This window comes from Streptomyces sp. NPDC030143, from assembly GCF_055573695.1.
On sequence record NZ_JBVIAY010000012.1, the window covers coordinates 145,378 to 201,433 of the forward strand.

General features: G+C 72.7%; 49 protein-coding genes and 1 pseudogene (2 of these 50 running past the window's edge). 21 read left to right on the top strand and 29 right to left on the bottom strand.

What is annotated here, in order from left to right; translation table 11 throughout:
* The 10 genes from ACZ4YY_RS21700 to ACZ4YY_RS21745 form a co-directional block, all read right to left on the bottom strand.
* Positions 1–474: the 5' portion of a response regulator gene (locus ACZ4YY_RS21700; RefSeq protein ID WP_468292476.1), read on the bottom strand. It extends 285 nt beyond the left edge of the window; only the first 474 of its 759 coding nucleotides appear in the window; the start codon lies at positions 472–474; its stop codon lies off the left edge, out of view.
* Positions 458–1,804, bottom strand: coding sequence for a sensor histidine kinase (locus ACZ4YY_RS21705; RefSeq protein WP_468292479.1), 1,347 nt, complete (start codon positions 1,802–1,804; stop codon positions 458–460). Before ACZ4YY_RS21705 ends, ACZ4YY_RS21700 begins: the two co-directional genes overlap by 17 nt.
* Positions 1,805–1,815: 11 nt before the next feature.
* Positions 1,816–2,703, bottom strand: coding sequence for a DUF5936 domain-containing protein (locus ACZ4YY_RS21710; RefSeq protein WP_468292481.1), 888 nt, complete (start codon positions 2,701–2,703; stop codon positions 1,816–1,818).
* A 21-nt stretch (positions 2,704–2,724) separates the two neighbouring features.
* The gene (locus ACZ4YY_RS21715) at positions 2,725–3,669 is read right to left on the bottom strand and encodes a type II secretion system F family protein (protein ID WP_468292483.1); all 945 of its coding nucleotides are present in this window, start codon (positions 3,667–3,669) and stop codon (positions 2,725–2,727) included.
* A 69-nt stretch (positions 3,670–3,738) separates the two neighbouring features.
* Positions 3,739–5,076 carry a CpaF family protein gene (locus ACZ4YY_RS21720; protein ID WP_468292486.1) on the bottom strand — a complete coding sequence of 446 codons (1,338 nt, stop codon included), beginning with the start codon at positions 5,074–5,076 and terminating at the stop codon, positions 3,739–3,741.
* A 16-nt stretch (positions 5,077–5,092) separates the two neighbouring features.
* Positions 5,093–5,449 (bottom strand): TadE/TadG family type IV pilus assembly protein, encoded by a 357-nt coding sequence (locus tag ACZ4YY_RS21725; RefSeq protein ID WP_468292488.1) that lies wholly within the window; start codon positions 5,447–5,449, stop codon positions 5,093–5,095.
* Between the two features lies 1 nt (position 5,450).
* Positions 5,451–5,840, bottom strand: a complete 390-nt coding sequence (locus ACZ4YY_RS21730; RefSeq protein ID WP_468292491.1) for a pilus assembly protein — start codon at positions 5,838–5,840, stop codon at positions 5,451–5,453.
* A gap of 5 nt (positions 5,841–5,845) precedes the next feature.
* On the bottom strand, positions 5,846–7,102 hold the full coding sequence (locus ACZ4YY_RS21735; protein WP_468292493.1) for an AAA family ATPase: 1,257 nt from the start codon (positions 7,100–7,102) through the stop codon (positions 5,846–5,848).
* Between the two features lie 12 nt (positions 7,103–7,114).
* On the bottom strand, positions 7,115–7,822 hold the full coding sequence (gene cpaB, locus ACZ4YY_RS21740) for a Flp pilus assembly protein CpaB (protein WP_468292495.1): 708 nt from the start codon (positions 7,820–7,822) through the stop codon (positions 7,115–7,117).
* A gap of 63 nt (positions 7,823–7,885) precedes the next feature.
* Positions 7,886–8,752 carry a hypothetical protein gene (locus ACZ4YY_RS21745; protein WP_468292498.1) on the bottom strand — a complete coding sequence of 289 codons (867 nt, stop codon included), beginning with the start codon at positions 8,750–8,752 and terminating at the stop codon, positions 7,886–7,888.
* A gap of 249 nt (positions 8,753–9,001) precedes the next feature.
* On the opposite strand from ACZ4YY_RS21745, the gene ACZ4YY_RS21750 reads away from it, so the two are divergent.
* Complete coding sequence (locus ACZ4YY_RS21750; RefSeq protein WP_468292501.1) at positions 9,002–10,702, top strand: chitinase; 1,701 nt, start codon at positions 9,002–9,004, stop codon at positions 10,700–10,702.
* Positions 10,703–10,797: 95 nt separating this feature from the next.
* On the opposite strand, the gene ACZ4YY_RS21755 is transcribed toward ACZ4YY_RS21750, so the two are convergent.
* Positions 10,798–11,412, bottom strand: a complete 615-nt coding sequence (locus tag ACZ4YY_RS21755; RefSeq protein ID WP_468292504.1) for a hypothetical protein — start codon at positions 11,410–11,412, stop codon at positions 10,798–10,800.
* A 35-nt stretch (positions 11,413–11,447) separates the two neighbouring features.
* On the bottom strand, positions 11,448–11,780 hold the full coding sequence (locus ACZ4YY_RS21760; protein ID WP_468292506.1) for a hypothetical protein: 333 nt from the start codon (positions 11,778–11,780) through the stop codon (positions 11,448–11,450).
* Positions 11,781–12,014: 234 nt separating this feature from the next.
* On the opposite strand from ACZ4YY_RS21760, the gene ACZ4YY_RS21765 reads away from it, so the two are divergent.
* On the top strand, positions 12,015–12,524 hold the full coding sequence (locus tag ACZ4YY_RS21765) for a SigE family RNA polymerase sigma factor (protein ID WP_468292509.1): 510 nt from the start codon (positions 12,015–12,017) through the stop codon (positions 12,522–12,524).
* A gap of 81 nt (positions 12,525–12,605) precedes the next feature.
* On the top strand, positions 12,606–13,880 hold the full coding sequence (locus tag ACZ4YY_RS21770; protein ID WP_468292512.1) for a hypothetical protein: 1,275 nt from the start codon (positions 12,606–12,608) through the stop codon (positions 13,878–13,880).
* 167 nt (positions 13,881–14,047) lie between these two features.
* On the opposite strand, the gene ACZ4YY_RS21775 is transcribed toward ACZ4YY_RS21770, so the two are convergent.
* The 4 genes from ACZ4YY_RS21775 to ACZ4YY_RS21790 form a co-directional block, all read right to left on the bottom strand.
* The gene (locus tag ACZ4YY_RS21775; RefSeq protein WP_468292515.1) at positions 14,048–15,370 is read right to left on the bottom strand and encodes an Nramp family divalent metal transporter; all 1,323 of its coding nucleotides are present in this window, start codon (positions 15,368–15,370) and stop codon (positions 14,048–14,050) included.
* Between the two features lie 130 nt (positions 15,371–15,500).
* Positions 15,501–16,046, bottom strand: coding sequence for an ATP-binding protein (locus tag ACZ4YY_RS21780; RefSeq protein ID WP_468292518.1), 546 nt, complete (start codon positions 16,044–16,046; stop codon positions 15,501–15,503).
* Between the two features lie 132 nt (positions 16,047–16,178).
* Complete coding sequence (locus ACZ4YY_RS21785; protein WP_468292521.1) at positions 16,179–17,084, bottom strand: anti-sigma factor RsbA family regulatory protein; 906 nt, start codon at positions 17,082–17,084, stop codon at positions 16,179–16,181.
* 56 nt (positions 17,085–17,140) lie between these two features.
* On the bottom strand, positions 17,141–20,440 hold the full coding sequence (locus tag ACZ4YY_RS21790) for a LuxR C-terminal-related transcriptional regulator (RefSeq protein WP_468292524.1): 3,300 nt from the start codon (positions 20,438–20,440) through the stop codon (positions 17,141–17,143).
* 386 nt (positions 20,441–20,826) lie between these two features.
* Between ACZ4YY_RS21790 and ACZ4YY_RS21795 the strand changes: the two genes are divergently transcribed.
* Positions 20,827–22,236 carry a M14 family metallopeptidase gene (locus ACZ4YY_RS21795; protein WP_468292526.1) on the top strand — a complete coding sequence of 470 codons (1,410 nt, stop codon included), beginning with the start codon at positions 20,827–20,829 and terminating at the stop codon, positions 22,234–22,236.
* A 193-nt stretch (positions 22,237–22,429) separates the two neighbouring features.
* Here the strand turns inward: ACZ4YY_RS21795 and ACZ4YY_RS21800 are convergent, their stop codons facing one another.
* Entirely contained in the window at positions 22,430–23,959 is a 1,530-nt protein-coding gene (locus ACZ4YY_RS21800; RefSeq protein ID WP_468292529.1) for an MFS transporter, read from the bottom strand.
* A 163-nt stretch (positions 23,960–24,122) separates the two neighbouring features.
* Between ACZ4YY_RS21800 and ACZ4YY_RS21805 the strand changes: the two genes are divergently transcribed.
* Positions 24,123–24,875 (top strand): TetR/AcrR family transcriptional regulator, encoded by a 753-nt coding sequence (locus tag ACZ4YY_RS21805; RefSeq protein ID WP_468292531.1) that lies wholly within the window; start codon positions 24,123–24,125, stop codon positions 24,873–24,875.
* A gap of 259 nt (positions 24,876–25,134) precedes the next feature.
* Here ACZ4YY_RS21805 and ACZ4YY_RS21810 read toward each other — a convergent pair whose 3' ends face one another.
* The gene (locus ACZ4YY_RS21810) at positions 25,135–25,716 is read right to left on the bottom strand and encodes a hypothetical protein (protein ID WP_468292534.1); all 582 of its coding nucleotides are present in this window, start codon (positions 25,714–25,716) and stop codon (positions 25,135–25,137) included.
* Positions 25,717–25,883: 167 nt separating this feature from the next.
* Here ACZ4YY_RS21810 and ACZ4YY_RS21815 point away from each other — a divergent pair, with 167 nt between their 5' ends.
* The 3 genes from ACZ4YY_RS21815 to ACZ4YY_RS21825 are packed head-to-tail and all read left to right on the top strand — an operon-like array spanning position 25,884 to position 29,001.
* Entirely contained in the window at positions 25,884–26,054 is a 171-nt protein-coding gene (locus ACZ4YY_RS21815; protein WP_468292536.1) for a hypothetical protein, read from the top strand.
* 40 nt (positions 26,055–26,094) lie between these two features.
* Positions 26,095–27,384, top strand: coding sequence for an amino acid deaminase (locus ACZ4YY_RS21820; RefSeq protein ID WP_468292538.1), 1,290 nt, complete (start codon positions 26,095–26,097; stop codon positions 27,382–27,384).
* 9 nt (positions 27,385–27,393) lie between these two features.
* Positions 27,394–29,001 carry an N-acyl-D-amino-acid deacylase family protein gene (locus ACZ4YY_RS21825; protein WP_468292541.1) on the top strand — a complete coding sequence of 536 codons (1,608 nt, stop codon included), beginning with the start codon at positions 27,394–27,396 and terminating at the stop codon, positions 28,999–29,001.
* Between the two features lie 3 nt (positions 29,002–29,004).
* On the opposite strand, the gene ACZ4YY_RS21830 is transcribed toward ACZ4YY_RS21825, so the two are convergent.
* Both ACZ4YY_RS21830 and ACZ4YY_RS21835 read right to left on the bottom strand, forming a co-directional pair.
* Entirely contained in the window at positions 29,005–29,865 is an 861-nt protein-coding gene (locus tag ACZ4YY_RS21830; RefSeq protein ID WP_468292543.1) for a S1 family peptidase, read from the bottom strand.
* 242 nt (positions 29,866–30,107) lie between these two features.
* The gene (locus ACZ4YY_RS21835) at positions 30,108–30,722 is read right to left on the bottom strand and encodes a hypothetical protein (RefSeq protein WP_468292546.1); all 615 of its coding nucleotides are present in this window, start codon (positions 30,720–30,722) and stop codon (positions 30,108–30,110) included.
* Between the two features lie 125 nt (positions 30,723–30,847).
* Here ACZ4YY_RS21835 and ACZ4YY_RS21840 point away from each other — a divergent pair, with 125 nt between their 5' ends.
* Positions 30,848–32,059 (top strand): pyridoxal phosphate-dependent aminotransferase, encoded by a 1,212-nt coding sequence (locus tag ACZ4YY_RS21840; protein WP_468292549.1) that lies wholly within the window; start codon positions 30,848–30,850, stop codon positions 32,057–32,059.
* Positions 32,060–32,134: 75 nt separating this feature from the next.
* A complete protein-coding gene (locus ACZ4YY_RS21845; RefSeq protein ID WP_468292551.1) occupies positions 32,135–32,569 on the top strand; it encodes an SCO4983 family protein in 435 nt (144 codons plus the stop codon).
* Positions 32,570–33,167: 598 nt separating this feature from the next.
* On the opposite strand, the gene ACZ4YY_RS21850 is transcribed toward ACZ4YY_RS21845, so the two are convergent.
* Entirely contained in the window at positions 33,168–34,988 is a 1,821-nt protein-coding gene (locus ACZ4YY_RS21850) for a phosphoenolpyruvate carboxykinase (GTP) (RefSeq protein WP_468292554.1), read from the bottom strand.
* A 293-nt stretch (positions 34,989–35,281) separates the two neighbouring features.
* On the opposite strand from ACZ4YY_RS21850, the gene trhA reads away from it, so the two are divergent.
* The 3 genes from trhA (at position 35,282) to ACZ4YY_RS21865 (ending at position 37,820) form a co-directional block, all read left to right on the top strand.
* A complete protein-coding gene (gene trhA, locus ACZ4YY_RS21855) occupies positions 35,282–35,995 on the top strand; it encodes a PAQR family membrane homeostasis protein TrhA (RefSeq protein ID WP_468292556.1) in 714 nt (237 codons plus the stop codon).
* 263 nt (positions 35,996–36,258) lie between these two features.
* Positions 36,259–36,888, top strand: a complete 630-nt coding sequence (locus ACZ4YY_RS21860; protein ID WP_468292559.1) for a TetR/AcrR family transcriptional regulator — start codon at positions 36,259–36,261, stop codon at positions 36,886–36,888.
* A 200-nt stretch (positions 36,889–37,088) separates the two neighbouring features.
* The gene (locus ACZ4YY_RS21865) at positions 37,089–37,820 is read left to right on the top strand and encodes a Mut7-C RNAse domain-containing protein (protein ID WP_468292561.1); all 732 of its coding nucleotides are present in this window, start codon (positions 37,089–37,091) and stop codon (positions 37,818–37,820) included.
* Positions 37,821–37,981: 161 nt separating this feature from the next.
* Here the strand turns inward: ACZ4YY_RS21865 and ACZ4YY_RS21870 are convergent, their stop codons facing one another.
* Complete coding sequence (locus ACZ4YY_RS21870; RefSeq protein ID WP_468292563.1) at positions 37,982–40,474, bottom strand: galactose oxidase-like domain-containing protein; 2,493 nt, start codon at positions 40,472–40,474, stop codon at positions 37,982–37,984.
* A gap of 47 nt (positions 40,475–40,521) precedes the next feature.
* Positions 40,522–41,949, bottom strand: coding sequence for an ArnT family glycosyltransferase (locus ACZ4YY_RS21875; protein ID WP_468292566.1), 1,428 nt, complete (start codon positions 41,947–41,949; stop codon positions 40,522–40,524).
* Between the two features lie 644 nt (positions 41,950–42,593).
* On the opposite strand from ACZ4YY_RS21875, the gene ACZ4YY_RS21880 reads away from it, so the two are divergent.
* Both ACZ4YY_RS21880 and ACZ4YY_RS21885 read left to right on the top strand, forming a co-directional pair.
* Positions 42,594–43,820: a glycosyltransferase family 2 protein gene (locus tag ACZ4YY_RS21880; protein WP_468292696.1), complete on the top strand. Its 1,227-nt coding sequence runs from the start codon at positions 42,594–42,596 to the stop codon at positions 43,818–43,820.
* On the top strand, positions 43,817–45,010 hold the full coding sequence (locus ACZ4YY_RS21885; protein ID WP_468292569.1) for a glycosyltransferase: 1,194 nt from the start codon (positions 43,817–43,819) through the stop codon (positions 45,008–45,010). Before ACZ4YY_RS21880 ends, ACZ4YY_RS21885 begins: the two co-directional genes overlap by 4 nt.
* Before the next feature lie 70 nt (positions 45,011–45,080).
* Here the strand turns inward: ACZ4YY_RS21885 and ACZ4YY_RS21890 are convergent, their stop codons facing one another.
* The 3 genes from ACZ4YY_RS21890 to mca all read right to left on the bottom strand — a co-directional run bounded on the left by ACZ4YY_RS21890 (position 45,081) and on the right by mca (position 49,150).
* Positions 45,081–47,114 (bottom strand): thioredoxin domain-containing protein, encoded by a 2,034-nt coding sequence (locus tag ACZ4YY_RS21890; RefSeq protein ID WP_468292572.1) that lies wholly within the window; start codon positions 47,112–47,114, stop codon positions 45,081–45,083.
* Between the two features lie 934 nt (positions 47,115–48,048).
* Positions 48,049–48,297 carry a hypothetical protein gene (locus ACZ4YY_RS21895; RefSeq protein WP_468292575.1) on the bottom strand — a complete coding sequence of 83 codons (249 nt, stop codon included), beginning with the start codon at positions 48,295–48,297 and terminating at the stop codon, positions 48,049–48,051.
* On the bottom strand, positions 48,290–49,150 hold the full coding sequence (gene mca / locus ACZ4YY_RS21900) for a mycothiol conjugate amidase Mca (RefSeq protein ID WP_468292699.1): 861 nt from the start codon (positions 49,148–49,150) through the stop codon (positions 48,290–48,292). Before mca ends, ACZ4YY_RS21895 begins: the two co-directional genes overlap by 8 nt.
* 183 nt (positions 49,151–49,333) lie before the next feature.
* Here mca and ACZ4YY_RS21905 point away from each other — a divergent pair, with 183 nt between their 5' ends.
* A complete protein-coding gene (locus ACZ4YY_RS21905) occupies positions 49,334–49,732 on the top strand; it encodes a DUF4307 domain-containing protein (RefSeq protein ID WP_468292578.1) in 399 nt (132 codons plus the stop codon).
* 175 nt (positions 49,733–49,907) lie between these two features.
* Positions 49,908–50,408, top strand: a complete 501-nt coding sequence (greA, locus tag ACZ4YY_RS21910; protein ID WP_356941301.1) for a transcription elongation factor GreA — start codon at positions 49,908–49,910, stop codon at positions 50,406–50,408.
* 283 nt (positions 50,409–50,691) lie between these two features.
* Here the strand turns inward: greA and ACZ4YY_RS21915 are convergent.
* Together ACZ4YY_RS21915 and ilvA are read right to left on the bottom strand one after the other, a co-directional pair.
* Positions 50,692–50,808, bottom strand: a pseudogene (locus ACZ4YY_RS21915) (ABC transporter permease); the annotation flags it as partial.
* Positions 50,809–50,847: 39 nt separating this feature from the next.
* On the bottom strand, positions 50,848–52,077 hold the full coding sequence (gene ilvA / locus ACZ4YY_RS21920) for a threonine ammonia-lyase (protein WP_468292580.1): 1,230 nt from the start codon (positions 52,075–52,077) through the stop codon (positions 50,848–50,850).
* Between the two features lie 163 nt (positions 52,078–52,240).
* Here ilvA and ACZ4YY_RS21925 point away from each other — a divergent pair, with 163 nt between their 5' ends.
* The 3 genes from ACZ4YY_RS21925 (at position 52,241) to ACZ4YY_RS21935 (ending at position 53,686) form a co-directional block, all read left to right on the top strand.
* The gene (locus tag ACZ4YY_RS21925) at positions 52,241–52,747 is read left to right on the top strand and encodes a MarR family winged helix-turn-helix transcriptional regulator (RefSeq protein WP_468292701.1); all 507 of its coding nucleotides are present in this window, start codon (positions 52,241–52,243) and stop codon (positions 52,745–52,747) included.
* Positions 52,748–52,881: 134 nt separating this feature from the next.
* Complete coding sequence (locus ACZ4YY_RS21930) at positions 52,882–53,379, top strand: sigma factor-like helix-turn-helix DNA-binding protein (RefSeq protein WP_468292583.1); 498 nt, start codon at positions 52,882–52,884, stop codon at positions 53,377–53,379.
* A 58-nt stretch (positions 53,380–53,437) separates the two neighbouring features.
* On the top strand, positions 53,438–53,686 hold the full coding sequence (locus ACZ4YY_RS21935; protein ID WP_468292586.1) for a hypothetical protein: 249 nt from the start codon (positions 53,438–53,440) through the stop codon (positions 53,684–53,686).
* Positions 53,687–53,702: 16 nt separating this feature from the next.
* Here the strand turns inward: ACZ4YY_RS21935 and ACZ4YY_RS21940 are convergent, their stop codons facing one another.
* On the bottom strand, positions 53,703–54,857 hold the full coding sequence (locus ACZ4YY_RS21940; protein WP_468292589.1) for a cystathionine gamma-synthase: 1,155 nt from the start codon (positions 54,855–54,857) through the stop codon (positions 53,703–53,705).
* Between the two features lie 220 nt (positions 54,858–55,077).
* Here ACZ4YY_RS21940 and ACZ4YY_RS21945 point away from each other — a divergent pair, with 220 nt between their 5' ends.
* Positions 55,078–56,056, top strand: partial view of a hypothetical protein gene (locus ACZ4YY_RS21945; protein WP_468292591.1) — the 5' portion only. 140 nt of this gene lie beyond the right edge of the window; 979 of the gene's 1,119 nt are visible here — the first part of the coding sequence; it begins with the start codon at positions 55,078–55,080; the stop codon falls past the right edge of the window.

Genomic DNA, 56,056 nt, shown 5'->3' on the forward strand with positions numbered 1-56,056 from the left:
GTGTGCGATCGCACTCGACGCCCGTAGGTGCGCGAGCACCGCCGTTGCCGCCGTCGGGGTGAGGTGCGCCCGGCCTGCGCCGATGTCGCGTACCGCCGCCGCCAGTTGGTCCACGGTGAATTCCCCGTGGACCAGATAGCCTCCCGCCCCCCGCCGCAGGGCCTCCTGGACCGTCTCCGGCTCGTCGCTGTAGGTCAGCATCAGCACGGGGGCGAGGCCGGTCAGGTGGGGCAGGGCGGCGAGGCCGTCCACTCCGGGCATGCGGACGTCCAGCAGGACCACGTCGGGGCGGTGGCGCGCTGCCGCCTCGCAGGCCTCGCGGCCGTCGGCCGCCTCCGCGACGACCGTGATGTCGTCGCGGCCCGACAACAGGGCCGTCAGGCCCGCCCTGACCACGGGGTTGTCGTCGGCGACGAGCACGCGTAAGGGTGCGCGGCGCGCGGGCGCCGGGATCGGTTCACGGGGCTCCGGCATCCGGCGGCCTCCTTCGCTGATGGTCCGGTCCGAGCGGGAGGTGCAGCAGTACTTCCGTGCCGCGGGTGTGCAGCCCTCGGCCGACGTGCAGGCGCGCGCCCATGGAGGCCGCGCGTTCCGCCATGCCGACGAGCCCGAAGTGGCCCGTGCTGCGCAGCTGTTCGAGAGTGGTGCCGGGCGGGAGGCCGCTGCCGTCGTCCAGGACGCTCACGCCGAGGACGTCGTCGCGGACGCCCGCCCGCACCTCGACACGGGTGGCGTCCGCGTGGCGGTGGGCGTTCTCCAGGGCCTCCGAGACGATCGTGAGGAGGTGCCGGGCCGCGGCCGGCGGCAGAGGGAGCGTCATGCGCTCGCCCGTCGGGCGGTAGGTGGCCGGCATGCCGGTCCGGGCGGCGAAGTCCCGGGTGCGCGACTTCAGTTCACCCAGGACGTCGACGGTTCGGCCCGGGTCCGGGCCCGTCTCCCGGCGCAGGTCGGTCAGGAGTTCGCGGGACTCGGCGGCGGCGCGGCGCGCGGCGCGGGCGACCAGTTCGGCCTGCTGTCGCACCAGGGCCGGGTCCATGCGGGCCGACCCCGCCGAGCGGGCCAGGCCGTCGGCGGCGAGGGCGATGCCGTGCAGGGTCTTGGCGACCGAGTCGTGCATCTCCCGGGCCATCCGGGCGCGTTCGGCGGCGACCGCCTCGGTGGCGGCGAGACGGGCCTTGACGCCGGCCAGGGCCTGGGTGGCCGCGCCGAAGCGGAGCATGAGGCCGCGCAGGGTCGAGCCCGCGGCGCCCGTGATGACGCAGAAGCCGGGCAGCAGCAGCCGCTCGGCGACCCCCGCGCCCGACTCGCGCTCCAGGGTCGTGTGGACCAGCAGCAGGATCAGCGACTGGAGGGAGGCGAAGCAGGCGCCGCCCCGCCAGCCGTAGACGATGCCGGCGACCAGCGGGGTGCAGACGCTGACGTACGCCAGCGTGGTGTCCGGGCCCGCCGAGATCAGCAGCAGGGTGCCGAGCAGGGTGTCGACGGCCAGCAGGGTGGGGTGGCGCAGGAGGAGGGGGCCGAAGCGTTCCCAGTCGCGGAAGAGGACGTACGAGCCCATGAAGGTGACGACGACGGCCGCGCCCACCAGCCGGGCACCCAGGCCCGGTGAGGCGTTGAGGAGGGCCGCGGGGGCCGCCAGGGCGATCATGGCGAGGCGGAAGCCGAACACCTGACGGCACATCGCCTGGAGGGCGTTGACCTGGAGGGGGATGGAGGCGGGCTCCTCCGGTGCCTCGTCACGGGCGTCGGCGCGGGCCCGTCCCGCCGCGCCGCCCCACCCGCGCGTCATCGCCGTCAGCGCCATCGCCCTGCCCCTCACTCACCCGTGATCGAGCTGAAGTCCGTGCCGGAGCCGAGCAGCATGCCCGCGCCGAGGAGCAGCATGGTGGCCGGGACCATGAACGTGGTGATCATCAGCGTGGCCTTGGGGACCGCGCGGGCCGCCTTGCGGCGGGCGTTCTGGGCGTCCGTACGGCGCATGTCCTTGGCGATGGAGACCAGGGTGTCCACGATCGGCGCCCCCAGTTCCTCGCCCTGCTGGAGGGCCGTGACGAACATGGCGACCTGCTCGGAGTCGTTGCGCCGGCGCAGTTCCCCGAAGGCCTCGCGGCGGCTCATGCCGAGGTCCATCTGACGCAGGGTGATGCGGATCTCGTCCGCCCAGGGGCCCTCGTACCGGGACGCCACCCGGTCCAGGGCCTGGCGGAAACCGAGGCCGGCGCTGACCACGACGGCCAGCACGTCGAGGAAGTCCGGCAGGGTCCGTTCGATGGCGTCCTTGCGCACCCGGATCGCGGCCCAGATGCCGACCTCGGACCACAGCGCGCCGAAGGCGACCATGAGCAGGGCCGCGAAGTAGCTGCCCTGGAGCAGCGCCACCAGGCCGCCGAGGGCGCCGATCGCACCGTAGACGGCGCGGCGGGCCGCGTAGCGGTCGAGGGTGAGGCCGCCGGGGTTGCCCGCGAGGTCGATCCTGCGGCGGTAGCGGGCCACCTGCCGCGGGCCCATCAGCCGCAGGACGGCGGGGGCGTACCGCATGCCGAGCCGGTCGACGAGGGAGCCGACGGCGCCGGTGCGGGTGGCGCCGACCTCCAGGGCGAGGGCGAGGTCCGCGGGGAGCTTCGCCTCCGCCCGGTACATGCGCAGTCCGGTGAAGACGCCCCAGACGGCGAGGCCCATGAGCAGGGCGAGCAGCAGTTCCATGGCGGGTGCCTCCTTCCTGCGTCAGACGTCGATCCGGGACATGCGGCGGATGAGGAGGAAGCCGACCGCGTACAGCGCGAACGCGATGATCACGGCGGCCTGGCCGACCGGGGAGGCGGTCATCCGGTCCAGCGCGCCGTCCTTGACGCTGTCCATCAGGAACAGCGCCCCGACGCCGAGCACCGGCACCGCGTACGACGTCATGCTCACCTGCGACAGCTGGGTGCGCACCTCGCGCCGGGTCTCCTTGCGCTCCTCCAGCGTCTCCGTCAGGTTGCGCAGCGCGCCGACGACCTGCCCGCCGGCCCGGTTGGACAGCACCAGCGTGGTGACGAGGACGACGAGTTCACGCGAGGGGAGCCGGTCGGCGAGTTCCCCGAGGGCGTCGTCGAGGGAGTGGCCGACGGTCAGCTGGTCGGCCACCTTCGCCAGTTCCTCGCCGGCGGGGGCCTCCAGTTCCTCCGCGGCCATGCCGATCGCGGTGCGCAGGGCGAGTCCGGCGTTGGTGGCGTTGGCCAGGATGCGGGCCAGTTCGGGGAGTTGGTTGATGAACCGTTCGATGCGTTTCTGGCGCTGCCAGTCGAGGAACTGCCAGGCCGCCCAGATGCCGAGGAGGCCGGCCAGCGGGCCGAAGAAGGGCGCCAGGGTGGCCTGCCCGATCAGCCACAGCGCGACGGCCGTCGCCAGCATGGAGGCGAAGAACTCGCCCGGGGTGATGTCCAGGCCCGTCGCCGCCAGCTTCCGCGCCAGGGTGCGGCCGAGGGTCGTCCGGCGCAGCCGGCGGTCCAGGGAGCGGAAGCGGCGCCGGCGGCCGGTGAGCGGGACCTGGCCGGTGGCGGAGAGGCGGTCGACCAGGGCCGCGCGCTGGGCCCGGCCCCGCGCGTAGGTGTGCACGCCCGCGACGGCCAGCACGCAGGTCAGGAGGGTGACACCGCTGGTGAGGGTGATCAGGGTCTGGAGATCCATGGGGTCGTGTCCTGCCTGTCCCGTCTGTCCTGTCCGTCTTGCCGGTCTCGTCTGCCGTGCGGGTCTCGTCTACCTGGCTTCACGCGTGGTCAGTTCGTCGAGCGTGCGGGCCACTCCGAAGGCCTGCGGTACCGGCTGGCTCGCCATGTAGAGGCGGTCGGCGGCGCGGCGCGGGAGCGGGAAGTACTCGAACGCGCCGTACACCCGGCCGTCGGCGGCCATAGGCCGGGCGGTGAAGCGGGCCACGGTCGCGAGGCGGAACGGCTCCCCGCCATGGCTGTCGAGCAGCGCGATCTCGGTCACCCGCCGCGCCCCGTCCGCGAAGCGGGTGAGCTGGACGACGACGTCGACGGCGCTGTTGATCTGGTCGTGCAGGGCGACGAAGGGGATCTCGACGTCCGACATGGAGGCCAGGGTCTGCAAGCGCATCAGCGCGTCCTCGGCGCTGTTGGCGTGGACGGTGGCCAGGGAGCCGTCATGGCCCGTGGACATCGCCTGGAGCATGTCGAGCGACTCTCCGCCGCGGACCTCGCCGACCACGATCCGGTCGGGCCGCATGCGCAGCGAGTTGCGGACCAGGTCGCGGATGGTGATGCGGCCGTTGCCCTCGACGTTCGGCGGCCGGGACTCCAGGCGGATCACGTGCGACTGCTGGAGCTGGAGTTCGGCGGAGTCCTCGATGGTGATGATGCGCTCGCCGTCGGGGATCAGGCCCGACAGCGCGTTGAGCAGGGTCGTCTTGCCGGTGCCGGTCGCACCGGAGACGATCACGTTGAACTTCGCCTGCACCAGCCCCGCCAGCAGGTACAGCATGGGCTCGTCGAGCGAGCCGAAGCCGATCAGCTCGTGCAGGGTGAAGGAGCGCGGGAAGCGGCGGATGGTGAGGGTGGGGCCGGTCAGCGACAGCGGCGGGATGATCACGTTGACCCGCTCGCCGGACGGCAGGCGCGCGTCCACCATCGGGTTCGTCTCGTCGACACGGCGGTTGACCGTCGAGACGATGCGTTCGATGGTCTGCATCAGCTGGTCGTTCGAGGCGAAGCGGAGCGGGAGCTGTTCGACCCGGCCGGCCCGCTCCACGAAGATCGCGTCCGGGCCGTTCACCATGATCTCGGTGATCGACGCGTCCTCGAGGAGCGGCTCGAGGATGCCGAGGCCCAGCGCCTCGTCGACGACCCGGCGGATCAGCTGCGCGCGTTCGCCCGTCGAGAGCACCGGGCCCTCGCGGCTGATGATGTGCCCGAGGACCCGTTCGAAGCGGGCCCGGCGCTCGGCCGCCGCCAGCGAGCTCATCTCCGCGAGGTCGATCTCCTCCAGCAGCTTGGCCCGGTAGGAGGTGACCAGGTGGCCCTCCTCGCCCCGGTTGCCGTTCTCCTCGGGGGAGGTGATGCGTGCCCGCAGGCTCATGGGTGGCCGCCTTCCTTCAGTGGTCGACCGGCATGGTGGCGGTCTTGCGGGCCGTGCCGAAGTCGCCGATGCCGGGGATGACGGAGGGGATCCTGACGGTGGAGGTGACCCGGACGTCGTCGCCCGTGTACGCGGGCAGGCAGCTCGCCGCCAGCCAGCTGCTCACCGCGTTGCGGCAGTCCGACCGGTAGTCCTCGCGCAGGGCCGCGCTGCGGGCCCCCGCCCGCGCCGCCGTCCCGGCCTGCTGCGCCGCGTACGCGATCAGCCCGAGCTGGACGCCGGCCAGGCCGAGCAGCAGCAGGATCGGCAGGAAGCCCAGGTACTCCAGCGCCACCTGCCCCCGGTCACGGCGCCCGCGGTGTCCGTACGCCATCTCAGTCGTCCTCTTCCTCTACGGCTCCGGCGCGGCCGTGCACCGTGAACGGGAAGTCGATCAGGCCGGGGAAGAGGACGGGCACGCGCAGGGAGACGTCGGCGGTGACGTACCCGGAGGACGAGCAGGTGACGGTCGCGCCGGACCGCCACGCCCCCGACAGCTTCCGTTTGCCGGCCTGTTCGCACACTGCCTGCCGCTCCCCCCGGTGCGCCGCCGTCCCCTCCCGCACCGCCTCGTCGGCAGCATTCCCCGCGAGCGTGAACGTGTATCCCACCAGCACGCACTGCCACACCACCACCAGGGTCACGATGATGAGGGGAGTCATGCCGAGGAGTTCGATGGTGACCTGGCCCCGGTCCCCGCCGGTCCGTGTCCTCGTCCGTCGCATCCCGGTCACTCCCTCCTGCGCCGGAAGCCCACGGCGCCTCGGTCCCCGCCGCGGGCCCGGCCGCCCCGGCGCGCGGCGTGCTCGCCGCCCTCCGGCCTGACCAGGCCCAGCTCCCCCGCGAGCGCCCACAGGGCCTGGCGGACCGAGCCCTTGGGGTCGAGGGCGTCGATCCGGCCGGCGTCGACGGCCGCCTGGAGCTCCCGGAAGTGGGCGGGGACGGTGGTCGCCGCGACGGCCGTGCCGGTGATCTTCTGGATGAGCGACGGCTGGATCTCCGTAGCGCGGCTGTGACGGTTGACGACGACCGTCGTCTCCTCGGCCTTGCGGATCTGGAGGCGGTCCCACATGCGCACGGCGCGTTTGGCGCCGCGGACGGCGACGACGTCGGGGGTGGTGACGAGCAGGGCGCGGTCGGCCAGCTCGACGACGGCGGCGCCGGCGCCGCCGAGCTGGGCGCCGCAGTCGACGACGACGACCTCGTAGCGGGAGCGCAGGGCGCCGACGATCTGGCGGGCGGCGTGGTCGGTGACCTCCTCGCCGCGTTCGCCCTCGCCGGGGGCGAGGAGCAGCGCCAGGCCGCTGTCGTGGCGGAAGACGGCCTCGGCGAGGATGCGGGGCGAGATGTCGGTGATGGCGGCGAGGTCGACGACCGAGCGGCGGAACTGGACGTCCAGGTAGGAGGCGATGTCGCCGGTCTGGAGGTCCATGTCGACCAGGGCGGTGGAGCGTCCGGACGCCTGGGCGGCGAGGGCGAGCTGGACGGCCGTCAGGGTCGCGCCGACACCGCCCTTGGCGCCGCTGACGGTGACGACGGTGCCGCCGGCGCCGGTGAACACGTCACCGGCGAGCCCGAGGTGACGTCGTACGCCGACCGACCACTGGGCCACCGCCTGTACCCGCAGGGCGAGTTCCTCGTAATTCAGCGGCAGGGTGACCAGGCCGCGGGCCCCGGAGTCCATGGCGGCGGCGAAGAGGCCGGGGCTCGCGTCGGTGGTGACGAGGACGACGCCGACCGCCGGGAAGCGCAGGGCGACCTCACGCACCAGCTCCAGCGCCGGTAGGGGGCCGATGCGTTCGTGGACGACGACGACCTCGGGCAGTTCCTCGACCGAGGCGGCGGCGAGGCGGGCGAGGGTGTCGATCAGCTGGGTGGAGTCGGCGACCGGGGTGACCGGTTCGGCGTCGGGGAGCCGGCTGAGCAGGGTGGTGAGAGCGCGGACCGCGTCCGGGTCGCCGACGGCCGGGAGGATCCTCGTGGGCATGGCGGCGGCCTCTCACTTGTCCGTGGCGAGTTCGTACGTGCGGTCCTGTTCGGGGACCGCGGTGTCGGTGCCGGGCGCCACCAGGGCGAGCCGCACGCGCTTGGCGAAGGACTCGGCGTAGGTGATGCGCTGGGCGTCGAGGGTGGACAGCGCGAAGGTGATGGGGACCGCGTCGGTGGGCTCGCGCCCGCGGTCGTCGGCGTCGGGTTCCAGGGCGGTCAGGTCGCCGACGTCGAGGACCCGGGCGTTGGTGACGATGATCTTCGACTGGTCGGGGTCGGACTCCTTGGCGCCCTCGAAGGTGGCGTAGACGTTGACGGAGGAGCCCGGGGTGATCTTGCCGGCGACGCCGGTCGCCGCGTCGATCATGATGGCGACCTCCTGCTGGCCGGGCTGGAGGGCGGGCTGGTCGACGACCATGTCGCTCTGGAGCAGGGAGCCCTTCTTCAGGGTCGTCACGGCGATCTTGCCGCGGATGACGGACAGGTCCGTGACGGCGTTCGCGGACAGCCAGCGCTCGGGCACCTCGATCTTCTTGAACTGGCCCGGGGAGAGGGTGGTGTAGGGCGCCACGTCGGCGCGCACCTCGTACGCGGTGACCTCGGGGCCGACCTTGGACTGCACGTCGTCGATGACGGAGAGCACGCCGGCGAAGGCGCCGAGGGCGCACAACACCGACAGGATCAGGAGGATCACGCCGCGGCGCTGACGGGAGTTCATGAACCGTGCAACCTCGTTGGGGGTCGGGTCGAGCGGGAACGAACGGAGTGGACGGAGCCGGTGTCAGCCGCCCGCGGTGAGCGCGCGGGTGGGGCGGGTGGTGGGTTCGGGGGCGGGTGGCGGGGTGGCGCAGCAGAAGACGCAGCGGTCGCCGATGACATCGACGCCGCACCAGTGGCAGACGGTCTGCCGCACGGAGGTGACCAGTTGGTAGAGGACCGACAGGTCGGGGAGGTAGGCGCAGAACTCGATCAGCTTTCCGGTGCCCCACCAGGCGGCGGACTCGGCGGGCAGGTCCGTCTCGTGCAGCCCCTGGGTCTTCCAGGCGGGGGCGAGGGTGCCGGTGACCCAGTCGGACGTCAGCCGGCCGCGGGCCACCAGCATCCACGTCCCGAACTCGGGCCCGTCGAGGGCCGTGTCGGGCCCGGCCTTCACCAACTGCGGCTGGGGATGGGCGAGGACGCCGAACTGGCTGCCCGGCACCCAGGAGCGGGCGTGCGACGTCAGGCCGACGGGGACGCGGTCGAGGCGGGCGACGGAGGCGAGGAGCGCGCCGGCGTGGATGTAGTGGGTGAGCAGCCGTCCGGCCGAGGCCAGGACGCCGGGGCTGAGGTCGCAGGAGGCGAGCTGTCGCAGCTGCCGGGCCAGGACGGCGAGCCCGAGCGGGGGCAGGTCGGGCCGGAACAGGGCGATGCGGTCGCTCTCCAGCAGGGAGCGGATGGTGTGCAGCCGCTGCTCGACGGCCGCGGACACGGCCCGCGAGTACACGACGACGACGTGGCCGTGCTGTTCGACCAGGGCCTGGACGTCGGCGACGGCCTGGTCGAGGGGCCGGCGGTCCAGGGCGTCGAGGACGGCGGCGGGCAGGGTCCGTTCGTCCTGCGGCGGCAGCGCCAGACCGGCGCCGGTCACGGCAATGGCAGTTGGCACGCGCAGCTCCCCGATTCCGCGGTCCGGCCCACCGGCGTTACTCCGGTGCACCGGGGTGACTTCATTGCGTGACTACTCCAGCACTGTATCGACGCCCCTGTGGCCGGAGAACCGCTTTCCACAGCCGGTGGGCAAGTCTTCTGCGAACTCTCCTGCATCAATTGCCGTGAAACAGGGGCATGTTGCGCACACCGCCCCTCCGCGGCCGCACCTCTTGACAGCGGGATTGGTCTGGACCAACGTATTGTCATGTCCCCACTTAAACGATCGATGCGACGGTGGTCGGGCGCGGTGACCGCCGCCCTCGTCCTGTCCCTGGCGGGCGCGGCTCAGGCGTCCGCCGCGGACGTCGACAACGCCCGCAACGCCGGCTTCGAGTCCGGCCTGGCCCACTGGACCTGCTCGGCGTCGAGCGGTACGGCCGTCTCCTCCCCCGTGCACACCGGCGCCTCCGCCCTGAAGGCCACCCCGGCGGGGCAGGACAACGCCCGCTGCGCCCAGACGGTCGCCGTCCGGCCCGGCTCCGCCTACACCCTCGGCGCCTGGGTCCAGGGCGGCTACGCCTACCTGGGCGTGACCGGCACCGGCACCACGGACGTCTCCACCTGGACCCCCGCCTCCACCACCTGGAAACAGCTGTCGACGACCTTCACCACGGGCCCCTCGACGAACTCCGTCACGGTGTACCTGCACGGCTGGTACGGCCAGGCCCCCTACCTCGCCGACGACGTCTCGGTCCACGGCCCCGACGGCGGCGGTGGCGGTGACCCGGACCCGACGGTCCCCGCCGCTCCGAGCGGACTCGCGGTCTCGGGGACGACGTCGTCGTCGGTCTCCCTGTCGTGGAACCCGGTGTCCGGCGCCACCGGCTACGGCGTCTACCGCGACGGCACGAGGGTGACGGCGGTGACCGGCACGTCGGCGACGGTGACCGGGCTCGCCGCCTCCACCTCGTACGGCTTCCAGGTCACGGCGACGAACGCGGCCGGTGAGTCGGTGAGGTCGACCGCGGTGACGGGCCGGACGGCCGGGACCGGCGGAGGCGACGGGGGCGGCGGGGGCTCGGTGCCCAGGCACGCCGTGACCGGCTACTGGCAGAACTTCGACAACGGCGCGACGGTGCAGCGGATCTCCGACGTCCCCGCGCAGTACGACATCATCGCCGTGGCCTTCGCGGACGCGACGAGCACCCCCGGCGCGGTGACCTTCACCCTGGACTCGGCCGGCCTGAACGGCTACAGCGTCGACCAGTTCAAGGCGGACATCCGGGCCAAGCAGGCGGCCGGCAAGAAGGTGATCGTCTCGGTCGGCGGGGAGCGCGGCACGGTCAGCGTGAACGACGCGGCGTCCGCGAGGAACTTCGCGGACTCGGTCCACGCGCTGATGCGGACGTACGGCTTCGACGGCGTCGACATCGACCTGGAGAACGGCCTCGACGCGACCTACATGACCCAGGCGCTGCGCGCGCTGTCGGCGAAGGCGGGCCCCTCGATGGTCCTCACGATGGCACCGCAGACCATCGACATGCAGTCGCCGTCCAACGCCTACTTCCGGACCGCCCTGAACGTGAAGGACATCCTCACGGTCGTCAACATGCAGTACTACAACAGCGGTTCGATGCTGGGCTGCGACGGCAAGGTGTACAGCCAGGGCTCGGTGGACTTCCTGACGGCCCTGGCCTGCATCCAGCTGGAGAACGGCCTCTCGCCCGCCCAGGTGGGCCTGGGCCTGCCGGCCTCCCCGCGCGGCGCGGGCAGCGGTTACGTGTCGCCGGCCGTGGTGAACAACGCCCTGGACTGCCTCACCAGGGGAACGGGCTGCGGTTCCTTCACACCGCCGCGGACCTACCCCGACCTGCGGGGCGCGATGACCTGGTCCACCAACTGGGACGCGACGGCGGGCAACGCGTGGTCGAACGCGGTGGGCCCCAAGGTGCACGGGCTGCCGTAACCGGCGGCCCCGGGGTCGCCGCCGTGGGCAGCCGGACGTGCGCCGGCCGCCCACGGGGCGCCCTGAACGCCCGCCTCCGGGGCCGGGCCGGGGCCTCAACTGCCGTCGTCGTACGGGCCGCCCCGGAAGTACACGGCACCGTAGGGGCGGGGGCGGTCACCGCGTTCGTGGGCCGTGTCCGAGCGGTCTGCGGGGGCCGAGCGGCCCGCGAGGGCCCCCAGGGTGTGCAGGCCCGCCAGGATCTCGGTGCGGTGGGCGGCGCTCTTCATCCAGCGGGGCAGGCGGGCGAACATCGCCCTCGTCGGGCGGCTGACCCCCCGTTCGCGCAGCGCGGCGCCGACGTACGCGGCCAGCGCGTCGACGTGCTCCTCGTCGTACGCCCACAGGATCCGGCCCGCGCACCGGGTCTGCAGCCACAGCGGCCGTCCGAAGAACGGGTCCTCCGTGCCGCCCGGCGCCACCCCCACCAGCCCGCGCCCCTTCGTCCGCGGCTCCCATGCGGCGACGGCCCCGCACGCTCCGCAGACCAGGCGGCGGGGCTGGAACAGCAGCTCGCTGAAGTACTTCGGCGCGGGCAGACCGGGCCGGGGGACGACCAGGGCGCGGCCCCCGCACCGCGGGCAGACCACGAGCATGCGGCCGGTGAACTCGGCCAGTTGGCGTCCCGGGTCGTGGTGGCGGGCAGGTGCGGTACTCCGCTCGGCGTCCATGGCGGCCACTGTCGCACGCCGGGCGTCGGACCGGGTCAGCCCGCCGGCCGGTAGTACCCCAGCACCCACGCCAACTGCGCGAACCACGCCCGGAGCGCGTCCTTCGGCTTGGCGGTGACCACGCACTCGTAGACGCGGCCGTCGACGTGGACCACCGCGACCATGAGCGCCTTGCCGTCGGGGCTCGCCCGGTAGTGGACGCTGCGGATCTCCGGCCAGGGGAAGTCGACCGTGATGTCGTACATCTCGAAGGCGACCCCCGAGGCGTCGACGACGACCGCGTTGTGCTTGTCCACCGCCAGGAAGTCCGGCCCGGGGGCGGGGGCGACGGCCGGCACCGGCACGGGGACGGCCGGAGGTGGGAACACGGGGGCGGCGGCGGGCGCGTACGGAGGGGGCGGCGGGCCGAAACCCGGGGGCGGAGGCGGCGGTGACGCGGGCGGGTGTGTCATGGGAGTGGTCCAGGTGTCGAGTCGGGTGGGGCGCGGGGCCCGCCGGGCTTTGCACATTCTTTCGGTCCCCCGTGAAACATTCCCCCCACCCCACCGCATCAATGAGGTGAGGACGGACGACACCGTGTCGGAGATCGGCTGGGGGAGCACATGAGGCAGGCCCGTGCGGACGAGTACGCGCAGTTCGCGGCGGCGCGTGCCGGGCATTTGTACCGGTCCGCCTGTCTGCTGACCGCGGGGGACACGCACCTCGCCGAGGATCTGGTCCAGGAGACCCTCGGCAGGCTCTACGTCCGCTGGGGGCGCGTCGCGCGGGCCGACAACCCCGCCGGGTACGCGCAGACCGTCCTCACCCGCACCTTCCTCGCCCACCAGCGTCGACGCAGCAGCGGCGAGCGCGCCGTGGACGTCTTCCCGGAGCGGGCCGACCGCGCGGGCGACGACGTGCCGCTGCGGCTGACGCTGATCCAGGCCCTCGGCCGGCTGCCCGCCAAGGACCGGGCCGTCGTCGTCCTGCGGTACTGGGAGGACCGTTCCGTCGAGGAGACGGCGGGCGTGATGAACGCCAGCTCCGCCGCCGTCCGGACCCGGTGCGTGCGGGCCCTCGGACGGCTGCGGGAGCTGCTGGGCGAGGACATCGGCGAGTACGCCCGGCCCTGAGCGCCGGGCGGTCCGGCCCGCCCCGGACCCGACAACCTTCCCTCCCTCCTTCCGAACGACATCGGGAAACGGTGGTACGCCATGCCCGTCGAACAGCACGACGATCACTTCGAGGACCAGCTCTCCGCCGCCCTGCACCAGGCGGGCGGCACCTTCGACACGAACCGCGCCGCGCTCGCCGCCGCCGGCCGGGCCAGGGGACGGCGGCTGCGGCTGCGCCGGGCCGCGTTCGCCGGGGGCGCGGCGGGCCTCGCCCTCGTGGGGGTCGGAGGGGCCCTGGTCCTGTCCTCCGGCGGGGCCGACCGTCCCTCGCGGACCGCGTCGGTGGCCGCGAACCGGACCACCGCGCCGGCCTCCTACTCCGCCGCCGACGTGATCAGGACGCTCGAGACGCTGCTGCCCAAGGGGAAGTTCAGCGATCAGCGCGGACGGGGGACCCACGAGGACCTGCCGCCGCTCGCACAGCTGGTGTTCGACGACGGCAAGGGCGCCGCGGCCGTCTCGGTCGGCCTGGAGCGGCTCCTGCCGGGCGCCGAGACCGGCGACAACGGCTTCGACCCCGCCACGGCGGTCATGCAGTGCCCCGGACAGGCGGCGGGGGACGGGACCGTCGCCACCTGTGTGACCGAGAAGCTGTCCGACGGGTCCGTCGTCACCGTCTTCCAGGGGTACGAGTACCCGGACCGCCGTACGGAGACCAAGGCGTGGGGCGCGGAGCTGGTCACGCCGGACGGGCAGCGGGTGTCCGTCCAGGAGTGGAACGCGCCGGCCGAGAAGGGCAAGCCGGTCAGCCGTCCCGAGCCGCCGCTCACCACCGACCAGTTGACGAAGCTGGCGGCCGCGGCCGAGTGGCGCGCGATCATCGACGCCGTCCCGGTGAAGACCGGTGGGCCGACGCCGTCGACGTCCGACGCCCCCGCCCCCGTGCAGTACGAGGGCCGGCGGATCCTCGGGCTCCTGACCGCCGCGCTCCCGGACGGCCTGAAGGTCGTCACGAAGGGCAACCAGGACACCGAGTTCGCGTATGTCGTCGTGGACGACGGCAAGGGCGCGAGCTACGTCCAGATCAACGTCCAGTCGAACATGTCCGACGTGGCCGACCAGCTCTACGGCACCGGCTCCGAGACCCTCCCCGACGGCACCCGCGTCGCCACGCGGCAGGGACCGGGCGAGAAGGGCGGCGAGGGCGTCGTGATGTGGACCGTCGACACCCTGCGCAAGGACGGCCGGCGGGTCGTCGTCAGCGCGTTCAACTCCGCGGACCAGGAGACGGCGGCCACCCGCCCTGAGCCCGCCCTCACCCTCGCTCAGCTGCGGGGCATCGCCCTCGACCCGAGGTGGGACGCGCTGGGCTGAGCACCGGTCGGCGCCGGTGGCCGCCTCCGGCCGCCGGCGGTCGGCGCCTCCGGCGGTCGGCGTCCCTTCGGGGGGAGGGACGCCGACCGCCGCGCGTCACGCCGGAGGAACGCGGTGAGCACCGCGGAGGCCGCGCGCACGGCACCGCGGGGGCGCCGCGGACCGGCTCAGAAGAACTCCGCCCACGGCTGGTCCCAGACCTGCTTCACGCACAGCACCAGGAACAGCAGGCCGGCCAGTGCGAGCATCCCGTTGCTCACCCAGCCGTTGCGCCACTCGGCCGGGGTGCGGGAGGAGTTCAGCAGCCAGATCAGGGTCGCCGCGAGGAACGGCAGGAAGGCCGCGCCCAGCACCCCGTAGAGGATGATCAGGCGGAAGGGCTGACCCTGGAAGAGGAGGACGATCGGGGGGAAGGTCAGCCAGAGCAGGTAGGCGCGGAACGGCCAGGAGCGCTCGCGCTCGCCGGAGGCCACCTCGTCGCCGGTGGTGCCCTCCCGGCTGCGGTAGCGGGCGACGAAGTCCGCGAACATCAGGCTCACGCCGTGCCACACGCCGATCAGGGAGGTGAAGGAGGTGGCGAAGAACCCGATGAGGAAGAACTTGGCGGTGGCCGCGCCGTACTCCGCCTCCAGGATGTCACCGAGCTGGATCAGACCCTTGTCGCCGCTCGCGATGGCCACGTTCGCGGAGTGCAGCAGCTCCGCGCCGACGAAGAGCATCGCGATGACGAAGATGCCGGTGGTGGCGTAGGCGACCCGGTTGTCGAGGCGCATGATCTTCATCCAGCCGGTGTTCGTCCACCCCTTGGCGTTGACCCAGTATCCGTAGGCCGCGAGGGTGATGGTGCCGCCGACGCCGCCGATGAGACCGAGGGTGTTGAGGACCGAGTCCTTCTCGTCGGGCAGCACCGGCAGCAGACCGGCGAGGGCGTCGGGGATGTTGGGCGTGACGCGGATCGCCAGGTAGACGGTCACCACGAACATGACGCCCACCAGGACCGTCATGACCTTCTCGAAGACCGCGTACTTGTTGAACCAGACGAAGACCAGCCCGACCAACCCGCACGCGACGGCCCACCACTTGAGTTCCATCACATCGGGGAACAGCGCCTGGAGCGGCAGCGCGCTGGACGACATCGCCGCCGCGCCGTAGACGAAGCCCCAGACGACGACGTACACGACGAAGAAGTACGTCGTCCAGCGGCCGAGACTGGCCCAGCCGTCGAACAGGGTGCGGCCGGTGGACAGATGCCAGCGGCCGGCGGCCTCCGCGAGGGAGATCTTCACCAGGCAGCCGACGATCGCCGCCCACAGCAGCGTGTAGCCGAAGTTGCTGCCGGCGATGAGGGTGGCGACCAGGTCGCCGGCTCCGACACCGGTCGCCGCGACGACGATGCCGGGGCCGATGTACTTCCAACTGGTCTTCCTGGGGGCCTGGTCGGTGTCGGATGGTGCCTCGGTGTCCGTGGGGTTTCCCGTGGTGTCCGCCATGAGGGTCAAGAAAGCCCAAAGCGGCCGGTGCGGCAAGAGGGTGTGCGCGATCTCCACCCGATGTGCTCAAGGGCAGGTCGAACCCCCCGGAAGCGGCGAAGACCGTGCGCGGGTGTCGAGGGCGCGGGTGTCAGGGCGCGGGCCGGGGTCCGTGCCGGTGCGACGGCTGTCGCCGACCACAGCCGTCGCACCCGCAGGTGCCGAGCTCGAACCACGCGGTCCGGCCCGAACCGTCCTGGTGGCAGCCCCAGCGCCGGGCCAGCGCCTCCACCAGGAACATCCCCCGGCTGCTGCCCGCGTCGGCCGCCCGAGGCACCTGCGGCGTTCCGCGGCCGGTGGCGGTCACCTCGCAGCGCAGGACGCCGTGGGCGGCGGCGAGGGTGAGCCGGAAGCGGCCCGCGGCGGCGGCTCCTCCCCCGCCGTGCGGGCCGTGGGGGCGGAGCAGGGCGTCGGTGGCCAGCTCGCTGACGAGCAGGACGGCCGTGTCGACCAGGTCGTCGCGTTCCGCGAGCCCCCAGTTCTCCAGCCGTCGCCGCACCTCCGCGCGTGCCTCGCGGACGGCGCACGGCCGTGCGTCGTACTCGGAGGTCGCGTTGCCCGCGCCCAGCGGCGGTTGGGGGCAGGCGCCGTACGGAGGCGGAGGGTCCGGCAGGCGCACCCCGCAGAGTCGCAGCATGACCTCAGGATGACCTCCCCGTACGTCCCGTACACGGGGAGGACTACCTGATTCCGTACCTGTTGTGGCGTACGGCCACCTACGTGACGGCGACGCGGGCCGCCGGTGTCACCCGTACCGGGGCCGGACCCGTCACCCGTACTGGAGGCGCACGGTCGTCCCCTCGCCGGCGTCGCGGATGTCGACGTACGCGCACACCTGTCGGGCGAACCACAGGCCCTGGCCGGGCGCCAGGTCGAGGCTCGGCGGGGGGACGAACCCGGCGAGCGGATCGGCGATCCTGCGGCCCAGGCCCAGTTCGCAGACGCAGCCGGGCGCTTCGCCCCACAGCAGGGCGCCGGTGACGGAACCGAGGCAGGCCGCCTCCTCGACCGCCGTGGCGAACAGCCCCGCGTCGGCGGCGCCCAGTCCCTGCCCCGCCGCCCAGTCCTCCACGGCGTCCCGGACGGGCCGGGCGAGCCACAGCGCGTTCGTCGGCGGCGCGGGCAGCGGGACGGCGTCCAGCTCGGCCGCCAGCCGGATCGGGTCCTCGTACACCTCGGTGTCCGGGTGGGCGCGGCGCGCGGCGGCCACCAGGCAGGAGCCGGCGGTGCGGGTGTCGTAGACGCACAGGGCGGTGGTGGCGGTCGGGGCGAACAGGAGGTTGGAGAGCGCCTCGTAGCGGATCCACTCGGCGCTCTCGCGCGGCGAGCGGCCGGCCCGGCCGTTCCACTCCGGCTCCATGAGGAGGTGGATGCGGCCGCCCGGGCCGGCGTGCGCGGCCACGTGCCCGGCGGCCCGGGCGACGGCGTTGGCGGCGGAGCCGGTGTACCAGTCGGTGTGCGGGACGAGGCCGATCTCCCGGGCGTCGGCGCCGAGGGCGTCGCGCAGGAGGTCCAGCTTGGCGGGGGCCACGATGGCCACGGGTGGGGGTTCGTCGCGGGCGGCGAGCCCCTCGGCGAGGAAGGGCAGGGCGGCGGACAGGAAGGCGTCGTCCGTGTCGGAGACGGCCATGCGGTGGTCGAACGCCCCCTGCACCGGGGCGGGCTGGGTGGTCATCGGTCCCCCATCTGTGTACGAGCGGTGGGTGCTGGGTCGGGTCGGTCGGGTCGGTGTCACCGCTGGGCCGCCACCCAGGCGGCGATCTGACTGCGGTTGCTGAAGCCGAGCTTGCTGAGGATGCGTTCCACGTGCCCCTCGGCCGTGCGGCGGGCGATCACCAGGCGGTCGGCGATCTGCTGGTTGGCGAGCCCCTCGGCGACGAGTTCGGCGACCTGCGCCTCCCGGCGGGTGAGCCGGACGCCGTCCGCCGGCGTGGAGACGACCGGGCCGCGCGGCGGGCCGGCGGAGGGCCGGAGGGAGGAGCGCGGCACGGCGGGGTGCGGCAGGGCGGGGCGCGGCGTCGCGGGGTGCGGTCCGGTGGGACGAGGCACGGCGAGAGGGGGCACGGCGAGAGGGGGCACGGCGAGAGGGGGCACGCGGGGCGGCGGGGTGGGGCGCGCGGGCGGGGAGGGTGCGGAGGGGGACGGCGTGGCGAGCGACAGCGCGGAGGACGGCGCCGGGTGCGGGGCGGAGGCGTGAGGTGCCGGCGCCGCTGAGGGGAGGGGGGCGCGGGGGCGCGGTGGGCGGGTACGGGCCGAACCGTCGGCACGGTCCGCGTGGTCGGCCGCGTCGGGCCGGTCGGCCGTACCGGGCAGGTCGGCCGTACCGGGCAGGTCGGCCGTACCGGGCCGGTCGGTCACACCGAGCCTGTCGACCGCGTCGGGGTCGTGGGTCGCACCAGGGGTGGGGGTCGCACCAGGGCGGTCGGTCGCGTCGGGCCGGTCGGTCGTACCGGGCAGGTGGGTCACACCGAGCCTGTCGGCCGCGTCGGGGTCGTGGGTCGCACCAGGGGTGGGGGTCGCACCAGGGGTGGGGGTCGCACCAGGGGTGGGGGTCGCGTCGGGCCGGTCGGCCGCGCCGGCCCTGTCCGTCGTGCCACGGCGGTCCGTCCCGGCGGGCTCGTCCGTCGTACCGCGGCGGCCCGTCCCGCCGTGCCTGTCCGTCGCGCCGGGCTCGTCCGTCGTAGCGCTCCGGCCCTCCGCGCCGGACCTGTCCCTCGAGGCCGTCGTCCCCGTGGCGCCGGACCTGTCCGTCGTGTCGCCGCCGTCCGTCACACCGGCACGGCCCGCCGAGTGCGCACGGCGCGCCGGCCCGGCCGAGCCCGCCCCGTCCGCCGCGCCCGCCCTGACCGTCGTCCGCGCCCGGTCCGTCGTCCCGATCCGGTCCGTCGGAGCGGCCCTGTCCGGCCTTTCGGCCGGGGCGGTGGGGCCGGGGAGGGCGGGTGTCCGGGCCGGGCACCGTTCGTTGAGGGCGAGGTGGACCAGGTCCGCGAGGGCGAGGGCGGCGCCGCGTTCGTAAGCGCGGCGGTAGGCGGGGCGGCCCAGGGCCCGGCGGGCGCGGTCCTCGCTGCCGTGGCGGGTGGCCGCGAGGGTCGCCGAGCCCCAGCGGCCGCTGTCGACGTCCGCCCAGGCGCGGTCGGCCCCGCCGAGCAGGACGGCCGCGCGTTCGTGGGCGCCTCGCCCGGCGGCGATCCGGGCGAGCAGGTCGAGGGTCAGGGCCATGCCGAGGACGTCGTGCACCGCGAGCTTGAGGCGCAGCGCCTCCCGGCCGTGCCGCTCCGCCCGCCGCCAGTCGCCCTGCACGGTGTGGGCGAGGGCGAGCATTCGCTCCACGTACGACAGCACCCACTGTTCGCCGTGGTCGGCGCACAGCCTGCGGGTCTCCTCGCAGACGGCGACGGCCTCGTCGGCGCGGCCCAGGAAGCTGAGCGCGCAGGCGAGTTCGACGCGGTCGAGGCCGACGAGGCTGAGGTGCTGGCCGGGGACCCGGCCGCGGGCGACGCCGGCCCGGAAGTGGTCCAGGGCGCCGGTGAGGTCGTCGCTGAAGAGGCGGATGACGCCGACGACGTACTCGGCGTGTGCCGCCTCCGCCGCGTCGCCGAGGCTGCGGGCGAGGTCGCGGGCCTGTTCGGCGCGGCGGCGGCCGCGGGTGAGGTCCTCGGGGCAGCCGGCGAGCAGACCGGCGATCCACAGGGCGCGGGCGCGTTCGGGGGTGGGCTCGGGGTTGGCGTCGAGGGCGCGGTCGAGCCAGTAGCGGCCCTCGCGGGGGGCGCCGCACGCGTGCCAGTGGAACCACAGGGTGCCGGCCAGGCGCAGTCCGGCGCGGGCCTCGCCCGGGGTGGTGAGGCTGAAGTCGAGGGCGGCGCGCAGGCTGTCCTGGTCGGCGCGGAGCAGGGCGGCGATCTCGGGCTGGCCCGGTCCGAACCAGGCGCGTTCACAGGCTGCGGCACGGTGTTGCATCCAGTCGCGCAGACGGGTGCGGGCGGTGTGCTCCTCTCCGGGCAGTTCCCGCAGGCGTTCCAGGCCGTAGTCGCGCAGGGTGTCCAGGAGGCGGTAGCGGACGCCGTCGGCGGAGTCGGTCTCGCGCGAGAGGACGGACTTGTCGACGAGACCGGCCACGGCTTCCAGGACGTCCCCGCACGTGTCGGCGCGGTCCGTCTCCCGCGGGTCGCCGTCGCCGCACACGGCCTCCGCCGTGTCCAGGTCGAAGCCGCCGGGCAGGACCGACAGCCGGGCCCACACCCGCTGTTCGGCGGGGCCGCACAGTTCGTGGCTCCAGTCGATCGCGGCGCGCAGGGTCTGGTGGCGGGGCGCGACCGTGGCGCTGCCGGTGGTCAGGAGACGGTAGCGGTCGTCGAGACGGCGCAGGAGCTGGTCGACGTCGAGGACGCGCATGCGGACGGCGGCCAGTTCGATGGCGAGGGGCAGGCCGTCGAGGCGGCGGCACAGGCGGGCGACGGACGTCCGGTTCGCGGCGGTGAGGCGGAAGCCGGGGACGACGGCGGCGGCCCGGTCGGCGAAGAGGGCGAGGGCCGGGTAGCCGTCGGCGGCGGAGAGGTCTCCGTCCGGGTCGGGGACGGGCAACGGCCGTACGTCCATGAGGTGTTCCTCGGTGAGGCCGAGCCGTTGGCGGCTGGTGGCGAGGACCCGCACGCCGGTGGTGCCGCGCAGCAGGGCGGCGGCGAGGGCGGCGCAGGACGGCAGCAGGTGCTCGCAGTTGTCGACGACGAGGAGGAGCCGACGGTCCCGTAAGCGGTCCACGAGGGCGTCCAGCGCGGGGCGGCCGGAGTGGTCGCGCAGGCCGAGCGCGTCGGCGACGGCGAGCGGGACGAGGGCCGGGTCGCGCAGACCGGAGAGGTGGACGAAGCGGACGCCGTCCGGGAAGGCGCGGGCGACCCGGTCCGCGATCCGGCCGGCCAGCCGGGTCTTGCCGACGCCGCCGGGGCCGGTCAGGGTGACCAGCCGGGCCCTGGCCAACAGCTCGCGCCCCTCGGCCAGTTCGCCGCGCCGGTCGACGAAACTGGTCGTCTCCACCGGCAGGTGGCAGTCCCGACGTGGCGCTGATCCGCCCATGATCAGCCGGTCCTCTGGGAGTGTCTTGTTACGCGGACCCCCAGCCTTCCCCGGCCCGTACATATATGCACGCGCGCCTCACACCCGCGGGTGCACTTTGCCGAGGTTCGCGCCGAGGGGGACCGGCATCCGTACACTGCGCGGACCTCCGTACAGATTCAGCCAGTTCGGCGCTTTGTTCACCCTTGACCTGGCCATGACATCAGCCGACGATGAGCGGCACCCCGCACGAGCACCCGCACACACCCGCACCCGCACCCGCACGCACATCGCACGAGGAACCACCCCCCGCTCCACTCCCCCACACGTCCGGCGACCCCGGACTTCTGGAGAACCGAGGAGAGTTCATGCGACTCCGCATACGCGGTTCAGGCACCCGCGGCCCCGGCGCACCCGGTCCCGACTCCCCCGGCTCGGGCCGCTCGGGCGCCCGCAGCGGACGGCGGACGGCGGCCCTCGCCGCCCTCATGGCCCTGGCCCTCGCCGCACCCCTCTCGGCCACGGCGCCCGACGCGGCGGCAGGCGGCGCCCGGAAGGCGGCGCCCTCGGCGGACGACATCCGCCAGTACGAGATCCACGTCCACCACAGCACCCCGCAGATGCGCACCGCGATCGCGGCGTCCGGGGTGAGCGTGGACGAGGCCGACGAGGAGACCGTCGTCGTCTCCGGCCGCGCGGACCAGGTCGGCAAGCTGCGCGCGCAGGGCTACGAGGTCGCGCCGGTGGGCAGCGCCCCGGACCGCACGGCCGAGGACGAGGTGCGACTGTTCGACTTCCCGTCCGCGGACTCGCGGTACCACAACTACGCCGAGATGACGGCGGAGATCGATCAGCGCGTGGCGGCCTACCCGGGCATCATCAGCAAGCGGGTGATCGGCAAGTCGTACCAGGGCCGGGACATCGTCGCCATCAAGATCAGCGACAACGTCGCCACCGACGAGGCCGAGCCCGAGGTGCTGTTCACCCACCACCAGCACGCCCGTGAGCACCTCACCGTGGAGATGGCCCTCTACCTGATCCGCGAGCTGGGCGCCGGTTACGGCACCGACTCCCGCATCACCGCCATGGTGAACAGCCGCGAGATCTGGATCGTCCCGGACATCAACCCGGACGGCGGCGAGTACGACATCGCCAGCGGCTCCTACCGCTCGTGGCGCAAGAACCGCCAGCCCAACTCCGGCTCCTCGTACGTCGGTACGGACCCCAACCGCAACTGGGCCTACCGGTGGGGCTGCTGCGGCGGCTCCTCGACCTCGCCGTCCTCCGAGACCTACCGGGGTGCGGCGGCCGAGTCGGCGCCCGAGGTGAAGGTCGTCGCGAACTTCGTGCGCAGCCGGGTCGTCGGCGGTGTCCAGCAGATCAAGGCCGGCATCGACTTCCACACCTACAGCGAGCTCGTGCTGTGGCCCTTCGGGTACACCAGCGCCGACACGACGACCGGGATGACGGCGGACGACCGCAACGCCTTCGCCACGGTCGGCCGGTCGATGGCCGCGAGCAACGGGTACACGCCCGAGCAGGCGAGCGACCTGTACATCACCGACGGATCGATCGACGACTACCTCTGGGGTTCGCACAAGATCTTCGCGTACACCTTCGAGATGTACCCGGGGTCCGCGGGCGGGGGCGGCTTCTACCCGCCCGACGAGGTCATCGAGCGGGAGACCGCGCGCAACCGTGACGCGGTCCTGCAGTTGCTCGAGAACGCGGACTGCATGTACCGGTCGATCGGCAAGCAGAGCCAGTACTGCGGCTAGGCACCGCCACCGCACCACGCCGCCCCGGACCTCGACGCCCGGACCCCGACGTCACGGCCCGACGGCCCCACGGCGTCACGGCGTCACGGCGTCACGGCGTCACGGCGAAACCGCGGATCGACACGGCGAAGGCCGGTGCCCTGTGCGGGCACCGGCCTTCGGCCGAAGGAGTGCGGGGGTCAGTGGCCGCCGCTCAGGCGACCAGTTCCTTCTCGTCCTGTTCCTCCCGCCGGTCCGCCCGGGCGGCCTCGGTCTCGGTCTCGGTCCGGGGCTTCGGGTCGCGCATGACCAGGGTGGCGAGGAGGGCGGCGGCGAGGACGCCGAGGGCGCTGACGGTGAAGGTGACGGACATGGAGGCGGTGAAGGCCTCGCGGGCGGCCTCGGCCAGATCCCCGTCCTCGCCCGCCACCGCCAGGGCGCCGGCGATGGACCGACGGGCCGCCTCGGGGGCGTCGGCGGGCATCTCGGCTGCGTAGTTGGCGGTGAGCAGGGAGCCGAGGATCGCGATGCCGAGGGCGGTGCCGGCCTGCTGGATGGTGTCGTTGAGGGCGGAGCCGACGCCGGCCTTGTCCTCGGGGATGGTGCCCATCAGGGCGGCGACGGCGGCCGGCATCGCGAGACCGGCGCCCAGTCCGAGCAGGCCGAGGGCGACGGCGGGGAGGGTGAAGCCGCCGGTGGCGGTGACGGTGGTCAGCAGGCCGAAGGAGGCCACCATCAGCAGCATCCCGACGAGGACGACGAAGCGGTTGCCGATCGCGGTGGCGAGTTTGACGCCGCCGCCGTTGCCGATGAGCGCGGCGATCGCCAGCGGCAGGAAGGCCAGGCCGGCCTCGACGGCGGAGTAGCCGAGGACGAACTGGAGGTACTGGGTCAGGACGAGGAGCAGGCCGCCGTTGCCGATCTGGACCAGGGCGAGGGAGATCGAACCGCCGCTGAAGTTGCGCTTCCTGAACAGCGCCAGGGGGACCATCGGGGAGGCGGTGACGTTCTCCCAGACGACGAAGCCGACCAGGCTGACGACGGCGACGGCGAGGCTGATCGCGGACCGGCCCTCGAACGCGCCGTGCTGGGGGAGCTCGATGATCCACCAGACCAGGGCGGTCATACCGGTGGCGGACAGGATCGCGCCCAGCGGGTCGGGCTTCTGGTAGGGGGCCTTGGACTCGGGCATGAGCAGCACGCCGGCGAGCAGGGCGAGGGCGACGACGGGGACGTTGATCAGGAAGATCGACTGCCAGGAGAAGTGGTCGATCAGGACACCGCCCAGGACGGGACTGCCGACCAGGCCGAGCATGGACACCGAACCCCAGGCGGCCATGGCCTTGCCGCGTTCGTCCGCGTCGAAGACGGTGATGAGGATGGACAGCGTGGAGGGCATGATCAGCGCTCCGCCGACGCCCATCGCGACGCGGACGGCGATCACCTCGGCCGGGTCGGCGCAGAAGCCGGCGGCGAGCGAGGCGGCTCCGAAGAGCAGCAGGCCGATCAGCATCACCCTGCGGCGGCCGAAGCGGTCGCCGAGGCTGCCGGAGGTCAGCAGCAGGCCGGCGAAGACCAGGATGTAGGAGTCAAGGATCCACTGGGTGTCCTGGGCGCTCGCGCCGAGGTCCTCGGTCATCGCGGGCACCGCCACCGTGAGCGCCATGCTGTCGACGACCAGTACCAGCGTGCTCAGGCAGAGCACGATCAGGATCCACCAGCGGCGTGGATTGCGGGCTTCCATGGTTGTCCCCTTCACTCCCAGGCGGCGACGGTGCGTACGCCGTTCCTTCGGTGAGAACACTGTACGCATGCCGGAACAGTGTTCGCAACATCCGAAAGCTGTACGCTGGATGCGAACAACGTACGCAGCAGGGTCGCCCCACCCGCCCGAAGGAGCAACAGCGATGAGTTCGAGGACGAACCGGAAGCAGAACGAGCGGCAGGAGAACCCGATCCCGTCCGTGTGGGCGCGGCAGCGGCGCGAGCCCGACCAGCCGGCGCTGAGCCGGGAGGCGATCGTGCGGGAGGCGATCGCGATGCTGGACGCCGACGGCATCGAGGCGCTGAGCATGCGCAAGCTCGGCGCCCGTCTCAACGCCGGCGCGACCTCCCTCTACCGGCACGTCGCGACCAAGGACGAGCTGATGGAACTGGCCGTGGACGAGGTCGCCGCCGAGATCCACGTACCGCCCGCCGACAGCCCCGACTGGCGGGCCGCGGTCACCGAGGCCGCGGGTTCCTTCCGGGCCACCGCCCTGCGCCACCCGTGGCTGTCCTCGGTCCTCGGCCAGGCCGGCCTCGCCTACCTCGGCCCCAACCTCATGTCCTACTCGGAGCGCCTGGCCGCCCTGTTCGCGGGCGCCGGCTTCGACAACGCCAACGGCGCCATCGACACGGTCCTGTCCTACGTCATCGGCATGAGCACCACCGAGGGCGCCTGGCTCATCACCGTGCAGCGCTCGGGCCGGAGCGAAGCGGACTTCATCGCCCGCCTGATGCCGGCGGCCCGGCTGGCCGCCGCCGGCCACGACCACCTCACCGCCGCCTACGCCGACACCGCGCCCGCCACCACCGACCCGGTGGCCCTGCGCGACGCGAAGTTCGCCTACGGCCTGGAGGTCGTCCTCGACGGCCTGGCCCTGCGGCTGAAGGGGTGAGGGGAGGCGACGACCGCCCCGGGCAGGCGACGACGAAAGGGCCGCCCCCCGCCCTCAGGCGACGGGACGGCCCCGAGCGGCGAGACGGCCCCGGACGGCGGGACGGCCTCGGACCGTGGGACGGCCCCGGACGGCGGGACAGCCCCGAGCGGCGGGACAGCCCCGGACCGCGGGACGGCCCCGGACGGCGGGACAGCCCCGAGCGGAGAGACGTCTTCGGACGGCGGGACAGCCCCGGACGGCGGGACGGCTCCGTGACCTACTCGGTCTCCTCCGCCCCGTCCGCCTCTTCCGCCCCGTCCGCCTCTTCCTCGAAGTAGGCGTCCAGTACCGCGTCCAACCGCTCGTCCCACTCCTGGAACCGGGCCCTGGACGCCGCCTCGATCTCGATGGGGTACCAGCGGCGGTCGGGGGTGTGGACGGTGACGGTGAACCGCTTGCCGAAGCGCGGGGTCTCCGTCTCGACCGCGCCGATCTCGTCCCAGCGGAACTCGCACTCCTCCTCGTCGAGGCGGAGCCGGACACCGCGGGCGTCGGCGACGATCCGCGCCCGGCGGTCGGCGGCCTCGAAGACCGGGCCGTCGGGGCTCACCTCCGCCTCCTCCGACGCGTCCGACGCCGCCGACTCCTCGTCGGCGGCGGCCGGTTCGGCCTCGGACGCGGTGTCCTCCCCGAGGCCCTCCGCCTCCTCCGCCTCCGCCTCGGCGTCCTTCGCCTTCGCGTCCTTCGCCTTGGCGTCCTCCGGCTCCGCGGTCACGGGCGAGGTGAGCCCGGGGATGAATGCCGGGTCGAACCCGGCGCCTTCCAGGGGCTGGCTGCTCGAACCTATGCGCTGCTCCACAGCGGGCAGTATGGTCGACGATCCTGTGCCGGACACAGCCAGCCCCCAACTTCGTTATCAGAACGCCTACACGAGGGAGACCCGGCACGGCGGCCGCGACCGGCCCGCGGAGGGTGAGGGGACGTCGGCCGAGGACGGCGAGCGCGTCGATCTCGACGAGGAGCCCGGTGGGCAGGAAGCCGACCTGGCCGGCGACCTGGAGGATGTCGCCCTTCCTGACGCCGGGGGAGAACGACGCGGGCGGGGTGGTGTGGATCGCGGGGGTGAGCGCGGTCTTCTCCGTCGTGCGGCGCCGTTCGGCCGAGATGCTGGACAGCGATGAGCGACATACGCAATGAGTGTTGCAGGTGTTGCAACGCTCGGTATCAGGAGGCTCGTATGGCCCGGGAAGCCACCACCGTCAACGGCACGGAGGCGTTGGCCCGCCTCGCCGGGGAGCGCGTCGACCACCGCTTCAAGGGCCTCCCGCCGGACGCCGACGGCCTCACCGTCGGCGAGCTGGCCGCCCAGCGCCGCAACCTCTTCACCGGCGGCTTCACGACCCCCGTCCTGGCGCTCTCCGCCGAGCGTCTGGAGCACAACCTGGCGCTGATGGAGACGTACGCGGCCCGGCACGGCCTGGCCTTCGCCCCGCACGGCAAGACCTCCATGGCCCCGCAGCTCTTCCACCGGCAGATCGAGCACGGCGCCTGGGGCATCACGCTGGCGATGCCGCACCAGGTGCGGGTGGCGCGGGCGTTCGGGATCCGGCGGGTCTTCCTCGCCAACGAACTGGTCGACGTGGCGGCCCTGCGCTGGATCGCCGCCGAGCTGGCCGCCGACGCGGACTTCCACCTGGTCTGTTACGTCGACTCGGTGCGCGGGGTGGAGCTGATGGACGCGGCGCTGCGCGGCGCCGCGCGCCCGCTGGACGTGGTGGTCGAACTGGCCGCCGGCGAGGGCGCCCGGACCGGGGTGCGCACCGAGGGGGAGTGCGCGGCGGTCGCCGACGCGGTGGCGGCCGCCGCGACCCTGCGGCTCGTGGGGGTGGCGGGCTACGAGGGCGAGGTGCCGCGGGCGACACCGGAGCGGGTGCGGGACTGGCTGCGGCGGCTGGTCGGCCTGGCCGTCGCCTTCGACGCGGCGGGCCGGTTCACGGGGGTCGGGGAGATCGTCGTCAGCGCGGGCGGCAGCGCCTGGTTCGACACGGTCGCCGACGTCTTCGCCGGCATCCCCGAACTCTCCCTTCCGGTGCTGAAGCTGCTGCGCTCGGGCGCGTACGTCTCGCACGACGACGGCCACTACCGCCGGCTGACCCCCTTCAACCGGGTCCCGCAGGAGGGCACGCTGGAGCCGGCGTTCCGCCTGTGGACCCAGGTGGTGTCCCGCCCTTCTCCCGACCAGGCCTTCGTCAACGCGGGCAAGCGCGACGCGGCCCACGACCTCGACCTGCCCCTCGCCCAGGTGATCCGCCGCGGCGGCACGGAACGCCCCGCGACCGGTGTCTCGGTCACCGCCCTGTCCGACCAGCACGCCTGGCTGCGGACCGGGCCCGAGGCGGACCTGGAGGCGGGCGACTGGGTGGGCCTGGGCCTTTCCCACCCCTGCACGTCCTTCGACAAGTGGCCGCTGATCCCGGTGGTGGAGGCGGACGGCACGGTCGTCGACTACGTCCGCACGTTCTTCTAGGGGATCCTCGTGGACGAGCTCGTCATCCGGGACGCGGACGTCGTGGACGGCTCCGGCGGGCCGTCCTACCGGGCGGACGTGGTGGTCGACGGCGGACGGATCGTCTCCGTCGTGCAGGAGGCCGCGCAGGCGGGCTGCCAGCGCCCGAGGGCCCGCCGTGAGCTGGACGCCGAGGGGCTGGTCCTCTCCCCCGGGTTCGTCGACATGCACGCCCACAGCGATCTGGCGCTGCTGCGCGACCCCGACCACAGCGCCAAGGCCGCGCAGGGCGTCACGCTCGAGGTGCTGGGGCAGGACGGCCTGTCCTACGCGCCGGTCGACGACCGCACCCTGGGCGAGGTCCGCCGGGCGATCGCCGGCTGGAACGGCGCCGGCGACGACATCGACTTCGACTGGCGCTCGGTCGGCGAGTACCTGGACCGGCTCGACCGGGGCATCGCGGTCAACGCCGCGTACCTGATCCCGCAGGGCACCGTCCGCGCGCTCACCGTCGGCTGGGAGGAGCGCAGGGCCACGCCCGAGGAGCTGGACCGGATGCGGCGACTGGTCGCGGAGGGCATGCGGCAGGGAGCCGTCGGCATGTCGTCCGGGCTCACCTACCCGCCCGGCATGTACGCCGACGACGCCGAACTCACCGAACTGTGCCGCGTGGTGGCGCACTACGGCGGCTACTACTGCCCGCACCACCGCTCCTACGGCGCCGGCGCGCTGGAGGCGTACGGGCAGATGGTGGCGCTCGCCCGGGAGGCGGGCTGCCCGCTGCACCTGGCGCACGCGACGATGAACTTCGGGGTGAACGAGGGCCGGGCGCCGCACCTGCTGGCCCTGCTGGACGACGCCCTCGCCGCCGGCGACGACATCACGCTCGACACCTACCCGTACACCCCGGGCTGCACCACCCTGGTCGCCCTGCTGCCGAGCTGGGCGGGCGAGGGCGGCCCGGCGCAGGTGCTGCGCCGCCTCGCCGACGAGGAGACGGCCGAGCGCATCCGCCGCCACCTGGAGGTGACCGGCTCGGACGGCTGTCACGGCGTGCCCGTCGAGTGGGACACGGTCGAGGTCTCGGGCGTGGGCGACCCGGCGCTGACGTCGTTCGTGGGCCGTACCGTCGAGGAGTCGGCGCGCGCACGCGGCGAGACGCCCTGGGCGACGGCCCGCCACCTGCTCCTCGCGGACCGTCTGGCGCCGACGGTCCTCCAGCACGTCGGCCATGAGGAGAACGTCCGCGCGATCATGCGCCACCGCGTCCACACCGGCGGCTCGGACGGCATCCTCCAGGGCGCCGCACCGCATCCCCGCGCCCACGGCACCTTCCCGCACTACCTCGGCCGGTACGTAAGGGAGCTGGGGGTGCTGTCGCTGGAGGAGTGCGTCGCCCACCTCACGGGACGCCCGGCGGCCCGGCTGCGCCTGCCGGACCGCGGGCTGGTCCGCGAGGGGTACCGCGCCGACCTGGTCCTGTTCGACCCGCGCACGGTCGCGGCGGGCTCCACCCACGGCGCCCCGCGGACGCCGCCCACCGGCATTCCGTACGTCCTGATCGACGGCCGGTTCGTGATCGAGGACGGGCGGCGGACGGACGTGCTGGCGGGGCGGGCGGTGCGCAGGACCCCGTAGGCGTCAGGGCTTGGGCAGGGTGCACCCGGCGGCGCTGAGGTTCAGCTGGTTGCGGGTCGTGAAGCAGGCGGGGAACTGGTAGGTCTGCTGGGCGTAGTTGATGCCCTGGCGGACGGTGACGTTGCCGCTCGCGTCGACCTCGCAGGGGTTGTTCACCGTGCAGGACTCGCCGTCCTCGTTGCCGGTGTTGTTGACGGCGACGACCTTGCCGGTGGCCTGGTCGACGACGGGCGAGCCCGAGGTGCCGCCGATGGTGTTGCAGGCGGAGGTGTAGCGGACCGAGTCCTTCCAGGTCCAGTCGCCCTCCTTCATGCGGTACACGAACCCGTCGATGCTGCAGCTGTACAGCCGCTTCCAGTAACCGGAGGCCACGGTGATCGCGGTGCCGGCGGTGGGGTGGGTGTCCTGGACGGTGAGCGCGTTGATGCCGTACGAGTTCCGGATGGTCGCGTACGTGGTGGTGAGCTGGTAGATCGTCGCGTCGGTGTCCGTCATCGTCGAGTAGGCGATCTTGCTGGCCCGCAGGGTCGCGACCCGGGTGCCGGCGGAGTTGAGCAGGCCGAAGGTGCGGCTGGAGGCCCGGTTGACGATGACCTGACCGGGCGCCGGGAAGCCGGTCTCCAGGCAGTGCCCGTTGGTGAGCACCAGCGCGGGGTCGCTGTCCAGGGAGTTCGGGAAGCGCACGACCGAGCCGGAACAGTTGCTGAGCGCCACGGTGCCGGCGAGGGTGACGGCCCGCAGGGTGGGCGAGGCCGTCGCCTTGGCGTCGGCCTTCTCCGCGGTCACCGGCGCCGCGACCGCGGGCGCCGCGCCCGCACCGGCGATCGCCAGGGCGAAGAACGCGGCGACGAGAGGCTTTCTCATGTGGGGGTCCCCTCTTGCGACAGGGCGACCGGAGATCATCCGGCCGCCCGCTGATTTGTCATGCGCATTGTTAGTGCGTAGAGGGGAGAGAACAAGGGTCGCTTTTCAGCCACGGCCCGATGCGGACGCCGAGAGCCGGCGCCGACCCTCGCTCACGGCCCGGTGCGGACGGCGAGGACCGGCGCCGACCCGCCCTCGCCCACAGGCCGGTACGGGACGGGAAGGCCGGCGCCGGCCCCCGCTCACTGGCCGTCCCGGGGCCCCCGCTGCCCCCGGCCCTTGCCGTTGCCCTTGCCGGAGACGGAGGGAGCGGGTGAGGAGGAGGGCGAGACCGTCACCGCCGCGGAACCGGAGGAGGGCGTGGGCCCGGGCGCCGTCGGGGCCCCGGCCGGGGACGACGGCGCCGCGGACGCCGTCGGGGACGCGCCGGGCTCCCGCCCCGCCGCGCCGGGAGCCGACGGGGACGCCGGCCCCGCCGACCGCGAAGCCCCCTGCGACCCCACCGGCGCGGCGGGCACGGAGCGGGTGACGCCCGGCGTGCCGTCGCCCCCGTCGCCGGAGAGCGCCACCCCGGCGACCACGGCCGCCACCGACACGACGCCCGTCGCCCCCAGGGCCAGGACGAGCCGCGAGGGCCCCCGGCGCGCGGCCCGCCGCCGGTCCGCGCGGCCCCCCGGCGCGCCCTGGCCGCGCGAGGGGACCCGGGGCAGCTCCCGCGTCTCGTCGTAGGCGTTCTCCCACCCGTGGGCCGCCGCGGGATCGGCGTACTCCTCGTACGACGACGGGTCGGTCTCCGTGTACGGGTGGTACACGTTCGGCCGCACCCGGGAAGTCTCGCTCTCACCTGGCCTGAACATGGCGGCGGATTGTAGAGAGCCGAGGGGCGCCGGGGACAGCGAGCGGCGATACCGCCGCAAAACACCCGTCCCGCGTGGTGGAAAACACCCCCCGCTCAGCGTTACCGCGCCGTAAGCTCCCTGACATGCAGGTGATCCAGTCGACCAAGCTCGCGAACGTCTGTTACGAGATCCGGGGCCCGGTTCTCGAGGAGGCGATGCGCCTGGAAGCGGCAGGCCACCGCATCCTCAAGCTGAACACCGGAAATCCGGCCGCGTTCGGCTTCGACTGCCCGCCGGAGATCCTGGAGGACATCCTCCGCAACGTCTCCTCGGCACACGGCTACGGCGACGCCAAGGGCCTGCTGGCGGCCCGTCGCGCGGTCGTCATGCACAACCAGACCCTCGGCATCGAGACCGACGTCGAGCACGTCTTCATCGGCAACGGCGTCTCCGAGCTGATCGTGATGGCGATGCAGGCGCTGCTGGACGACGGCGACGAGGTCCTCGTCCCGGCGCCGGACTACCCCCTGTGGACGGCGGCCGTCTCCCTCTCCGGCGGCACGGCCGTCCACTACCGCTGCGACGAGCAGTCCGACTGGATGCCGGACCTCGCGGACGTCGAGCGCAAGGTCACCGACCGCACCAAGGCGATCGTCATCATCAACCCGAACAATCCCACGGGCGCGGTGTACGACGAGGCGATGATCCGGGGTCTGACCGACATCGCCCGCCGCCACAACCTGCTGGTCTGCTCGGACGAGATCTACGACAAGATCCTCTACGACGGCGCCCGGCACACCCCCAGCGCCTCGATCGCCCCCGACCTGCTCACCCTCACCTTCAACGGCATGTCGAAGGCGTACCGGGTGGCCGGATACCGCGTCGGCTGGATGGCGATCTCGGGGCCGCGCGCCCACGCCGACTCCTACATCGAGGGCCTGACGATCCTGGCGAACATGCGCCTGTGCGCGAACATGCCGGGCCAGCACGGCGTCGTGGCCGCGCTGAGCGGCCGCCAGACCATCAACGACCTGGTGCTGCCCGGCGGGCGGCTCAAGGAGCAGATGGACACGGCGTACGAGCTGCTGACGCAGATCCCGGGTGTGACGTGCGTGCGGCCGAAGGGGGCGCTGTACCTCTTCCCGCGACTGGACCCCACGGTGTTCAAGATCAAGGACGACCGGCGGATGGTCCTGGACCTGCTGCGGCGGGAGAAGATCATGGTCGTGCAGGGCACGGGCTTCAACTGGCCGGAACCGGACCACTTCCGGGTGGTGACCCTGCCCACGGTGACGGACCTGCGGGACGCGATGGGCCGGATCGGGCGGTTCCTGGACGGCTACGGACAGCCCTGAATTCTGCGATCGACTCAACTTTAGACGAAATCCAAGCTAGGATGGCTTCCTGTCAGAGCACAGGAGGCCATCCTCATGTACGAGCCCATCCGCACCAAGTCGGTGCACAGCACGATGGCCGGCGCCCCCACCACGTTCCCCCGCCGTTCCCGCGAGGAGGAGCTGGACATCCAGCTCGCGGGCCATCTCGCGGCCCTGCTCGCCGTCACCGACGAGCTGCGCTCGCTGGCACCCTCCGCCGACCTGGACACCGCGGCCGAACGGCTCGCGCAGCAGGTCGCCCGGTTGCGGGGAGGGCGGACGCCGGTCCGCGTGATCCCGGCCACCGAGCCGGCGGAGCCGCACCTCGCGACGCTGCACGGGCGGGCGCACGCCCTGGCGGGCCGCGCGCTCGTCGTCGCGGCGTCCCGCGCGGACACGGCGGCGGCGATCCTCGCGGCGGAGCGCATGGACGCGCACGCCGCGGGTGCCGCCGGTCCGGCGAACGAGGAACTGACCGCCGCCCACTGACCCCTCACGGGGTCCTCTCGAACGGCCCCGGTCCGCGTGCACCCGCAGCGACGCGCGGACCGGGCGCCCTGCACGTGCGGGGGCCGCGCCGGGCGAACCGGCGCGCGCCCTGGTGGGGAGTCGACCTGCGGGCGGGCGCGACGTGCCGCTCCGCGGGAGAACGCCGTGGTGGCGGAGCGCCGTCGCGAGAACCGCCGCGTGGCCGAGGACGACCTCTGGCCGGCCCTCGACCGGCCCGACCGTGCCGTGACGGCGGAGCGCCGTCGCGAGAACGCCGTGAGGGCGGACATCGCGAGAACGCCGTCGCGGCGGAACGACCGGGGTGCCGGCCGCCGGCCCGGTACCGGTGGGCCGCGTCCGTGACGCTCGGGCACCGGGACGTCGCCGTCATCGGCGCCGCCCGGCGCGGAGGGCATGACGGGCGAAGGCCCGCCTCCGCGGGCCCGTCGGGGCGGACGGGTGGGCGGGGGCGGGCCCGGGCTCCGTACGTCGTTGGACGGAACCTCGCCGGTCTGTGGTGCTGTCACCGCGGCCGGCCGTGACGATGTTGCTGGTCAGGGCACATTCGGTAACCGGCCGCGGCGTCCGGGGGGCTGGATCAGCCCAGGCGCTGCACCAGTGCGCGGTACTCGTCCCACAGCTCCTTGGGCGTGTGGTCGCCGAAGGTGTTGAGGTGCTCGGGGATCAGGGAGGCCTCCTCGCGCCAGATCTCCTTGTCGACCGTCAGCAGGAACTCCAGGTCGGAGTCGGCCAGTTCGAGGCCGTCGGTGTCGAGGGCCCCCTTGGCCGGCAGGATGCCGATCGGGGTCTCGACGCCCTCGGCCCTGCCCTCCAGGCGCTCCACGATCCACTTCAGGACGCGGCTGTTCTCGCCGAAGCCGGGCCAGACGAACGCGCCCTCGTCGTTCTTGCGGAACCAGTTGACGTAGTAGATCTTCGGCAGCTTGGACGCGTCCTTGTCCTTGGCGACGTCGATCCAGTGGCCCATGTAGTCGCCCATGTTGTAGCCGCAGAACGGCAACATGGCGAACGGGTCGCGGCGCAGTTCGCCGACCTTGCCCTCGGCCGCCGCCGTCTTCTCGCTCGCGACGTTCGCGCCGAGGAAGACGCCGTGGTTCCAGTCGAAGGACTCCGTCACCAGCGGCACCGCGGTGGCCCGGCGGCCGCCGAAGAGGATCGCGGAGACCGGCACGCCCTTGGGGTCCTCCCACTCGGGCGCGATGATCGGACACTGCGAGGCGGGGACGGTGAAGCGGGCGTTGGGGTGGGCGGCCGGGGTCTCGCTGGACGGCGTCCAGTCGTTGCCCGTCCAGTCCGTGAGGTGGGCCGGGACCTCCTCCGTCATGCCCTCCCACCAGATGTCGTTGTCGTCGGTGAGGGCGACGTTCGTGAAGACCGAGTTGCCCCACAGCGTCTTCATCGCGTTGGCGTTGGTGTGCTCACCGGTGCCGGGCGCGACACCGAAGAAGCCGGCCTCGGGGTTGATGGCGTACAGCCGGCCGTCCTCGCCGAAGCGCATCCAGGCGATGTCGTCGCCGACCGTCTCGACCGTCCAGCCGGAGATCGTGGGCTCCAGCATGGCGAGGTTGGTCTTGCCGCAGGCGCTCGGGAAGGCGGCGGCGACGTACTTGGACTCGCCCTGCGGCGGGGTGAGCTTGAGGATCAGCATGTGCTCGGCCAGCCAGCCCTCGTCGCGCGCCATGACGGAGGCGATGCGCAGGGCGTAGCACTTCTTGCCGAGCAGGGCGTTGCCGCCGTAGCCGGAGCCGTAGGACCAGATCTCACGACTCTCGGGGAAGTGCGAGATGTACTTGGTGGAGTTGCACGGCCACGGGACGTCGGCCTCGCCCTCCTCCAGCGGGGCGCCGAGGGTGTGGACGGCCTTGACGAAGAAGCCGTCGGAGCCCAGCTCGTCCAGGACGGGCTGCCCCATGCGGGTCATGGTGCGCATGGACACGGCGACGTAGGCGGAGTCGGTGATCTCGACGCCGATCGCGGAGAGGTCCGAGCCGAGCGGGCCCATGCAGAACGGCACGACGTACATGGTGCGCCCACGCATCGAGCCCCGGAAGACGCCCTTCTCCCCGGAGAAGATCTCCCGCATCTCCGCGGGGGCCTTCCAGTGGTTGGTCGGGCCGGCGTCCTCCGCCCGCTCGGAGCAGATGAAGGTGCGGTCCTCGACACGGGCGACATCGGTCGGGTCGGAGGCCGCGTAGTAGGAGTTCGGGCGCTTGATCGGGTCGAGTTTGCGGAAGGTGCCCTTCTCGACCAGTTCCTCGCACAGCCGCTCGTACTCGGCCTCGGATCCGTCACACCAGACCACGTTGTCCGGCTGGGTCAGTTCGGCGATCTCGTTCACCCACGAGATCAGTTCCCGGTGCTGGGTGGGGACGGGGGGAGCCGCGATGTCGCGCGCCACGTTCGCTCCTAGGTGAGGGTTTTTGTTCTTGTCTGCCCCGTGGGGGCTGCGACCCGGATGCTTCGCAGCGAGCTGCTGAGCGCTCATCCGGTGCCGACCGCACTCATTTGATCATCCGACGCGTCGGCCCATCTGTCCAGAGGGCGTCACAGATGAGCAGGGTGAGGCTCGCCACGTGTCGCCGCGTGTTCACTCACGGTCCCCTGACGACCCGCCGCGGGCATGAGATGATGGCCACTCTTCGTCCCCCGTCCCGCCGGAGTGATCCGGGGTCCGTAGGTACGATGCGGGTCATGACTGCGTCCGCCCCCGACGCGCCTTCGGACACGCCGGCCGCCGGCCGTGGCCCCGTGGCGCTCTCCCTACCGCATCCGGTCAAGCCCAAGCTCCGCGGCTGGCTGCATCTCGGGATGTTCCCGGCCGCCCTCATCGCAGGTCTCGTCCTCACCGCGCTCGCCGACTCCACGCGAGGCCGCATCGCCTGCGGCGTCTACTCCCTGACGGCCTGCCTGCTGTTCGGCGTGAGCGCGCTGTACCACCGGGGTGACTGGACCCCGCGCATGGACGGCATCCTGCGCCGCCTCGACCACGCGAACATCTTCCTGATCATCGCGGGCACCTACACCCCCCTGACCCTGCTCCTGCTGCCCGACAGCAAGGGGCGGTGGCTGATGTGGGGCATCTGGGGGGCCGCGCTGGCCGGAATCGTCTTCCGCGTGTTCTGGGTGGGCGCGCCGCGCTGGCTGTACACGCCCTGCTACATCGCCATGGGCTGGGCGGCCGTCTTCTTCCTGCCCGACTTCCTGCGCACGGGCGGCATCGCCGTCCTCGTCCTGGTGATCGTCGGCGGCCTCCTCTACAGCGCGGGCGGCGTGATCTACGGCATCCAGCGCCCCAACCCCTCGCCCCGCTGGTTCGGCTTCCACGAGGTCTTCCACCTGCTCACGCTCGCCGCGTTCGTCGTGCACTACATCGGCATCTCGCTGGTGGCCTACGGGCACACGTAGAGCGTTCGCGCGCCTTCCCCCACCCCTTCCAGGGCCACGGCTTCCCCGCCGTGGCCCTTTTCGCGGCCGTGTGACAGCTGCTTTTCTCTCCCACCGACCGTCACTTCTTTCTCTCCCACCCACTGTCACTTCGCTCGCACCGCCGGCGCTTCGGTGGTCGCCGCCCGCGTCCCCGCCGGGTGCCGGCCGGGCACCCGCCGTACCGACTCCGCCGACGGCCCGGACATGGCTGTCCCGCGGGCCGATGCCCGACAATGACCAGCATGACGGCCGCACGTACCTCCTCCCCCGCCGACCGCCCCCGGCTCGGACTCCGTGAGCGCAAGAAGATCAAGACCCGCGAGGCGATCCGCACCGCGACCTACGCCCTCGTGCGGGAGCAGGGCTACGAGGCCACCACGATCGAGCAGATCGCCGACCGGGCCGAGGTGTCGCCGTCGACCGTCTTCCGCTACTTCCCCACCAAGGAGGACATCGTCCTGACGGACGAGTACGACCCGGTCCTGACGGAGGACCTGCGGTCCAGGCCCGCCGGGGAACCCTGGACGGACAGCCTGCGGCACGTGATGCGGGAGGCCGTCCGCACCGGCGTCGAGGAGGACGCCGAGGTGGCGCGGCTGCGGACCCGGCTCATGGTCGAGGTGCCGGCGGTGCGGTCCCGGATGATGGAGAGCATGTCGGTCACCGGCCGCGCGCTCTGCACCGCCATCGGCGAGCGCACCGGCCGCGACCCCGACAGCCTGGAGGTGCGCGTCTACGCCATGTCCCTCGTCGGCGGTCTGATGGAGACGTCCCTGTACTGGGCCGAGAAGGGTCACCGGGACGACTTCGCCTCCCTCGTCGACCGCGCCCTGGAAGTCCTGCAGAGCGGCCTCACCCGGGAAGAGCTCTGAGGGCTCCGAACAGGGGGTCCTGCACTGTGAGGGCCGCGTGGTCCGGTGCGGTGCGTCGCAAGGCGCCGGAGAGTCCTCGCAGCGGAGCCAACAGGGCTCTCCGGCAACACGGCGAGGTGCGGTGCCGGGCCGCGCGGCCCGGGCGGGCACAGTGCAAGGACCCCTGAGGGCCCTCCGCCTCCCCGTGCCATGCTGACCGGGTGAGCACACCCGAGATCCACGTCGAAGTCGCCCCCGACCTGGCCCTGTTCGTTCCGCACGCCCGCCGGTCCGGCGCCCACGCCCTCGCCGTCGACGGGGTCTCCACCCTCGGCCATGTCGTCGAGTCCCTCGGCGTGCCGCTGACCGAGGTCGGCACCCTGGTCGTCGACGGCGCCCCCGTGCCGTTCTCCCACATCCCGGCGCACGGCGAGTCGGTGAGCGTCCGCCCGGTCGAGCGCCCCCAGCGGGTACCGGGCGCGCCCCTGCGTTTCCTCCTCGACGTCCACCTCGGCACCCTCGCCCGTCGGCTGCGCCTGCTCGGCGTGGACACGGCGTACGAGTCGACCGACATCGGCGACCCGGCGCTCGCCGCCCGCTCGGCCGCCGAGCGGCGGGTCATGCTCAGCCGCGACCGCGGGCTGCTGCGCCGGCGCGAGCTGTGGGCCGGCGCGTTCGTGTACAGCACCCGTCCCGACGAGCAACTGCGGGACGTCCTGGACCGGTTCGCGCCCGCGCTGCACCCCTGGACGCGGTGCACCGCCTGCAACGGGCTGCTCAGGCGGGCCACCAAGGAGGAGGTCGCCGACCAGCTGGAGCACGGCACCCAGCGGTCGTACGACGTGTTCGCGCAGTGCCGGGAGTGCGGCCGGGCGTACTGGAAGGGCGCGCACCACGAGCAGCTGGAGGCCATCGTGGAGCGCGCCCTGGAGGAGTTCGCTGGCAGGCGCTAGGGGGTGTTTCGAAGTTCCTGTGCGCTGCCCGCGGTGTCCGGTGCGTGCTCTCGGCGTGCCGGACGAAAGCGCTCGTACTGGAGGTACTCGTGCTTTCGGCCGGTGCGGCGAGAGGGCGTGCCGGGCGCCGTGGGTGCTGTGCGGGACTTTCGAAACACCCCCTAGCGCTGCGTACCCGTCAGGTCACCCCTGCCGCAGGCGATGCGGTCCCTGTCGCGGTCGAGGCCGTGGCGGTCACGGCCTCCGACCGGAAGAGTCGTGCCGTAGCCCTTCTTCCTCAGCCAGTCGCACCGCTCGGCGATCCGGTCCACCTTCTTCGGGAAGGTCCACGGCACGCACTGGCTGACGGTGCCGTAGGAGTGGTCGCAGCCGTCGTAGCCCGCGGGCATCGTGTGGCCCTTGTGCCCCTGGTGGTGCAGGACGTCGGTCCTGGCGTCGCTCTTCGGGCTCGCCGTGCTCCTCCTGCTCGCCGGGACCTCGGTCAGGTTCTCCGCGAACTCCTGCACCCGGGCCGTGGCGACCTGCCCGTCGGTGCCGATCCGCACCCACCGGGACACCGAGGGCACGCCGCCCGCGTCGACGACCGACAGCATGTACCAGCCGGGCGGCGCCAGGTTGGGGTTGCTGGTGAGGCTGAGGTCGACGGTGTTGCCCTCGACCGTCATCGGCAGGTCGACATAGCGCTGGTTGGGGTCGGAGGAGTGGGTGATCGCGGCCGGGCGGATCAGGGACGCCTTCACCACCGGCTTGTCGACGGTGATGCGCTGCGCGGTGCCGTACGCCCAGGTGGTGTCGGCCACCGACGTGATCTGCGGCCGGTCGCCCCTGAACAGGTACGGCGGCCGGTAGATCGACACGCGCTGGTCGAAGGAGCCGTCGCCCGGGTTGTCGCCGACGCTCAGCACACGGCCGTCGGGCAGCAGCAGGGACGACGAGTGGTAGGTCCGCGGGACCGGGTCGGTGGCCAGGCCCGGCTCGAACGTGTTGGTCGCCGGGTCGTACATCGACGCCTCGAAGACGGGGTCCTCGCGGTAGGTGTGCAGGGCGCCGCCGGTCTCCAGGACCTTGCCGTCCGGGAGGATGACCGCGGAGACGTACACCTTGCCCTGGTCGCCGGTCTGCGGGCTGCCGTCCCGGTAGCGGCCCTGCGGCAGGTCGGGCCCGGGCACGTACCGCGGCGAGTCGGCCTTCATGTCGATGACGTCGACGAGCCGGTGCGCGTCGGGTGAGACCGTGTGGTTGCCGCCGCCGATGGTGACGACCTTCTGGTCCTGGGCGGGCGGCAGCAGCACCGACATCGACTGGTCCCGCTCGTCCTTCCTGCGCAGGCCCGGTACGTCGGCGATGGTGCCGGCGTCGTAGTCGTAGACCGAGGCGCCGGTCCCGGGCAGGCCGTTGCCGAAGACATGGCTTCCGGTGTAGAAGAGGCGGCCGTCCTGGAGCAGGATCATCGACGGGTACAGGCCCCAGAAGGACCACGCCTGTTTGGCCTCGCCGAGTGGCAGCCACTTGTTCTGGGCGTGGGAGAAGTGCTCGTTGACGACCGTGCCGGAGGAGTCCTCGGCGAGGCCGCCCAGCGAGAGGACGTCACCGTTGCCCAGGGCGGTCGCCGACGGGTACCAGTGGCCCGCCAGCATGTCGTTGACCTTGAGGTACCTGTTCTGGGCCGGGTCGAAGACGTAGCTGGAGCGCAGGCCCTTGTAGCCGACGCTGCCGTCGGGTGCGGCGTAGTCCTTGTTGCCGCCCATGACGAGCACCCGGCCGTCGGGGAGCTGGACGTGTCCGGCGCAGAAGAAGTCCTCCGGCGTCGGGATGTCGGTGTAGGTGCCGGCCACCGGGTCGTACACGGACGTCCTGAAGGTGCCCGCCTCGAACATGTCGAGGTCGTTGCCGGAGCCGGCGATCAGCAGGACCTTGCCGGTGTGCAGCAGCACCGAGTGGATGGCCCGGACGGGCATCCGGGTGCTCTGCACGGTCCACTCGCCCTTGCACTCCGGTCCGGTGCCGCCGGTGGCGCAGGGGTCCGGGCCGGAGGGGACGGTGGCGTCGGTCATCGTGTAGTCGTCGGTGGTGAGGGTGCCGACGCCGTAGAGGGCTGCGCCCCAGGTGACCTGGTCGGTTCCCGGTGGGATGACCGGTGTGCGGACCTCGGTGCGGCTCCAGCCGGCCGACTGCTCCAGGGTCTTGAGGTCGGTCCAGTACACCCAGCCCAGGGCGGTGTCGTGGCGGAAGATGGTGAACGCCACGTTCGGGGTCGTGGACCTGTACCAGAACGACAGGTCGTACTGGCGGCCCGGAACGACCTGCGGGGCGCAGGCGTTCTCCAGCATCATCGTCTTACGGTCGCCGTCGGCGCGCCGGGTCAGCTCGATGCGGACGGCGCGGCTGCCGCTGTGGGCGTCGTCGGTGACGGTGAAGGTGTGGTCGTTGTCGCCCCAGCCGGACTTCTCGAAGCACTGCGGGAACCCGGTGGGTGCGTCGAGGGTCTCCAGGCCGGAATTCCTGACCAGGTTGGTGGCGGCGGTGGCGGGTTGGGTGCCGAGCGGGCCGAGCCCGAGGGCGGCGGCGAAGAGCATGAGGGCGGTCAGCAGCAGGCGGGGTGTTCTGCCTCGGGGCAGCGGCCGACGCCGTGCTGGTCTGCGAACTCCGTACATATGGGTCCCCCCTGGGTCACGGGCCCCCGGCGTGCCGGGGCCCGGCGTCACTCGTCGTTCTCGATGCGGAGGATGTCGATCCGGCCGCCGCCCTCGCCGAAGGTGGCGACGGGGGTGCCGTGGGCGAACAGGTCCCGCAGGGTGGGGAGGTGTTCGCGTTCACCGCGCAGGGCCGGGGTGGACACGACGTAGTCGATGTCCTTCCAGCCGTGCGGCAGCGTCTTGGTGACCGCCGGGTCCTGGTCGAGCTTGTAGTGCCAGATGACACCGGTGCCCGGCCGGTGACCGGCCTCGACCGCGTCGAGCCACAGCACGCCGTCGGTGACGATGCGCACCTCGGAGCGGTCGCCCACGGGCGTCTCGCGCAGCCAGCGGGCGGCGTCGTGGTAGACGCCGTTGTCCTCGGCGGTGGTGGCGGAGCGGTCCCGTTCGTACCAGTGCGGTCCGGCGAGGACGGCGGCGACGGCGACGGCCGCGACGGCGGCGGCGGCCCGCAGCCGGGGCCGGCCGGGCAGCCTGGTCACCAGGGCCTGGGTGAGCCCGGCGAGGGCGAGCGCCAGGAACGGCAGGGCCTGCACGATGTACATCTGCGGCAGGTAGCCGCCGGGCCGGAGCGCGACCAGTGCCAGAACCAGGACGGCGAGGGCGGCCGGCCGCAGCCGGCGGACCGCGAGCGCGCACAGGGCCGCCGCTGCGCCGCCGATCAGCAGGTAGGGGTCGCGCTCCAGCCAGTCGGTGAACAGTTGGTGGGCGTCGGTGCCCTGCCGGAAGGCCGATCCGCTGCCCTCGCGCCCGCCGAGCTGGAACGTGAGCGTGCCGAGCAGCGAGACGTGTCCGGCGCCGGGGAACAGCTCGCCCTTGAGCAGGGCGTACAGCGGGTAGAACAGACCGGTCAGGACGAAACCGGAGCCGAAGCCGGCGAAGGAGAACTTGCGGGTGCTGGGGTGGCTGCCCTGCCAGAGGGTGACCAGCAGCACGGGCAGCAGGACCCCGATGGTCTCCTTCGACAGCACCGCCAGGGCGAACGCGACGCCGGCGGCGACGTGGTGCCACAGGTGGCGGCGCGGCGACAGCGCGAACGCGAAGGACGCCAGCACCCACAGCACGGCGAGGTTGTCCAGGTAGATCTGCCGGTGCAGGACCACCGCGAGCGGCGAGAGCGCGTACAGCAGCAGTGCCGCGGCGGCCGTGGGGCGGGCCAGCCCGAGGCGCCGGCCGATCACGTAGACGAGGAGCATCGACGCGACGGCCACGGGCAGCATCGCGATCCGCCCCTGGACGAACGTGGGCAGGTCGGGCAGGAGCCAGTTCGGCAGCCAGGAGACGGCGGCCAGTTGCATCCAGCCCAGCGGCGGGTGGTCGTACCAGTAGGTGTAATGCGCGAGTTCGCCGTGCTGGACGGCCCACGCCTGGGCGAGATACGTACCCTCGTCGTCATTGGGAAAGGGGTAATTCCCGATTCCCAGGATCCTCACCAGGAGACCGGTGAGGAGAACGGGCGCAATCCAGAAACAATCCTTTCGTAACACGCTTCCGCGTATGGAGGAGCGGCCGTCCTCCGAATCCCCGGACGCCGGCCGGGAAACGGAAGAGGAAGTTTCGAATACGTCTGAGCCGGACCCGTCACGCGCACGGGTGTGCGACATGGCAGTCCCCATACGGAATCCCCCCACCCACTTCTGGAGCCTGAAACAGCAGTGGGCCTCCCCCTCGAAACCCCCCGGAATCAGGCATGCCGGAGCATCATGGCACAGGCGGTAGCCGGACGTGTACGGAATCTACGGGTCCGCATAAAGCCGGTATCATCACGCCTGGGTCATATTGCGGGGGAAATGCCGAACCTGCTAACTTCGGCCCTACTTTGCTCGTGGGCCTGCTTCGATCATGCGCGAAAACTCCGGAAGATCCGGAGTGAGAGCCGGCTGGGAACCGGATTCTCGCCAAGGGCCGGGAAGAGCACGAGCGTCTCTGAAAACCCGTCGGCCGGGGGGCCGCAGGCGGACGGGACAACTCCGCCGGAACACCGGACAGAACAACATGTTCACACAAGGGTGACCAAGAAAGACCGAGGGGGGAATTCGTGGTCTCCGCCATTCTTTTCATCGATTCGATCGTCCTCATGGCCGCCGCCGGCGTGACCCTGTGGTGGATGCTGCACGCCTGGCGCACACCGGAGACACTGGAGGCGACGGCCTTCGCCGCACCCGACGGCAGAGCGGACCTGTCCTTCTCCCTCCTGGTGCCGGCCCGGCACGAGGAGGCCGTCCTGCGGCACACGGTCGAGCAGATGTTGCGCATCGACCACCCGGACTACGAGATCCTGCTGATCGTCGGCCACGACGATCCGGGAACCGCCGCCATCGCCCACGAACTGGCCGCCGAGCACCCCGACCGGGTGCGCACGGTCGTCGACACCCACGCCAGGAAGAACAAGCCCCGCGCGCTCAACACCGCGCTGCCGCACGCCCGCGGCGAGGTCGTCGGGGTCTTCGACGCCGAGGACGTGGTCCACCCCGAACTGCTCACCCATGTCGACTTCGCCTTCCGGCGCGAGAACGCCGACGTCGTCCAGGGCGGCGTGCAGCTGATCAACTACCAGAGCAGCTGGTACAGCCTGCGCAACTGCCTGGAGTACTTCTTCTGGTTCCGCAGCCGGCTGCACCTGCACGCCCGCAAGGGGTTCATCCCGCTCGGCGGCAACACCGTCTTCGTCCGCTCGGCGCTGCTGCGGGAGACCGGCGGCTGGGACGGCGACTGCCTCGCCGAGGACTGCGACCTGGGCGTCCGGCTGTCCAGCGGCGGCGCCAAGGTCGTCGTCGCCTACCACTCGGCGCTGGTCACCCGCGAGGAGACACCCGACTCGATCAAGGCCCTCTACAAGCAGCGCACCCGCTGGAACCAGGGGTTCCTCCAGGTGCTGCGCAAGGGCGAATGGCGCCGGCTGCCCGGTTTCGGCCAGCGGATGCTCGCCCGCTACACCCTCAGCACCCCGTTCGTGCAGGCCGCGACCGGGGTGATGATCCCGCTGGGCATCCTGTTCGCCGTCATCGGCGGTGTCCCGCTGCCGTTCTCGATGTTCGCCTGGCTGCCCATGCTGCCGATGGCCGCCATGATCGTCTTCGAGGCGGTCGCCCTGCACGACTTCGGCCGCGAGTACGGCTTCCGCATCGGCTTCACGCGGTACGCCAAGCTCGTCCTCGGGGGCCCCGTCTATGCTGTGATCCTGGCGGCCGCCGCCCTGCGCGCGGTGTGGCGCGAGTACACGGGACGCCGCGACTGGGAGCTGACCTCCCACGTCGGCGCTCACCTCCCCGTCCAGACCCCGCAGCCCCAGGAGGCACGGTGACGGCGCTGCCCGCCGACGTGTCCATCGTCGTCCCGACCTTCAACGAAGCCGACAACATCCGCGAGCTGCTGTCCCGCATCAGCGCCGCCGTCCCCGCCGGAACCCGCGCGGAGGTGGTCTTCGCCGACGACTCCACCGACCGCACCTGCGAGGTGATCGAGGACGCGGCGAGCTACAGCGAGATCCCGGTGATCCTGCACCACAGGCCGGTCCCCGAGGGCGGACTCGGCGGAGCGGTGGTGGAGGGCATGGCCCGCGCGTCCGCGCCCTGGATCGTCGTCATCGACGCCGACCTCCAGCACCCGCCCGAACTCATCCCCGAGCTGATCGCCCGCGGCGAGCGGACCGGCGCCGAACTGGTCGTGGCCAGCCGCTACGCCTCCGGCGGTGACCGCAGCGGCCTGGACGGCGGTTACCGCAGGCTGGTCTCCAGCACCTCCACGCTGGTCACCAAGTCCCTCTTCCCGCGCGCCCTGAGCGGTCTCACCGACCCGATGAGCGGCTTCTTCGCGATCCGCCGCACGGCCGTCGACCGCGCCTCCTCGCAGGACGAGGGGCTGCAACCCCTCGGCTACAAGATCCTCCTCGAGCTGGCCGTACGGTGCCGTCCGCGCGGCACGGCCGAGGTGCCGTACGCCTTCGGCGAGCGGCACGCCGGCGCGTCCAAGTCGACGACCCGCGAGGGCATGCGCTTCCTGCGCCACCTCATCACCCTGCGCACCGCCGACCCTCGCACCCGCGCGGTCGTCTTCGGCCTGATCGGTCTCTCGGGCTTCGTCCCCAACCTGGCGCTCCTCTGGCTGCTCACCACCTGGGCCCCCGGTCTGCACTACGCCCCGGCGGAGATCGTCGCCAACCAGGCCGGGCTGTTGTGGAACTTCGCCCTGATCGACTCCTTCGTCTACCGCAACCAGCGCCGGCACCGCCGACGCGGTGTCCGGCTGCTGTCGTTCGCGGCCGTCGGCAACATCGACCTGGTCGCCCGCATCCCGCTGGCCGCCCTGCTCATCGGCGCCGCCGACATGACACCGCTCCCGGCCACGGCCCTCGCCATGGCCGTCGTCTTCACGGCGCGCTTCCTGGTCGTCGACCGCTGGCTCTACGGCCGCCTGCGCGGGCGCGAGAGGACGACGGCCGCCCGGGTCCCCCCGGAGACGATCCCGGACCCGGTCCCGGACCCGCTGGGCTGACCCGGACAACCCCGGGGCCCGGGGTCAGCATCACGCCCACCCCGTGTCCCGGATCGGCTTCCGCCCCGGATCACGGGGTGAGCTTCTCCTTGAGTCCCCCGGCATCCGTCACCGGCACGTCACACACGAACTGCCGGCAGACGTACGCCGTCGGCGCGCCCCCGACCAGCACACGGTCGGCGAGCAGCGGGAACTCGTCACTGTCCGGCGTGCCGCAGGCCACCACCGCGCCCGGAGCGGCCGCCAGCAGGGCGGTGCGGTGCAGTTCCCCGGTGGCCGTGTCGTCGGCGGAGGGCCCGACCACCGCCACCTCCCGCGGCCCGTCCCGCAAGGCCTCCGCCGCCGCCAGTCCCCACCCGATGAACCTCGGCACGCGCGGTCCCAGCGCCTTCACGACCCCCAACGCCCGCTCCGCGGCGGAGCGGTGCGCCTCGGAGCCGGTGTGGGCGGCGTACCCCAGGAGAGCGGACGCGGCGGCCGACCACCCGGAGGGCACCGCGTTGTCGGTGGGGTCCTGCGGCCGCCGGATGAGCCGCTCGGCGTCCTCGGCCGTGTCGTACAGCGCCCCCGACTCGGGATCGGCGAAACGGGCCAGGACATGGTCGAGCAGGAAGCCCGCGAACTCCAGCCACGCCCCCTCCCCCGTCACGGACGCCAGCGCCAGGAACCCCTCCGCCACGTCGGCGTAGTCCTCCAGCACCCCCGCGTTGGCGCCGACCCTCCCGTCCTTGCTGGTGCGGGCCAGCCGCGCGTGGTCGTCGAGGTGCAGCCGGACGAGGAGGTCGGCGGCGGCGAGGGCCGCGTCGACCAGGTCGGGGCGGTCGAAGTACGCGCCGGTCTCGGCGAGGGCGGCGATCGCGAGCCCGTTCCAGGCGGCGACGACCTTGTCGTCCCGGCCGGGAGCGGGCCGCGCCGCCCGCGCGTCCAGCAGCCGTTCCTTGACGGAGGCGATCCGCTCCGCGTCGAACACGCCTTCTTGCTGCGGGAGTTGCAGCACGGACGCACCGTGCTCGAAGGTGCCCTCCTGCGTCACCCCGAAGTAGTGTGCGGCCAGTTCCGCGTCCTCGGCGCCGAGGACCTCCGTGAGCTGCTCGGGCGTCCACACGTAGTACGCGCCCTCGACGTGCCGTCCCGTCCCGTCGTCGCTGTCCGCGTCCAGCGCGGAGGCGAACCCGCCCTCCGCGGTGCGCAGTTCGCGCACCATGAAGTCGGCCGTCTCCAGCGCGACGCGCCGGGCGAGCTCCGAGCCCGTCGTCCGCCACAGATGGGCGTAGACCCGGCACAGCAGCGCGTTGTCGTACAGCATCTTCTCGAAGTGCGGCACGACCCAGTCGCGATCGACGGAGTAGCGGGCGAAGCCGCCGCCGAGCTGGTCGTAGATGCCGCCTCGGGCCATCCGCTCGCAGGTGTCCTGCGCCATCTGCAGGGCGCCCTCGGCGCCGGTCCGGGCGTGGTGGCGCAGCAGGAACTCGATCACCATGGACGGCGGGAACTTCGGCGCGCCGCCGAACCCGCCGCGCTGCGGGTCGTACTCCCGGGTCAGCCCGAGCAGTGCCTGCGCCAGTTGCTGGTCGCCGGGCGCCTGTGCGTCGCCGTACGAGATCTCCCGTCCGGAGAGGTCGCGCACGATCTTCCCGGCGACCTCCGCGACCTCCTCGCGCCGCTCGTTCCAGGCGTGGCTGACCCCCTCCAGGACCTGCCGGAAGGACGGCATGCCCTGGCGGGGGGCGGGCGGGAAGTAGGTGCCGAAGTAGAAGGGCTCGGCGTCGGGTGTGAGGAAGACGGTCATGGGCCAGCCGCCCTGCCCGGTGGCGGCCTGCACGGCCTCCATGTAGACGGCGTCGACGTCGGGCCGCTCCTCGCGGTCGACCTTGACGCTCAGGAAGTGCGTGTTGAGGTAGTCGGCGGTCTCCTGGTCCTCGAAGGACTCGTGGGCCATGACGTGGCACCAGTGACAGCTGCTGTAGCCGACGCTCAGCAGCACCGGCACCCCCCGCCTGCGCGCCTCCTCGAACGCCTCCGCCGACCAGGGCCACCAGTCGACCGGGTTGTCGGCGTGCTGGAGGAGGTAGGGGGACGTCTCATGGGCCAGTCGGTTCGCCATGGTGTCCATCCTGCCGCAGTACCCCGTCCGTGACGCGTCAGGCATCGCGCCGCCCGCGACCGCGCCCCCGGCGGACGGACCTTCTCCGCCCCCTGGTGCCCGTGCGCCCCACCAGCGCGCACGGGCCGGACACGCCGTGGCCGTCGGAGGGGGACCGCCATGCGGGAGAGCCATCGCCCCGAAGACGGACGGCTGTTGGCGCGGGCCGTGGCTGAGGAGGTACGGCGCTCGGGCGGCCGTACCGGCCGGCAGGCGCTGCTGACCCGGGCGCGCGGAGCGCTCTGGACGCGGTGGTGCAGACCGCCGCCGAGGAGTACACGGCGTGCGGGCGCGCCGTCGAGGAGGCGGAGGCCGGCCGGCTCGCTTCGGGCAGCGGTAGGCGCGGGAGGGCGGTGGCGGGACGCCGTTGCCGGTGCGGGGGGCGCGGCCGTGACGACTGCGGTCGCGGTCCGGCGCTGGGGGCCGGGCCGGGTACGGCGCCGGGGGCGGGCGTCGCCGTCGGGGGTGGTCGGCGCGGGCGACGACCGGGGCGAGGGGGGCCGGAGCCCGTCTGCCGGCCGCGCACCACCGCGCGGGGGCGGCGGGACAGCCGTGCGGGTCGCACCAGCCGCGGCTGCCGTGGCTGACGGCGCTGACGGCGCGGGATTCGTCCGGTCCTGGACCGGTTGCGGGCTCTGCCCGCGGCGGCCGGCCCGCGGAAGGCGGTGCCGAGGCGCGGCACCGACCACCTGTCCCACTCACCGCGCCCCCTGCGCGCCCGCACGCCCACCGGGTACGCCGAGGCCTGCGGCCTCTTCCTGGAACGGGGAGTGCGCCCGGAGTCCGGCCGGCAGGCGTGGCGCCCGGGGATGGTGCCGGGGCGGCGTGCGCAGGAGGTGCCGGGGGGCGGACTCGGTGCCGGACAGGCGCGGCCGGGCGGGCGCCCGGGCCGCGCTCAGCCCTTCGCCGGCGAGGCCTCCCCCGTGGTCCCCCGGCCGGAGGCGTCCTCCGGCGGGGTCTCCTCGAAGTCGACCTTGCCCATGTGCTTGTTCATGGACCTCATCAGGCCCCACACGGCCAGGGCCATCACCGCGAAGACGATGAAGCCGAGAACGCCGGGGGTGACCTTGTCCTCGTCCACCTCCTTGGCGAGGGTGGCGAACTGTGTCACTGCCAGGCTCACGCTTGCGCTCATGTCAGGCATTGTCGCGGATGCCCGCAAAGAGGTCGTCCTCGGGGAGGGAGGTATCGACGTGCGACTTCGCGAGCTCGTACTCCTCCGTGGGCCAGACCTCCTTCTGGATCTCCATGGGCACCCGGAACCAGCCGCCGTCGGGGTCGATCTGCGTGGCGTGCGCGATCAGGGCCTTGTCGCGGATCTCGTAGAAGTCGGCGCACGGAACGTGCGTGGTCAGGGTGCGGTCCATGTGTCCGGAGTCGTCCCAGCGCTTGAGCCACTCGCCGTAGGGGGACTCCAGGCCGCGGTCGAGCATGGCCCGGTGCAGCGCCTCGGTGCGCGGGCGGTTGAAGCCCTGGTTGTAGTAGAGCTTCAGCGGCCGGTACGCCGGCCCGAACTCGTCCTCCGGGTACTTGGCGGTGTCGTCCGCGCCCTCGAAGGCCACCATGGAGATCTTGTGGGTCATGATGTGGTCGGGGTGCGGGTAGCCGCCGTTCTCGTCGTAGGTGGTGATCACCTGGGGACGGAAGGAGCGGATCTGCCGCACCAGCTCGCCGGCCGCCCGGTCGACGTCCTCCAGGGCGAAGCAGCCCTCGGGCAGCGGCGGCAGCGGGTCGCCCTCGGGCAGGCCGGAGTCGACGAAGCCGAGCCACTCCTGCTTGACGCCGAGGATCTCGCGGGCCTCGTCCATCTCCTTCTTGCGTACCTCGTGGATGTGCTCCTCGATGTACTTGTCGCCCTGGAGCTTCGGGTTGAGGATGGAGCCGCGCTCCCCGCCCGTGCAGGTCACGACCAGCACGTCCACCCCCTCGGACACGTACTTCGCCATGGTGGCCGCGCCCTTGCTCGACTCGTCGTCGGGGTGGGCGTGCACGGCCATCAGTCGCAGCTGGTCAGTCAAGACTCAAATCCTCAGTCAGTCGGCGCCCCCCGTGGAACGGGGTGCGATCGGCGGCTTCTATAGTGACCGAATCGGGGGGCCAATAATTCCGGGGCGCCGCTCCGGCAGCCCACTTTCGGACCTCCGCCCGTCCGGGCCGGAGGCCGCGCCGAGAGGACGATCATGAGCACGGCGAGCACGCGCGCACCCGAGGGCCGTTACGGCCGTTCCTCGGACGAGCGCGCCGACCGCACACTCAAGGTCGTCGGCGGGGTCCTGGGCGCGCTGCTGATCGCGCTGGTGGGCTACTTCGCCTATCACTACGTCGGACAGAACAAGATCAGCGGCGAGGTCATCGCCTTCAAGGTGCTGGACGACGAGGTGCAGGTGCACCTGGAGGTCCGCAAGGACGCGGGTGCGAGCGGCTACTGCACGATCCGCTCGCAATCCCAGAACGGCGCCGAGGTGGGCCGCGCGGACTTCCGCTTCTCCGGCTCGGAGACGCGCATCGACAAGGTGGTCACGCTGCGCACGACGGCCCGGGGGACGACCGCGGAGCTGCTGGGCTGCCACGCGGACTGACCGCCGGACGTCCCCTGCAATACGGAGGCGCTGACCTGCGTCGACGTAATTCTGGTGCCTTATGTCCTCCCCCTTCGGCCGCTGAATTGTTAGGCTCGTGGTTTCGCCCATCCCTGGAGGAACATGCTTCCGGGTAGGGCGAGCTTTGTATTCCCAGTACCGACGAGGAGCACCTGTGACCCAGACCAGCGAGAACGTCACCTGGCTGACCCAGGAGGCGTACAACAAGCTCAAGGACGAGCTTGAGTACCTTACTGGTCCTGCGCGCACGGAGATCGCCGCCAAGATCGCGGCCGCGCGCGAGGAGGGCGACCTGCGTGAGAACGGCGGGTACCACGCGGCCAAGGAGGAGCAGGGCAAGCAGGAGCTCCGTGTGCGCCAGCTGACCCAGCTCCTGGAGAACGCGAAGGTCGGTGAGGCCCCGGCGTCCGCGGACGGTGCTGTGGCGCCCGGCATGGTCGTGACCATCGCCTTCGACGGTGACGAGGACGACACCCTGACCTTCCTGCTGGCCTCGCGTGAGTACGCGAGCGCCGACATCGAGACGTACTCGCCGCAGTCCCCGCTGGGTTCCGGCGTGATCGGCCACAAGGTCGGCGAGGACGCGGAGTACGAGCTGCCGAACGGCAAGAAGGCGTCCGTGCGCATCCTGAAGGCGGAGCCCTACAGCGGCTGACGGACCGGAGTCCCGCGGAACGGACCCCCGGCGCCCCCCAGGGCGCCGGGGGTCTCGTCATGCCGTCGCCGAGCGGTGCTCGCGCGCCGCCGGCGTGCGGAAGGCCGGCACGACCAGCACCGAGCAGACCAGCGAGGCCCGGACCGGGTGCCGCACGGGCCAGGCGTCGGAGGCCGACCGTCCGGGGTCGTGCGAAGAGCACACGACAGGCCCGGAGGGTGGTGCTGAAGGGGGTTCCACTCGGCGATGCGGCGCAGCAGGGCGCCACGTTGCCGGTGTCGACGAACAGCACCACGCACATGATGGGCTGGATCAAACCGAAGATCACCACTTCGGGGATCCTCGACATGCCGATCAAGTTGCGTTTTGCAATGATCGGGGAGTCCCGGACCGACTTGCCCGACCGAGTGACACGGGAGGGGAGAAGAGACCCGGGACCTCAGCCGATGACGGTGTACCCCGCGTCGCGCAGCGCAGCGCCGACCTCGGCGCAGTGCACCGGACCCTTCGTCTCCAGGTGCAGCTCGACATCCGCCTCCGTGAGGCCGAGCCGGGGATCGGTCCGGACGTGGCTCACGTCCAGGACGTTGGCGTCCACCACGGACAACACCCCCAGAAGCGTCGCGAGCGCCCCTGGCCGGTCGGTCAGCCGCAGCCGGACCGCCAGGTAGCGGCCCTGCGCGGCCATGCCGTGCCGCAGGACGCGCTGCATCAGCACCGGGTCGACGTTCCCCCCGGACAGCACCGCGACCACCGGGCCCTCGAAGGCGCCGGGCTCGCTCAGCAGCGCCGCCACCGGACTCGCCCCGGCCGGCTCCACCACCAGCTTGGCCCGCTCCAGGCACAACAGCAGCGCGGCGGACAGTTCGTCCTCCGACACCGTGCGCACCTCGTCCACCAGCTCGCCGACGATCCCGAACGGCACGTCACCCGGCCGGCCCACCCGGATGCCGTCGGCCATCGTCGCCGGATTGCGCACCGACACCGGGTGACCGGCCGCCAGCGACGGCGGGTAGGCGGCCGCACCCTCCGCCTGCACCCCCACGATCCGCACGTCCGGCCGCAGCGCCTTCACCGCCACCGCGATGCCCGCCACGAGCCCCCCGCCGCCGATCCCGACGACGATCGTGCGCGCCTCGGGGCACTGCTCCAGGATCTCCAGCCCGACCGTGCCCTGCCCCGCGATGACGTCCGAGTGGTCGAAGGGATGGATGAACACCGCGCCCGTCGCGGCCGCGTACTCCTGCGCCGCCGCCAGCGTCTCGTCGACCACCTGTCCGTGCAGCCGCACCTCGGCGCCGTACTCCCGGGTCGCACTGATCTTCGGCAGCGGCGCGCCCTTCGGCATGAACACCGTCGAACGCACCCCCAGCAGCGACGACGCGAGCGCGACGCCCTGCGCGTGGTTGCCCGCGCTCGCCGCGACGACTCCGGCGGCCCGCTCCTCCGGCAGCAGCCCGGAGATCCGCACGTACGCGCCGCGCAGCTTGAACGACCCCGTCCGCTGGAGGTTCTCGCACTTGAGGTGCACCGGCGCGCCCACGAGCTGGGACAGATGCCTGCTGCCCTCCATCGCGGTCACCCGCGCCACGCCCGAGAGCATCTTCTGGGCGCCGCGCACGTCGTCGAGGGTGACGGGCCGCAAGGAGTCAGCCGTGCCGTAGCTCATGACAACAGCATCGCAGTTCACAGGCGGGAACGGCCGTTGTGACCAACCACCGAGACTGGTTTCCGCAGCGCCGGTACGACCCGCCTTCGGGCCGCGTACCCTGTCCCCCAACCCAGCACCCCCTTCATGAAGCGAGCCCCCGGCCATGCCCACTACACCTGAAATGTCGATGGACATGACGACCGTCGGTGACACCGGTCTCCTCGACACGCTGCAGCACGAGGTCGCGGTGTTCGCGCGCCGCGCCGAACAGACCCGGCTCGGTGGCGTCGGACAGGTGCGCAACTCCATGGACCGCGCCGCGTACCTCCTGCTCAACCGCCTCGACAAAGAGGGGCCGATGGGCGTCAAGGCGCTCGCGGCGAGCATGGGCATCGACTCCTCCACCGTCACCCGGCAGGTGGCTCCGCTGGTCGACACGGGTCTGGTCAAGCGCACCTCGCACCCCGAGGACGGGCGGGCCGTGGTGCTCCAGCTCTCCCCGCGCGGCATGTCCCGCCTGGAGGAAGTGCGCTCCTCCCGCCGCCAGCTGATGGACGAACTGACGCACGACTGGGCGCCGGAGGAGCGCGAGGCGTTCTGCACGCTGCTCACCCGCTTCAACAGCGCCCTGTCCGCCCGGATGGCCGTCCAGGGCGTCCCGGGCGCGGAGCCCACGCCCGCCACCTGACGCCCCGCGCGAGCCGTGCATCAGGCGTGTGCGCGGCTCTTGACCGACGGCCCGCCCCTGGCCTCATATGAGACCGGGTCCCCGTACGCCGCCGGGGCCCGTGTCGAGGGGGACGCCGGCAGGCGGGAGGCGCGGTGCGGACAGGACACGCGGACCGGGGTGCGCGCCGGGCCCGGGAGTTCGAGGCGTTCGTCGCCGGCGCGGGCGGACGGCTGCTGCAGGCCGCCACCCTGCTCACCGCGGAGGCGCCCGACGACAACCCGCGCGCGCGGCGCCTGCTGACCCACGCCCTCGCCCACACGTACGCGTGCTGGGACCGGCTGCGCGGCGAGGACCCCTACGACCTCACCCGCCGGCACCTCGCCACCCGCTTCGCCCACGGCGCCTGGCACCACCGCGGCCCGCTCGGCCGCCCCCACGCCTCCGCGGCACTGGCCCGGCTCACCCCGCAGGAACGTCTGGTGCTGGTGCTCAGGCTCTACGAAGGCGTGGCGGAGGAACAGGTCGCGGCCCTCCTGAGCCTCCCGAGGGAACGCGTCCGCACCCTCTGCGACCGCGCGACGGCCACCCTCCTGCACCCCCGGCGGGACACTCCCCCGGCACCGGTGGGAGCGAGGGCGGCCGCCCCGTGAACGCCCCGCGCCACTCCCGAAGCGCCTTCGTAGGGCCGTCCGCCCGGCGGGGGTCACGGTGAACCGGACCGAACGGGAGGCCGCCGTACGGCAGCTCATGGAGCGGACCGCGCCGCGCGTACCGGCCGAGCTGCACGCGGACGTCGTCCGCGCCGGCAGCCGTGTGCTGCGGCGCCGCACCCTCGCCCGGCGCCTGCTGTGGCTGCTGCTGTGCGCGGCGGTCGTGGCGTTCACCGTCTGGGCGGTGACGGCCCAGCCGTGGGTGGAGCCGCCGTCGGAGACGACCCCACCCCTGACCGGCTGGTGAGCCGGTCGACACACCCCTAGCCGAGCGCCTGCTGCAGGTCGTCCAGCAGGTCGTCGACGTTCTCGATGCCCACGGAGAGACGGACCAGGTCGGCGGGGACCTCCAGGGCCGAGCCGGCGGCCGAGGCGTGCGTCATGCGGCCGGGGTGCTCGATCAGGGACTCGACGCCGCCCAGGGACTCGCCGAGCGTGAACACCTTCGCCCGGTTGCAGACCTCGACGGCCGCCTCCTCGCCGCCCTCCACCCGGAACGACACCATGCCGCCGAACGCCCGCATCTGCTTGGCGGCGACCTCGTGACCAGGGTGGTCGGGCAGCCCCGGGTACAGCACACGCGTCACGCGCGCGTGCCGGGTCAGCATGTCGGCGACCTTCGTGGCGTTCTCGCTGTGCCGGTCCATGCGCACCGACAGCGTCTTCGTGCCGCGCAGCACCAGCCACGAGTCGAACGGCCCGGCGACCGCGCCCATCGCGTTCTGGTGGTACGCCAGTTCCTCGCCGAGGTCCCGGTCGCTCACGATCAGCGCGCCGCCGACGACGTCCGAGTGACCTCCCATGTACTTGGTCAGCGAGTGCACGACGACGTCCGCGCCGAGCGCCAGCGGCTGCTGGAGGTAGGGGGTGGCGAAGGTGTTGTCGACGACGAGCCGCGCGCCCGCGTCCCGCGCGACCTGCGCGACCGCCGCGATGTCGGTGATGCCGAGGAGCGGGTTGGAGGGTGTCTCCACCCACACGGCCTTCGTCTTCGGGGTGATCGCGGCCCGCACGGCCGCCGGGTCGCTGGTGTCGGCCACCGACCACTCCACGCCCCACCGCGAGACGACCTTCGCGAACAGCCGGAACGTGCCGCCGTACGCGTCGTTCGGGATGACCACGTGGTCGCCGGGGGTGAGCAGCGTACGCAACAGGCAGTCCTCGGCCGCCAGTCCGGAAGCGAACGCGAGACCCCGGACGCCGCCCTCGAGGGCGGCCAGGTTCTCCTCCAGGGCGGTCCTGGTCGGGTTGGCGCTGCGGCTGTACTCGTAGCCGCCGCGCAGGCCGCCGACGCCGTCCTGCTTGTAGGTCGAGACCTGGTAGATCGGCGGGACGACCGCGCCGGTCAGGGGGTCCGCGGTGTTGCCCGCGTGGATCGCGAGAGTCTCGAAGTGCTGACTGATGTGCCTGTCGCTCATGGGCACCGAGCGTAGTGCGCCGCGAGCGGGGGTGCGGGACGAGCGGACGACAGGACGGCTTCCACCGGGCCGGGACGGGCGGAAGACGGCGGTTTCCGCCGGGCCGGGGCGGGCGGAAGACGGCGGTTTCCGCCGAGCCGGGACGAGCCGGGCCCGCGTTTTCCACAGGTTCGGCGGAGGGGGTTGGCCAATTGTCGGCGGCGTCTGGAACCCTTGAGGCATGGAGATTCTCTGGGTCCTGATCGCGCTGGTCATGCTCAGCTTCGTGCTGCTGCCCTTCCTGCGCCGCAGGCGCGGCATGATCGAGCAGGTCCCGGCGGGCCACCCGGACGCCGCGGACCCGGCGAACTACGGCTTCGTGCGCACGGAGGAGCTGGACATCCGCATGCCCGGCCCCGACCAGGACCTGCTGGACGTCCTCGACGTCGTGCAGCGCACCCAGGACTACCGGGCGGCCCAACAGCTGCTGGCCGGCACGGAGTCGGAGGGCGAGCCCCGCTGGCAGCGCGTGCAGGCCTTCGCCGGCGCCGCCGCGCTGGAGCTCCAGCAGCGGCCGGGCGGGGTCGGTGACACCCCGGGCGGACAGTGGCTGCGGGTGTGGCGCACCGAGGCGCCCAAGGACGCGGGCGGCGCGGCCGTCCACGCCGAGTTCCTGGTGCAGCAGGCGTGGCGGACGTCGACCCCGGGCACCGACGACTTCCGGATCATCATGGAGGAGGCCAGGGACGCCTGCGGACAGGCGGCGCTGCTCGACCCCGACGACCCCGTCCCGTACATCGTCGAACTGTCGGTGGCCCGCGGGCTGAGGTACTCCCAGTCGGAGTTCGAGCAGCTCTGGCTGAGGATCCTGGACCGCGCCCCGGCCCACATGGGAGCGCATCTGGCGGCCCTGCACTACTGGTGCGAGAAGTGGCACGGCTCGCGGGAGACGGCGATGTCGTTCGCGGAGGCCGCGGCGGCACGGGCCCCGCGCGGCTCGCTCCTCGCGGCGATGCCCCTGTTCGCCGTGTTCGAGCACCTCCCCGAGGTGAACCTGGTCAGCAGCTTCTACCAGAGCGAGACCGTGACCAGGGCGATCCACGGCGCGCTGCACGCGGTGCACTCGGCCCGTCCGGACGACCCGATGCTGGCGCACGTCCGCCACCTGCTGGTCTTCTTCCTCGTCCGCGCCGAGCGCTGGTCCGAGGCCATGGGGCAGC

What these genes read in the sequence shown, in the direction of transcription:
- ACZ4YY_RS21830 (WP_468292543.1), bottom strand. Translation starts at nt 29,865, where the DNA reads ATGAGAAAGCCTCTCGTCGCCGCGTTCTTCGCCCTGGCGATCGCCGGT.
- ACZ4YY_RS21785 (WP_468292521.1), bottom strand. Translation starts at nt 17,084, where the DNA reads ATGACCACCCAGCCCGCCCCGGTGCAGGGGGCGTTCGACCACCGCATG.
- ACZ4YY_RS21925 (WP_468292701.1), top strand. Translation starts at nt 52,241, where the DNA reads ATGTCGATGGACATGACGACCGTCGGTGACACCGGTCTCCTCGACACG.
- ACZ4YY_RS21735 (WP_468292493.1), bottom strand. Translation starts at nt 7,102, where the DNA reads ATGCCCACGAGGATCCTCCCGGCCGTCGGCGACCCGGACGCGGTCCGC.
- ACZ4YY_RS21725 (WP_468292488.1), bottom strand. Translation starts at nt 5,449, where the DNA reads ATGGCGTACGGACACCGCGGGCGCCGTGACCGGGGGCAGGTGGCGCTG.
- ACZ4YY_RS21770 (WP_468292512.1), top strand. Translation starts at nt 12,606, where the DNA reads ATGCCCGTCGAACAGCACGACGATCACTTCGAGGACCAGCTCTCCGCC.
- ACZ4YY_RS21835 (WP_468292546.1), bottom strand. Translation starts at nt 30,722, where the DNA reads ATGTTCAGGCCAGGTGAGAGCGAGACTTCCCGGGTGCGGCCGAACGTG.
- ACZ4YY_RS21795 (WP_468292526.1), top strand. Translation starts at nt 20,827, where the DNA reads ATGCGACTCCGCATACGCGGTTCAGGCACCCGCGGCCCCGGCGCACCC.
- ACZ4YY_RS21720 (WP_468292486.1), bottom strand. Translation starts at nt 5,076, where the DNA reads ATGAGCCTGCGGGCACGCATCACCTCCCCCGAGGAGAACGGCAACCGG.
- ACZ4YY_RS21805 (WP_468292531.1), top strand. Translation starts at nt 24,123, where the DNA reads ATGAGTTCGAGGACGAACCGGAAGCAGAACGAGCGGCAGGAGAACCCG.
- ACZ4YY_RS21940 (WP_468292589.1), bottom strand. Translation starts at nt 54,857, where the DNA reads ATGAGCGACAGGCACATCAGTCAGCACTTCGAGACTCTCGCGATCCAC.
- ACZ4YY_RS21750 (WP_468292501.1), top strand. Translation starts at nt 9,002, where the DNA reads ATGTCCCCACTTAAACGATCGATGCGACGGTGGTCGGGCGCGGTGACC.
- ACZ4YY_RS21765 (WP_468292509.1), top strand. Translation starts at nt 12,015, where the DNA reads ATGAGGCAGGCCCGTGCGGACGAGTACGCGCAGTTCGCGGCGGCGCGT.
- ACZ4YY_RS21800 (WP_468292529.1), bottom strand. Translation starts at nt 23,959, where the DNA reads ATGGAAGCCCGCAATCCACGCCGCTGGTGGATCCTGATCGTGCTCTGC.
- ACZ4YY_RS21715 (WP_468292483.1), bottom strand. Translation starts at nt 3,669, where the DNA reads ATGGATCTCCAGACCCTGATCACCCTCACCAGCGGTGTCACCCTCCTG.
- ACZ4YY_RS21840 (WP_468292549.1), top strand. Translation starts at nt 30,848, where the DNA reads ATGCAGGTGATCCAGTCGACCAAGCTCGCGAACGTCTGTTACGAGATC.
- ACZ4YY_RS21730 (WP_468292491.1), bottom strand. Translation starts at nt 5,840, where the DNA reads ATGCGACGGACGAGGACACGGACCGGCGGGGACCGGGGCCAGGTCACC.
- ACZ4YY_RS21820 (WP_468292538.1), top strand. Translation starts at nt 26,095, where the DNA reads ATGGCCCGGGAAGCCACCACCGTCAACGGCACGGAGGCGTTGGCCCGC.
- trhA (WP_468292556.1), top strand. Translation starts at nt 35,282, where the DNA reads ATGACTGCGTCCGCCCCCGACGCGCCTTCGGACACGCCGGCCGCCGGC.
- ACZ4YY_RS21780 (WP_468292518.1), bottom strand. Translation starts at nt 16,046, where the DNA reads ATGCTGCGACTCTGCGGGGTGCGCCTGCCGGACCCTCCGCCTCCGTAC.
- ACZ4YY_RS21845 (WP_468292551.1), top strand. Translation starts at nt 32,135, where the DNA reads ATGTACGAGCCCATCCGCACCAAGTCGGTGCACAGCACGATGGCCGGC.
- ACZ4YY_RS21890 (WP_468292572.1), bottom strand. Translation starts at nt 47,114, where the DNA reads ATGGCGAACCGACTGGCCCATGAGACGTCCCCCTACCTCCTCCAGCAC.
- ilvA (WP_468292580.1), bottom strand. Translation starts at nt 52,077, where the DNA reads ATGAGCTACGGCACGGCTGACTCCTTGCGGCCCGTCACCCTCGACGAC.
- cpaB (WP_468292495.1), bottom strand. Translation starts at nt 7,822, where the DNA reads ATGAACTCCCGTCAGCGCCGCGGCGTGATCCTCCTGATCCTGTCGGTG.
- ACZ4YY_RS21905 (WP_468292578.1), top strand. Translation starts at nt 49,334, where the DNA reads ATGAGCACGGCGAGCACGCGCGCACCCGAGGGCCGTTACGGCCGTTCC.
- ACZ4YY_RS21895 (WP_468292575.1), bottom strand. Translation starts at nt 48,297, where the DNA reads ATGCCTGACATGAGCGCAAGCGTGAGCCTGGCAGTGACACAGTTCGCC.
- ACZ4YY_RS21755 (WP_468292504.1), bottom strand. Translation starts at nt 11,412, where the DNA reads ATGGACGCCGAGCGGAGTACCGCACCTGCCCGCCACCACGACCCGGGA.
- ACZ4YY_RS21860 (WP_468292559.1), top strand. Translation starts at nt 36,259, where the DNA reads ATGACGGCCGCACGTACCTCCTCCCCCGCCGACCGCCCCCGGCTCGGA.
- ACZ4YY_RS21880 (WP_468292696.1), top strand. Translation starts at nt 42,594, where the DNA reads ATGGCCGCCGCCGGCGTGACCCTGTGGTGGATGCTGCACGCCTGGCGC.
- mca (WP_468292699.1), bottom strand. Translation starts at nt 49,150, where the DNA reads ATGGCCGTGCACGCCCACCCCGACGACGAGTCGAGCAAGGGCGCGGCC.
- ACZ4YY_RS21775 (WP_468292515.1), bottom strand. Translation starts at nt 15,370, where the DNA reads ATGGCGGACACCACGGGAAACCCCACGGACACCGAGGCACCATCCGAC.
- ACZ4YY_RS21870 (WP_468292563.1), bottom strand. Translation starts at nt 40,474, where the DNA reads ATGTACGGAGTTCGCAGACCAGCACGGCGTCGGCCGCTGCCCCGAGGC.
- ACZ4YY_RS21710 (WP_468292481.1), bottom strand. Translation starts at nt 2,703, where the DNA reads ATGGAACTGCTGCTCGCCCTGCTCATGGGCCTCGCCGTCTGGGGCGTC.
- ACZ4YY_RS21705 (WP_468292479.1), bottom strand. Translation starts at nt 1,804, where the DNA reads ATGGCGCTGACGGCGATGACGCGCGGGTGGGGCGGCGCGGCGGGACGG.